The sequence below is a fragment of the Streptomyces sp. NPDC032721 genome, assembly GCF_055579625.1.
This window is the reverse complement of sequence record NZ_JBVIMX010000019.1, coordinates 125,391-176,075: the sequence shown is the minus strand read 5'-3', so window position 1 is coordinate 176,075 and position 50,685 is coordinate 125,391. Positions and strand designations below refer to the sequence as shown.

The 50,685-nt window shown below is 70.8% G+C and carries 46 protein-coding genes, 1 tRNA gene and 2 pseudogenes (1 of these 49 cut by a window edge); 32 read left to right on the top strand and 17 right to left on the bottom strand.

Going from position 1 to position 50,685, the window contains the following annotated elements; translation table 11 throughout:
* Positions 1-140: 140 nt before the first annotated feature.
* Entirely contained in the window at positions 141-935 is a 795-nt protein-coding gene (locus ACZ5PB_RS33345; RefSeq protein ID WP_468696381.1) for a protein phosphatase 2C domain-containing protein, read from the bottom strand.
* Between the two features lie 371 nt (positions 936-1,306).
* On the opposite strand from ACZ5PB_RS33345, the gene ACZ5PB_RS33340 reads away from it, so the two are divergent.
* Genes ACZ5PB_RS33340 through ACZ5PB_RS33320 form a run of 5 tightly spaced genes read left to right on the top strand, consistent with a single transcriptional unit; the run spans position 1,307 to position 7,012 of the window.
* Positions 1,307-4,237, top strand: a complete 2,931-nt coding sequence (locus tag ACZ5PB_RS33340; protein WP_468696380.1) for a sensor histidine kinase — start codon at positions 1,307-1,309, stop codon at positions 4,235-4,237.
* On the top strand, positions 4,234-4,713 hold the full coding sequence (locus ACZ5PB_RS33335; protein ID WP_468696378.1) for a roadblock/LC7 domain-containing protein: 480 nt from the start codon (positions 4,234-4,236) through the stop codon (positions 4,711-4,713). The genes ACZ5PB_RS33340 and ACZ5PB_RS33335 overlap by 4 nt, the downstream gene beginning before the upstream one ends.
* On the top strand, positions 4,710-5,132 hold the full coding sequence (locus ACZ5PB_RS33330) for a DUF742 domain-containing protein (protein ID WP_468696376.1): 423 nt from the start codon (positions 4,710-4,712) through the stop codon (positions 5,130-5,132). Before ACZ5PB_RS33335 ends, ACZ5PB_RS33330 begins: the two co-directional genes overlap by 4 nt.
* Positions 5,113-5,736, top strand: a complete 624-nt coding sequence (locus tag ACZ5PB_RS33325; RefSeq protein WP_468696375.1) for a GTP-binding protein — start codon at positions 5,113-5,115, stop codon at positions 5,734-5,736. The genes ACZ5PB_RS33330 and ACZ5PB_RS33325 overlap by 20 nt, the downstream gene beginning before the upstream one ends.
* 37 nt (positions 5,737-5,773) lie before the next feature.
* The gene (locus tag ACZ5PB_RS33320; RefSeq protein WP_468696373.1) at positions 5,774-7,012 is read left to right on the top strand and encodes a styrene monooxygenase/indole monooxygenase family protein; all 1,239 of its coding nucleotides are present in this window, start codon (positions 5,774-5,776) and stop codon (positions 7,010-7,012) included.
* Here the strand turns inward: ACZ5PB_RS33320 and ACZ5PB_RS33315 are convergent.
* Complete coding sequence (locus ACZ5PB_RS33315; RefSeq protein ID WP_468696372.1) at positions 7,009-7,791, bottom strand: SDR family NAD(P)-dependent oxidoreductase; 783 nt, start codon at positions 7,789-7,791, stop codon at positions 7,009-7,011. The genes ACZ5PB_RS33320 and ACZ5PB_RS33315 overlap by 4 nt on opposite strands.
* Before the next feature lie 145 nt (positions 7,792-7,936).
* Here ACZ5PB_RS33315 and ACZ5PB_RS33310 point away from each other — a divergent pair, with 145 nt between their 5' ends.
* Entirely contained in the window at positions 7,937-8,527 is a 591-nt protein-coding gene (locus ACZ5PB_RS33310) for a TetR/AcrR family transcriptional regulator (RefSeq protein WP_468696370.1), read from the top strand.
* A 19-nt stretch (positions 8,528-8,546) separates the two neighbouring features.
* On the opposite strand, the gene ACZ5PB_RS33305 is transcribed toward ACZ5PB_RS33310, so the two are convergent.
* The 4 genes from ACZ5PB_RS33305 to ACZ5PB_RS33290 form a co-directional block, all read right to left on the bottom strand.
* On the bottom strand, positions 8,547-9,821 hold the full coding sequence (locus tag ACZ5PB_RS33305; protein ID WP_468696369.1) for a C40 family peptidase: 1,275 nt from the start codon (positions 9,819-9,821) through the stop codon (positions 8,547-8,549).
* Between the two features lie 100 nt (positions 9,822-9,921).
* A complete protein-coding gene (locus ACZ5PB_RS33300; RefSeq protein WP_468696368.1) occupies positions 9,922-10,230 on the bottom strand; it encodes a hypothetical protein in 309 nt (102 codons plus the stop codon).
* Between the two features lie 10 nt (positions 10,231-10,240).
* On the bottom strand, positions 10,241-10,969 hold the full coding sequence (locus ACZ5PB_RS33295) for a TetR/AcrR family transcriptional regulator (protein ID WP_468696367.1): 729 nt from the start codon (positions 10,967-10,969) through the stop codon (positions 10,241-10,243).
* A 55-nt stretch (positions 10,970-11,024) separates the two neighbouring features.
* The gene (locus ACZ5PB_RS33290) at positions 11,025-11,984 is read right to left on the bottom strand and encodes an AurF N-oxygenase family protein (protein WP_468696366.1); all 960 of its coding nucleotides are present in this window, start codon (positions 11,982-11,984) and stop codon (positions 11,025-11,027) included.
* Between the two features lie 170 nt (positions 11,985-12,154).
* On the opposite strand from ACZ5PB_RS33290, the gene ACZ5PB_RS33285 reads away from it, so the two are divergent.
* The gene (locus tag ACZ5PB_RS33285; RefSeq protein ID WP_468696365.1) at positions 12,155-13,267 is read left to right on the top strand and encodes a ferritin-like domain-containing protein; all 1,113 of its coding nucleotides are present in this window, start codon (positions 12,155-12,157) and stop codon (positions 13,265-13,267) included.
* Positions 13,268-13,282: 15 nt separating this feature from the next.
* Here the strand turns inward: ACZ5PB_RS33285 and ACZ5PB_RS33280 are convergent.
* From ACZ5PB_RS33280 to ACZ5PB_RS33240, 9 genes and pseudogenes are all read right to left on the bottom strand, one after another.
* A pseudogene (locus tag ACZ5PB_RS33280) lies at positions 13,283-13,387 on the bottom strand (DUF3291 domain-containing protein); the annotation flags it as partial.
* A complete protein-coding gene (locus ACZ5PB_RS33275) occupies positions 13,384-14,412 on the bottom strand; it encodes an amidase family protein (protein WP_468696364.1) in 1,029 nt (342 codons plus the stop codon). The pseudogene ACZ5PB_RS33280 and the gene ACZ5PB_RS33275, both read right to left, overlap by 4 nt.
* A gap of 33 nt (positions 14,413-14,445) precedes the next feature.
* Complete coding sequence (locus ACZ5PB_RS33270; RefSeq protein WP_468696363.1) at positions 14,446-15,909, bottom strand: penicillin-binding transpeptidase domain-containing protein; 1,464 nt, start codon at positions 15,907-15,909, stop codon at positions 14,446-14,448.
* A gap of 287 nt (positions 15,910-16,196) precedes the next feature.
* A pseudogene (locus ACZ5PB_RS33265) lies at positions 16,197-17,555 on the bottom strand (FtsW/RodA/SpoVE family cell cycle protein); the annotation flags it as partial.
* A 110-nt stretch (positions 17,556-17,665) separates the two neighbouring features.
* On the bottom strand, positions 17,666-18,061 hold the full coding sequence (locus ACZ5PB_RS33260) for an SH3 domain-containing protein (protein ID WP_468696362.1): 396 nt from the start codon (positions 18,059-18,061) through the stop codon (positions 17,666-17,668).
* A gap of 98 nt (positions 18,062-18,159) precedes the next feature.
* A complete protein-coding gene (locus tag ACZ5PB_RS33255; protein WP_468696402.1) occupies positions 18,160-19,479 on the bottom strand; it encodes an ATP-binding protein in 1,320 nt (439 codons plus the stop codon).
* Between the two features lie 71 nt (positions 19,480-19,550).
* A complete protein-coding gene (locus ACZ5PB_RS33250) occupies positions 19,551-21,275 on the bottom strand; it encodes a hypothetical protein (RefSeq protein WP_468696360.1) in 1,725 nt (574 codons plus the stop codon).
* Positions 21,276-21,446: 171 nt separating this feature from the next.
* On the bottom strand, positions 21,447-22,115 hold the full coding sequence (locus ACZ5PB_RS33245) for a class F sortase (RefSeq protein WP_468696358.1): 669 nt from the start codon (positions 22,113-22,115) through the stop codon (positions 21,447-21,449).
* An 83-nt stretch (positions 22,116-22,198) separates the two neighbouring features.
* The gene (locus ACZ5PB_RS33240) at positions 22,199-22,528 is read right to left on the bottom strand and encodes a zinc-ribbon domain-containing protein (protein ID WP_468696357.1); all 330 of its coding nucleotides are present in this window, start codon (positions 22,526-22,528) and stop codon (positions 22,199-22,201) included.
* A gap of 201 nt (positions 22,529-22,729) precedes the next feature.
* Between ACZ5PB_RS33240 and ACZ5PB_RS33235 the strand changes: the two genes are divergently transcribed.
* Positions 22,730-23,518 (top strand): nuclease-related domain-containing protein, encoded by a 789-nt coding sequence (locus ACZ5PB_RS33235; protein WP_468696355.1) that lies wholly within the window; start codon positions 22,730-22,732, stop codon positions 23,516-23,518.
* Positions 23,519-24,137: 619 nt separating this feature from the next.
* On the opposite strand, the gene ligD is transcribed toward ACZ5PB_RS33235, so the two are convergent.
* Entirely contained in the window at positions 24,138-25,025 is an 888-nt protein-coding gene (gene ligD / locus ACZ5PB_RS33230) for a non-homologous end-joining DNA ligase (protein ID WP_468696354.1), read from the bottom strand.
* A gap of 33 nt (positions 25,026-25,058) precedes the next feature.
* On the opposite strand from ligD, the gene ku reads away from it, so the two are divergent.
* Positions 25,059-26,045, top strand: coding sequence for a non-homologous end joining protein Ku (gene ku / locus ACZ5PB_RS33225; RefSeq protein WP_468696352.1), 987 nt, complete (start codon positions 25,059-25,061; stop codon positions 26,043-26,045).
* Between the two features lie 175 nt (positions 26,046-26,220).
* Positions 26,221-27,060 carry a hypothetical protein gene (locus ACZ5PB_RS33220; RefSeq protein WP_468696351.1) on the top strand — a complete coding sequence of 280 codons (840 nt, stop codon included), beginning with the start codon at positions 26,221-26,223 and terminating at the stop codon, positions 27,058-27,060.
* A 77-nt stretch (positions 27,061-27,137) separates the two neighbouring features.
* On the opposite strand, the gene ACZ5PB_RS33215 is transcribed toward ACZ5PB_RS33220, so the two are convergent.
* A tRNA-Arg gene (locus ACZ5PB_RS33215) sits at positions 27,138-27,209 on the bottom strand.
* A 122-nt stretch (positions 27,210-27,331) separates the two neighbouring features.
* On the opposite strand from ACZ5PB_RS33215, the gene ACZ5PB_RS33210 reads away from it, so the two are divergent.
* The 22 genes from ACZ5PB_RS33210 to ACZ5PB_RS33105 form a co-directional block, all read left to right on the top strand.
* Entirely contained in the window at positions 27,332-27,889 is a 558-nt protein-coding gene (locus ACZ5PB_RS33210; RefSeq protein WP_468696400.1) for a response regulator, read from the top strand.
* Between the two features lie 64 nt (positions 27,890-27,953).
* On the top strand, positions 27,954-28,790 hold the full coding sequence (nrtL, locus tag ACZ5PB_RS33205) for an ArgS-related anticodon-binding protein NrtL (protein ID WP_468696350.1): 837 nt from the start codon (positions 27,954-27,956) through the stop codon (positions 28,788-28,790).
* Positions 28,791-28,808: 18 nt separating this feature from the next.
* A complete protein-coding gene (lysA, locus tag ACZ5PB_RS33200; RefSeq protein WP_468696348.1) occupies positions 28,809-30,200 on the top strand; it encodes a diaminopimelate decarboxylase in 1,392 nt (463 codons plus the stop codon).
* A gap of 99 nt (positions 30,201-30,299) precedes the next feature.
* Entirely contained in the window at positions 30,300-31,589 is a 1,290-nt protein-coding gene (locus tag ACZ5PB_RS33195) for a homoserine dehydrogenase (protein ID WP_468696398.1), read from the top strand.
* A 6-nt stretch (positions 31,590-31,595) separates the two neighbouring features.
* Entirely contained in the window at positions 31,596-32,666 is a 1,071-nt protein-coding gene (gene thrC, locus ACZ5PB_RS33190) for a threonine synthase (protein ID WP_468696346.1), read from the top strand.
* 317 nt (positions 32,667-32,983) lie between these two features.
* On the top strand, positions 32,984-33,916 hold the full coding sequence (gene thrB / locus ACZ5PB_RS33185) for a homoserine kinase (protein WP_468696344.1): 933 nt from the start codon (positions 32,984-32,986) through the stop codon (positions 33,914-33,916).
* A 379-nt stretch (positions 33,917-34,295) separates the two neighbouring features.
* The gene (gene rho / locus ACZ5PB_RS33180) at positions 34,296-36,398 is read left to right on the top strand and encodes a transcription termination factor Rho (protein WP_468696343.1); all 2,103 of its coding nucleotides are present in this window, start codon (positions 34,296-34,298) and stop codon (positions 36,396-36,398) included.
* A 380-nt stretch (positions 36,399-36,778) separates the two neighbouring features.
* Positions 36,779-37,888 carry an LCP family protein gene (locus ACZ5PB_RS33175; protein ID WP_468696341.1) on the top strand — a complete coding sequence of 370 codons (1,110 nt, stop codon included), beginning with the start codon at positions 36,779-36,781 and terminating at the stop codon, positions 37,886-37,888.
* Between the two features lie 166 nt (positions 37,889-38,054).
* Complete coding sequence (gene rpmE, locus ACZ5PB_RS33170; RefSeq protein ID WP_189826677.1) at positions 38,055-38,276, top strand: 50S ribosomal protein L31; 222 nt, start codon at positions 38,055-38,057, stop codon at positions 38,274-38,276.
* A gap of 112 nt (positions 38,277-38,388) precedes the next feature.
* Entirely contained in the window at positions 38,389-39,468 is a 1,080-nt protein-coding gene (gene prfA / locus ACZ5PB_RS33165; RefSeq protein WP_468696340.1) for a peptide chain release factor 1, read from the top strand.
* Positions 39,469-39,523: 55 nt separating this feature from the next.
* Positions 39,524-40,369, top strand: a complete 846-nt coding sequence (gene prmC / locus ACZ5PB_RS33160; RefSeq protein ID WP_468696338.1) for a peptide chain release factor N(5)-glutamine methyltransferase — start codon at positions 39,524-39,526, stop codon at positions 40,367-40,369.
* Positions 40,370-40,434: 65 nt separating this feature from the next.
* A complete protein-coding gene (locus tag ACZ5PB_RS33155) occupies positions 40,435-41,082 on the top strand; it encodes an L-threonylcarbamoyladenylate synthase (RefSeq protein WP_468696337.1) in 648 nt (215 codons plus the stop codon).
* On the top strand, positions 41,079-41,726 hold the full coding sequence (locus tag ACZ5PB_RS33150; RefSeq protein ID WP_468696335.1) for an arsenate reductase/protein-tyrosine-phosphatase family protein: 648 nt from the start codon (positions 41,079-41,081) through the stop codon (positions 41,724-41,726). Before ACZ5PB_RS33155 ends, ACZ5PB_RS33150 begins: the two co-directional genes overlap by 4 nt.
* Before the next feature lie 285 nt (positions 41,727-42,011).
* Entirely contained in the window at positions 42,012-43,289 is a 1,278-nt protein-coding gene (locus ACZ5PB_RS33145; protein WP_468696334.1) for a serine hydroxymethyltransferase, read from the top strand.
* Positions 43,290-43,405: 116 nt separating this feature from the next.
* Positions 43,406-44,725: an MraY family glycosyltransferase gene (locus ACZ5PB_RS33140; RefSeq protein WP_468696332.1), complete on the top strand. Its 1,320-nt coding sequence runs from the start codon at positions 43,406-43,408 to the stop codon at positions 44,723-44,725.
* Positions 44,726-45,003: 278 nt separating this feature from the next.
* Positions 45,004-45,441, top strand: a complete 438-nt coding sequence (locus ACZ5PB_RS33135) for a hypothetical protein (protein WP_468696330.1) — start codon at positions 45,004-45,006, stop codon at positions 45,439-45,441.
* A gap of 228 nt (positions 45,442-45,669) precedes the next feature.
* Entirely contained in the window at positions 45,670-46,479 is an 810-nt protein-coding gene (gene atpB, locus ACZ5PB_RS33130) for a F0F1 ATP synthase subunit A (RefSeq protein ID WP_468696329.1), read from the top strand.
* A gap of 104 nt (positions 46,480-46,583) precedes the next feature.
* Positions 46,584-46,841: an ATP synthase F0 subunit C gene (gene atpE / locus ACZ5PB_RS33125; RefSeq protein WP_189826685.1), complete on the top strand. Its 258-nt coding sequence runs from the start codon at positions 46,584-46,586 to the stop codon at positions 46,839-46,841.
* A gap of 42 nt (positions 46,842-46,883) precedes the next feature.
* Positions 46,884-47,429 (top strand): F0F1 ATP synthase subunit B, encoded by a 546-nt coding sequence (locus ACZ5PB_RS33120; protein WP_468696327.1) that lies wholly within the window; start codon positions 46,884-46,886, stop codon positions 47,427-47,429.
* Entirely contained in the window at positions 47,426-48,241 is an 816-nt protein-coding gene (locus tag ACZ5PB_RS33115) for a F0F1 ATP synthase subunit delta (protein WP_468696326.1), read from the top strand. Before ACZ5PB_RS33120 ends, ACZ5PB_RS33115 begins: the two co-directional genes overlap by 4 nt.
* A gap of 131 nt (positions 48,242-48,372) precedes the next feature.
* Positions 48,373-49,968 carry a F0F1 ATP synthase subunit alpha gene (gene atpA / locus ACZ5PB_RS33110; protein WP_468696324.1) on the top strand — a complete coding sequence of 532 codons (1,596 nt, stop codon included), beginning with the start codon at positions 48,373-48,375 and terminating at the stop codon, positions 49,966-49,968.
* A 20-nt stretch (positions 49,969-49,988) separates the two neighbouring features.
* Positions 49,989-50,685, top strand: partial view of a F0F1 ATP synthase subunit gamma gene (locus ACZ5PB_RS33105; RefSeq protein WP_468696323.1) — the 5' portion only. Its footprint extends 221 nt past the window's final position; the window shows 697 of its 918 coding nt (coding positions 1-697); its start codon is at positions 49,989-49,991; its stop codon lies beyond the right edge, outside the window.

Sequence of the window (50,685 nt, the reverse complement as noted above, 5' to 3'; positions counted from 1 at the left end):
GGGCGGCGGGGCCGCCCCCCGGGGGCGGAACGGGCGGGCAAGGGGGCGGCCCCCGGCGGAGCCGAACCCTCCGACCCCGCCCCACCTCCGCCACGGCCCCCCACCACAGACGAGTGGCCCCACCCCCCCCACACACACCCTCAAAGCTCCACAAACACAACCGCCGCATCGTCATGCCGCTTCCCCCGCACCCACTCCTCCGCCCCCACCTCCAACTCCCGCACCCGATCAATCAACCCCCACACCCCCTCCTTCCGCAGCACCCCCACACACTCCCCCCACTCCCCGGCCCCAAAGGTGTCCACCCACCGCGTGACCCCGTCCGTCATGGCCGCCACCGCCCGCACCTCGCCCCGCGCCGTCACCCCCACCAAGGCCCGCCCCGCCACCCCCGGATCCGCCGCCGCGGTGAAGAACCCGCCCTCCGAGTTCCGGTACACGTCCGCCGTCGCGTGCGACCTCAGCGCCTCCCGCGGAATCCGGTCCAGCCGGTCGTCGAGCACCGCCCGCACCTCCCCGTCCGCACCCTCCAGCAGCAACGCCGAGTCCGACAGCACCAGATGCTCGATCACCTCCGCCCCCCAACGCACCATCACCACCGTCGCCTGAGGCGTACGCACGTGAGAAAGGTCACAGGTGTCCTGGTGCGCGTCGGCGGTGCGGGCGATCGCCGCCGCCAGCACCTCCGCGAGGGTCAATTCAGGCCGTGATCCGGACAATTCGATCAGCGCGCCGCCCAGCCGCGCCGTGAACCAAGGCACCGAGTGCACACACCCCGTCTCGAAGGGTGGCGGAGTCACCCCGTCCAGTACGACGAGCGTGCCGCCCTGCCCTGCGGCGGTTCCGTCCTGGCCCCCCGCAGGCAGCGCCACGGACACCCAGTCCTCGTTGGGGCGTTCGGGGTTTCCGGGGGCGGTGGCGAGTTCGATGCGCATGCCGGCCAGTCTGCCCGAGCCGTCGGCGAGAACGAGTGGAGGCGCGAATTGGCCCATACCAGCAGGTCAGCTGAGTGGATTGAGATGGAATGATCTGTTCCGCCAAGCTGCGAGGGGGCATCCTGCCAAAGCCCGCGCGGAACTTCCAACCGGCCCACCGAGGAGGCGTCTGACGGGTCGTGACGGGAGTTGTTCGCCAACTCCTGATTGATGTTCACTCGTTCGGGTGGCGGGTCGGTTGATGCGCGCCTCCCTCCCCAGGGCGCTGGAATGGTCAAAGGCTGAATCAGTCGTGGGGGGTGGGGTGCTCGGTCCGTACGCACCTGATGTACCAGTCGTCACCTCGGCCACCTGGGCGGACGAATACAAGGATGCGAGCACCGGTGCAGAACAAGCGGCCTCGGGGCGGCGGCAGCAATGAAGGCCCCAGCGGCACGGGCACAGGCGCGGGCACGGGCGCGGGCGCGGGCCCCACGGCCGACCGGCCGGAGCAGCCCAAGCAGCCACGCCCCAAGCGCGTACGCAGTCGACTCGTCGCCTCGGTGGCAGCGGTCGGCGTGGTCGTCCTGGCAGCCGGCGGCCCCTCCGTCCTCACCTCCTCGGACGAACTGACCCGCTCCCAGCGCCTCCTGGACCTCGCCGAGCTCAACCGCCAGGCCCTCGCGCTCGCGCACTCCCTCGCCGACGAACGCGACGACGCCACCGCCCGTGCGGCCGAGTCGGTCCGCACCACCGACGACTCCGACAGCGACGGCACCCCCGAAAACGGCACCGGCACCCCCGACAAGAGCACCACCCCCGCCGACCGCACCGCCCGCGTCGACCGCCAGATCGCCGAGCTCGTCAGCCCCGCCAACGCCGCCGCCGACCCCCCGGCAGCCCTGCGCGACGCCCTCGCCAAGGTTCCGTCCGTCCGCCGCGCCGCCGCCACCGGCAGCGGTACGGACACCAACGCCAACAGCACCCCCCTCGACGCCCACAAGGCGTACTCCGAGGTCATCGACCAGCTCCGCGCGCTCTCCCGCGAACTGGCCCGCAAGACCCCGCCCCGCGCGGGCGGCTCCGGCAACGCCCCCGCCACCCTCGGCAGCGCCGTCGAGCAGGCCACCGCCACCCGGGGCCTGCTGCTCGCCGCGCTGGCCGTGCCGCGCGGTACCAGCACCACCAAGGTCGACCCGGTCACCGGCCTGCTCGTGCGGGCCGACGCGTCCGGCAAGGGCACCCGTACCCGCGACGCCCTCAGCGCCGCCGCCCAGCAGGCCCGCTTCCGGGAGGTCGCCGCCCTCGCCGACTTCGACCTGGCGGCCCCGGTGAAGGACCGCGACTCCCTCGCCGCCACCGTCAGCGGCCCCGAGGTGAAGACCGCCGAGCGCTATCTCGGCACCCTCACCGACCAGCCCACCCTCAGCACCGCCGAGCGCCGCACCGACGCCGAGCGGGTCGACTCCGCGCTGACCGCCAGGATCGACCGGATGCGCGGCGCCGAAGCCGCCCTGGCCTCCGCCCAGACCGAGAACCTGGCCGCCCTGCGCGACGACGACGTCTCCGACCTGGAGATGCGCATCGCGCTGCTCGCCGCCTGCTTCCTGCTCGCCGTCGGCATCTCCACCGCCGTCGCCCGCACCCTCACCCAGCCGCTCGCCGTGCTCCGCCTGGGCGCCGCCCGCCTCGCCGCCGACCCGCAGGGCGAGGAGCCGGTCCGCTACACCGGCCGCAACGACGAGTTCGCCCAGGTCGTACGGTCACTGAACAGCCTGCACGCCAAGGTCCTCGACCTCGGCGCCCGTACGCAGGAACTGGCGGGCGACCGCAGCCGGCTCGCCGGGCAGCGCGACGACCTTGCCGCCCTCGACGCCCGGCACCGCGCGCTGACCGCCGAACGCGACCAACTCGTCGCCGAGCGCACCGAGTTGCTGGAGCACGCCCAGCAGGCCACCGCCAAGCTGGAGGAGCTCCGCTCCACCGTCCACTCCTCCTTCGTCAAGCTCTCGCTGCGCACCCTGGGCATCGTCGAGCGCCAGCTCGCCGTCATCGAGAGCCTGGAGGAGCGCGAGCAGGACCCCGACCGCCTCGCCACGCTCTTCAAGCTGGACCACATGGCGACCGTGATGCGTCGCCACGGCGAGAACCTCCTCGTCCTCGCGGGCAGCGACCACGGCGTCGCCCACACCGGACCCATCCCGCTCGTCGACGTCACCCGCGCCGCGATCAGCGAGATCGAGCGGTACGAACGGATCACCCTCCAGGCACTCCCGCCGCACGCCCAGGTCGCCGGGTACGCCGCCGACGACCTGAGCCATCTGCTCGCCGAACTCCTGGAGAACGCCACCTCGTTCTCCCCGCCGGACACCCACGTCCAGCTGTCTGGCTGGCTCCTGGAGAGCGGCGAGATCATGCTGTCCGTGCAGGACGGCGGCATCGGCATGGCCCCCGACCGGCTCGCCGACCTGAACGCCCGGCTCGCCGACCCGGCGACGTACACCCCGGGCGACGACGACGGAGCGGACGCGGGCCAGGGCCTCGGCCTCCAGGTCGCCTCGCTGCTCGCCGCCCGGCACGGCGTCCGCATCCAGCTGCGCGAGCAGGGCCAGGGCGGCATCACGGCCGTCGTCGTCCTGCCCAAGGCGCTGCTGCCGCTGGAACCCCCGGCCGTGCCCGAGCACATCGAGCCGCTGCACCAGCTGCCCGGCTCGGTCGCCGAGAACAACTCCAACATCCTGCCCGGCCGCGCCGCCGGCCAGGACCCGCTGATCGCGGTCGCCGAAAAGGCGGTCGAGGAAGCGGAGGCGGAGGCGAAGGCGGAAGCGGAGGCGGAAGCGGAAGCAGCCGAGACCGCCGACGCCGCCGAGGGCCCCGAAATCGACCAGCCCACCCGCGAGTTCCGGCTGCCCCACCCGGCACCGGACCCGGAACCCGTCGTACCGGAGGCCGTGCCGGAAGTCGTACGGGCCGTCGTGCCGGACGTCGCACCGGAGGTCGTACGGGAAGAGACCCCCGTCGCCGAGGCGCCGGAGCCGACCACTCCGCGTCTCACCGACAAGGGACTCCCCAAGCGCACGCCCAAGGTCGTCAAGCCCGCGTCCGACGCCGCGCCGCAGCGCACCGGCGGAGTCGACGCGGACGCACTGCGCCGTCGCCTGGGCGGATTCCACCAGGGCGCCAAGAACGGCAGGCGCGATGTCGAGGCGGAGATCGCGAGTAGTGGTAACAACGGGGATCACGGGGTAAGCGGAACCCGCAGCACCGAAGGAACCGACCGTACCGAGACCGAGGGGGACACCGTCGAGGAGGCACGCAGTTGACCGCGTCGATCACGTACCGGCTGAGCAACGAAGCCCGCAACCTGCACTGGCTGTTGAGCAATCTGGTGGAGGAGGTGCCCGGCCTCGTCTCGGTCGCAGTCGTGTCCTCCGACGGACTGCTCCTGCTGTCCTCCGACCCCGACCACATGCTCCCGGACACCACCCCGGCCCTGGTGAGCCCCAAGGGCTCCACCGCCGACCTGGCCACCATCGTCTCCGGCCTCGGCTCCCTCACCGTCGGCGCCGCCCAGCTGATGGACGGCGGCGGCGTCAAGCAGACGATGGTCGCCATGGAGTACGGCAGCCTCTTCGTGATGTCGATCAGCGACGGCTCCCTGCTCGGGGTGCACGCCGCCCCGGACTGCGACATGAGCATCGTCGCCTACCACATGGCGCTCTTCGTGGGCCGGGCCGGGCACGTCCTGACCCCCGAACTCCGCAGCGAGCTGCGCAAATCCATGGAGAGTGCCAGTTGAGCCCGCAACCGGTCCCCCGCCTTCCGATACGTGGTGAGGGCCGCCGTCCCGCGCGCGTCCGCCCGTACTCGCTGACCGGCGGACGTACGCGCTTCACCCGCGTACTCCTGGTGGAGACCTTCGTGGCGGCCCTCGAAACCCCGGCCATCGCCGCCTCCCCGGAGCGGCCCGAGCTGACCGGCCGCCCCGCCGGGAACCGGGTCGCCCCCGAGATGCAGGCGATCGTCGAGCTCTGCCGCCGGATGCGGACCGTGGCCGAGATCGCCGCCCTGCTGAAGATGCCGCTGGGCGTGGTCAGGGTGCTGCTGAGCGACCTGGCCGACCAGGGAAAGATCCGCGTGTACGGAACCGGCCACGGTGCCGGACGCCCCGACCGCGCACTGCTGGAAAGGGTGCTCAATGGGCTCCGTCGTCTCTGACGAACAGGCGCTTGCCGAGGAACAGGCCGTCCCCGCCTGGCAGTTGGACCACACCAGGGCGCCCACCGCCACCAAGATCGTGGTGGCGGGCGGCTTCGGCGTGGGCAAGACCACCTTCGTCGGCTCGGTCTCCGAGATCACCCCGCTGAAGACCGAGGCGGTCATGACCACCGCCAGCGAGGACACCGACGACCTGTCCGACACCCCGGACAAGACGACGACCACGGTGGCCATGGACTTCGGCCGGATCACCCTGGACGACGACCTGGTCCTCTACGTCTTCGGCACCCCCGGCCAGCAGCGCTTCTGGTTCATGTGGGACGACCTGGTCCGGGGGGCGATCGGCGCCATCGTGCTCGCCGACACCCGCCGGCTGACCGACTGCTTCCCGGCCCTCGACTACTTCGAGAGCTGCGGCATCCCGTACACGGTGGCCGTCAACCACTTCGAGGGCACCGCGCGCTACGAGGCCGACGACGTGCGCGAGGCGCTCTCGGTGCCGCCGCACGTACCGGTCACGGTCATGGACGCCCGCAGCAAGGTCTCCGTGATCGAGACGCTGCTCGGCATGGTCGGGCACGCCCTGGACGCCACCCCCGCGTAACCCTTCCTTCTCCGTTGCGAAAAGAGCCACCCACCCCATGCGGAAGATCCTCATAGTCGGAGCCGGTCAGGCCGGTCTCCAGCTCGCCCTCGGCCTCCAGTCCAAGGGATACGAAGTCACCCTGATGTCCAACCGCACCTCCGACGAGATCCGCTCCGGGCGGGTCATGTCGACGCAGTGCATGTTCCACACCGCCCTCCAGCACGAGCGCGACCTCCAGCTGAACTTCTGGGAGTCGCAGGCCCCGCGCATCGAGGGCGTCGGCGTCTCCGTCGCAGCCCCCGACGCGTCCCGCCCCGTCGACTGGGTCGGCAAGCTGGACGGCATCGCCCAGTCCGTCGACCAGCGGGTGAAGATGGCCGGCTGGATGGACACCTTCGCGCAGCGCGGCGGCCAGCTCGTCATCCACGGCGCGGCAGTCTCCGACCTGGACTTCTTCTCGCGTACGTACGACCTGGTGCTGGTTGCGGCGGGCAAGGGCGAACTCGTCCAGCTCTTCGGCCGCGACGCCGCCCGCTCCCCGTACGACGCCCCGCAGCGCGCGCTGGCCGTCGCGTACGTGCACGGACTGGGCCCGCGCCCCGAGCACCCCGACTTCGAGGCGGTCCGCTGCAACCTGGTCCCGGGCGTCGGCGAGCTCTTCGTCATGCCGACCCTGACGACCTCCGGCCGCGCGGACATCCTGTTCTGGGAGGGCGTCCCCGGCGGCCCGGTCGACGCCTTCAAGGGCATCAAGGACCCGTCCGAGCACCTGGCCCTGACGCTGGAACTCATGGAGAAGTTCCTGCCGTGGGAGTACGCGCGGGCCACCAAGGTCGAACTCACCGACGCGGGCGGAACCCTGTCCGGCCGTTACGCCCCGACGGTACGCAACCCGATCGGCCGGCTCCCCGGCGGCGGCGCGGTCCTCGGCGTCGCGGACGTCGTCGTCGCCAACGACCCGATCACCGGCCAGGGCTCCAACTCGGCCTCCAAGTGCGCCGCCGCGTACCTGGACTCGATCGTCTCGCACGGCGACGCCGCCTTCGACGAGGCGTGGATGCAGTCCACCTTCGACCGCTACTGGGACACCGCCCAGCACGTCACCAAGTGGACCAACGCCATGCTCGGCGTCCCCCCGGAGCACGTCCTCAACCTGATCGGCGCGGCCGGACAGCTCCCGGCCGTCGCCGACCGGTTCGCGAACGGCTTCAACGACCCGGCCGACTTCGACCACTTCTTCTTCGAGCCGGAGAAGACCAACGCGTACCTCACGGAGGCGGGCGCGGGCGCCTAGGCGGTCTTGACCGCCCCGCCGTCGATGAGGTGGTCGGCGCCGGTCGTCGCGGCGGCGACCGGCGAGGCGAGGTAGGCGACCAGCGCGGCCACCTCCGCAGGCTCGATCAGCCGGTCGATGACCATGCCGACGGTGGCGGGCAGCCCGGCCAGCAGGTCGGCGTGCGAAACGCCCATGGTCTCCGCGACCCCGGCGCCGTAACCGGTCGGGCTCTCCCACATGTCGGTACGGACCGGCCCGGGCGAGACGGTGTTCACCCGCACCCCCCTCGGGCCGAATTCCTCCGAGAGCGCCTTGCCGAACGCGGTCGTGGCGGCCTTGGCCGTCGCGTAGGCGACCGGGCTGCCGAGCGGGACCCGGGCGCTGATCGAGGACAGGTTGACGATCGCGCCACGGCTCTCCAGCAGGGCGGGCAGCGCGGCGCGGGTCACCCGCACGGTGGCGTGCAGGTTCAGGTCCATCACCTCGGCCCACTGGTCGTCGCTCTGGTCGAGGAAACCGCCCTTCAGCTGCCCGTCGCCGCCGCCGACGTTGTTGACCAGGATGTCGAGGCCGCCCAGTTCGGCCACCGCCCCTGCCACGAGACGTCCGGCCCCGGCGGGCTCCGACAGGTCCACCGCCACGGGTATGGCGCCGGTCTCCGTCACTTCCCCGGCGGGCTTGCGGGCGGCCGCGACGACGCGCACCCCCTCGGCGGTCAGCGTGCGGACGACCGCCAGCCCGATGCCCCGGCTGGCTCCGGTCACCAGAGCGGTCTTGCCCTTCAGACGCAGGTCCATGGTGCTGCTCCCTCATCGGTAAGTGCAACGCTTGTGATGCACTGAACCTAGAACATGCATCACCAATGTTGCAAGTAATAGGGAAGCTGCCACACGCGCGTACACTTGCCGGGTCGTGCGTCACCGTGCAGAAGGAACCCCCGCCATGTCGCTGCCCACCTCCCCGAAACCGCTCCGTGCCGATGCCGAGCGGACCGTGCGCGCGATCCTCGAAGCCGCCGAGCGGGTCCTGTCCGCGAACCCCGCGGCGACCATGGAGCAGATCGCCGAGGCCGCCGGGGTGGCCAGGACGACCGTGCACCGCCGGTTCGCCTCACGGGACGCCCTGATCGCGGCACTCGCCGCCTGGGCCACCGGGAAGTTCCACGAGGCCGTCGAGGCGGCCCGCCCCGAGACCTCCCCGCCCGCCGTCGCGCTCTACCAGGTCACCGCGAACGTGCTCCGGGTGAAGATCGGCTGGGGCTTCGCCATGGGCGCTCTGCCCACCGACGCGCCCGAGGTCGCGCGCGTCCACGCCGACGTACTGGAAAGGTGCGAGCGGCTGTTCGCGCGCGCCCGGGACGCGGGCCTGTTCGGACCCGACGCCGACCCCCGGTGGGCCCGCCGCGTCTACTACGCCCTCATTCACGAGGCGGCCACCGAGGCACCGGACACCGACGCCGACGTCGACGCCCTCGCGACCCGGGTCGTCGACACCCTGCTGCACGGCGTCGGCGGACCGCCCGCCAACGGCTGAGACCGCTGAGGCCGCCCCCTCACTCGGGCGCCGCCTCCGAGCCGTACCCCGCGTCGGAGCCCGCGTCGGACCCCGGCGACGGCACGGGCAGGTCCGGCGGTACGTACCCCCGCAGCGGCGCCAGCCTCGGGTCGGGCCGGACCGCGCCCAGGACGGGATTGGCCGCTAGGGGCGACACCTTGACGTGCGCGCCGGGCCGGGGCGCCTGGATCACCTGCCCGTTGCCCAGGTAGATCGCCACATGGGTGGCCTTCGGGAAGTAGACCACCAGGTCCCCGGGCCGCAGCGAGGACAACGGCACGCGCGGCAGCTCGCGCCACTGCTCCTGGCTGGTGCGGGGGATGGTGCGGCCGGCCGCAGCCCACGCCTGCTGGGTGAGCCCGGAGCAGTCGAAGGAGCCGGGCCCCTCGGCCCCCCAGACGTACGGCTTCCCGAGCTGCCGCGTCGCGTACGTCAGCGCACGGTCGCCCTCCCGCGAGGGTGCACGCGAGGCCCGCGCACCACCGGGACCGAACGCGCCCAGCGCACCCGAGCCGAGCAGCTCGCGCTGAGCGCTGTCGGCGTTGCGGTCCTCCAGGGCCGCCAGCTCGGCGAGTTCGGAGGCCGTCAGGGAGGCCAGCAGCGCCTCCACCCGCTTCAGCCGCGCCTGGACCGCGTCACGGGCCTTCTTCTGCTTCGCGGCCAGCGCCTGCTGCACGTCGAGCGCCCCGCGCGCCTTGGTGGCCAGTGCGTCGGCCCGCTTCTCGTTGCTCGCCAGCCGCGCCACCTTCACCGCACGGGCCGCCGCCGCCCGGCGCAGGGTGTGGTTCTGCATCAGGGCGTGCTCGGGATCGCTGGAGGTCAGCAGGCGCACGAAGGAGGAGTACGCGTGGTCGCCGCGCCCCTTGTACTGCTCCCTGGCCAACTGCCCGGCCGCCCGCCTGCCGTCCGCGAGCGCTACCCGGACCTTCCCCAACTCCCTTGTCATGCGCTGCACTTCGGCGCGCTGCGCCTTCAGCTTCTCCTCGGTGCCGTTGAAGGCCTCGGTGGCCTCCTCGGTCTCCTGGTAGAGCCGCTGGAGATCGGTGAGGAGCTGGTGGACATCGGAGCCCGCCGGGTCGGAGCCCGCCGGGTCGGAGCCCGCCGGGTCGGGGGCGGCCGGGTCGAGGGGGACGGCCGAGGCGACGGGGGTGGCCGGGTCGGCGGGGGCCACGGGGACGACCGGGTCGGCGGGGGCGGCCGTCGCGCTCCCGGTCGCCGTCAGTACGGTCGCCGCCGCGGCCAGTACCACGGCGGTCGCGAGTTTCCCTGACATGCCATCACCTCCGCTACCGCGCCGGGCAGGAGGCCCGGCTCAGCCCGATGCTGGGCTCGCGGAGGTGCTGCCACCCCTCGGGTGGTCGGTACGGCGCAGCTCAGTCACCCGTACCGGTCGAAGAAGGTCCGCCCCCGGCGTGGCGGGTGGACTTGCTCCACGGCCACTTGGGGCTCCAGGGCTCACGCCCCTCGGGGACGTACACGTACTTCCAGCCGCGCTGGAGGCCGAGCCGTTTGGTGTAGCCGACGGGGGTGCGCTCGTAGGCGTGGACGGCGGGGGCGCCGCCCGCCGGGTCCGGCACCGGAACCTCGTACCACTTCGGCGGGTTCCCGGTCGGCCCGGTCAGTACGGACAGCACGTGCCCGTCCAGCGGGCCGCCGACGAAGGGGGTCTTTTCGCTTCTCACCCGTCCAGTGTCACAGCAGGTGGGCGGCTTCGGTGAGGACCGGCAGCACGCGGCGGACCAGCTGCCCGGCCGCACCGTCCGCCGTCTCCAGCTCCAGTGCCGCGCGGGTGACGGCCGCCGTCTGCGGATCGGTGGCGGCGGTGGCGGTGAGGAGGGCGACGAAGTGGTCGACCAGCCAGCCGCGGAGCTCGGGCAGCGGGGGCTGTTTGCCCTCGTCGAGCCAGATGAGGGAGGCGGCCTCGACGGCGGATATCCAGGTGCGGACCATCATGCGCAGCCGGGGCCCGGCGGTCTCCGGCAGGTCGAGGTGGAGCAGGATCTGCTCGGCGGCGGCCCGTCTGACCCCGTCGACGGTGGCCGTCGTACGGGAGGTCTCGACGACGCTGCCGCCCTGGAGCAGGGCGCTGAAGCCGGTGTCGTGGGTGTCGACGAAGGCGAGGTAGCGGTCGAGCGCGCTGGCCAGGCGCTGGGTGAGGGGGCCGGTCTGCGGCTCGGCGAAGCACAGGGTGAGCTCGTCGGCGGCGGAGCGCAGGGCGTCCTCGTACAACTGGACCTTCCCGCCGGGGAAGTAGCGGTAGACCAGCGGCCGCGAGACGCCCGCCGCCTCCGCCACGTCGTCGACGGACACGTCCTCGGGGGCGCGGTGCGCGAAGAGGGTGAGCGCCGCGTCGATGAGCTGGCGGCGGCGCTGTTCGACGCTGAGACGGCGGTAGGCGGGGGAGGAGGCGGCGGTGGTCATGCGGTGCAGCGTAATCGGGCGGTGACGCTGCCGGGCGGGCGTTCGCCCGCCGCTTCTAACGGGCCAGCAGGCCGGAGCTGATCCACAGGCGGCGTCCGGGGCCCCGCAGTACGCCGATGTCGTCGAGGAAGTCGGTCAGCCGCTTCGCGCCGCTCTGCATGACCTCCGTGCGGTGGCCGCTCGCCTTCACCTGGGCGACCGCCTCGCGGCGGTCCAGGCCCACGTTCTCGTACGCCTTGGGGTTGATGAAGCAGGTGGAGAAGACCCGGGCCGCCTCGCCGCAGCTCAGCCGGGTGAACTCCTGCTCCCAGCGCGGCGCGGTGACCATCTGGCGGCGCAGCTCCTCCCGGGCGTAGCGCACGTGCCGTGCCTCCTCGATGACGTGGATGCGTGTGACGCCGCGCACCAGCGTCTGGACGCGCTCGTCCGGGAAGGTCAGCCGCTGCATCCAGTCGAGGATCTCCTCGCCGAGGAGGGTGGCGGCGAAGGAGCCGGGGGTGGTCGAGACGGTCTTCAGGACGCGGGCCAGGTTGTGGTAGACGCGCGGCACCGGGTAGTTGGGCGCCCCGCCCTTCTGGATCATCCTGGCGAACATCATCGAGTGCCGGCACTCGTCCGCGATCTCGGTGAGCGCGTACCGCACGTGGTTGCTGGTCACCGACTTGTCGTAGATGTGGCGCACCAGCAGCTGCATCAGGATGATCTCGAACCAGATGCCCAGCGAGGCGATGGCCGCCGCCTCGTGCCGGGCCAGTTCCATCCGCTGGTCCTCGGACATCTTCTTCCACATCGGGGTGTCGTACAGCGAGACCAGCTCCGGCGGCCAGTACCACTTGCCCTCGTCGGCCGGAGCGTCCCAGTCGAGTTCCTTGTCGGGGTCGAAGGAGTGCTTGGCGGACGACTCCAGCAGCCGCTCGGCCACCTGCTCGCGGTCCTTGAGCATGCCGAGTGCGTCGCGCAGCGTGGTGAAGTCGGTCTCGCTGGGCTCGGTCGTCCTGGTCGGCGCGGTCGTCATCTTCGGAGCACCTCATCAATGGGGTTACCGGGGGTCACTCCTTATGAGACTCCTTGTCAGCAAGGGCGTCAATCCCTTGCGCGGCACTTGTTGACCGTTCGTCTACCCACGTGTGAGCCTGCCAACTATCGGGACACGGCACGGCTGTTGAAGAGGCAGAGGGGTCGCGGATGTCGACGCACGAGCTCTACACGAAAAGCCCGGAAGAACCGATCTGGCAGGTGCCGGCCACGGGCGCCGCTCGCTTCAGCTGGGAGTACGACGAGGGCCGCGAGCGCCTCCTCGCGCTCTACCAGAAGGGCAAGGACAAGCAGTGGGACGGCGCGACCCGGATCGACTGGTCGGCCGAGGTCGACCCGTACGACCCGCTCGGCACCCCCGACGAGGCCCTCAACCTCTACGGGACCCGGCACTGGGACAGGATGACCGACAAGGACAAGGGCGAACTGCGCCGCCACTACACGTCCTGGCAGTTCAGCCAGTTCCTGCACGGTGAGCAGGGCGCGATGGTGTGCGCGGCGCGCATCGTCGAATCCGTCCCCGACCTCGACGCCAAGTTCTACTCGGCCACCCAGACCATGGACGAGGCCCGGCACGCCGAGATCTACTCCCGCTTCCTCCACGACAAGATCGGCATGCTCTACCCCGTCAACGACAGCCTCCAGGGCCTGCTCGGCGACACCCTCCGCGACTCCCGCTGGGACATGCCCTACCTCGGCATGCAGGTCCTCATCGAGGGCCTCGCCCTCGCCGCCTTCGGCATGATCCGCGACACCACCACCAAGCCGCTGCCCAAGCAGATCCTGGCGTACGTCATGCAGGACGAGGCCCGCCACGTCGCCTTCGGACGGATGGCTCTGCGCGACTACTACAAGCAACTCACCGACGTGGAGCGCAAGGAGCGCGAGGACTTCGTCATCGAGGGCTGCTACCTGATGCGCGACCGGCTGCGCGGCATCGAGGTCCTGGAGAACTTCGGCATCCCGAAGCGGGAGGCGGAGGAGCTGAGCGAGCAGTCCGAGTTCCTCGCGCTCTTCCGGAAGCTGCTGTTCAGCCGGATCGTGCCGTGCGTCAAGGACATCGGACTGTGGGGCGAGCGCCTCCAGCAGGCGTACGTAGACATGGGCGTCTTCGAGATGGGCAACTCCAACCTGGACCTGCTGATGAGCCAGGACGAGGAGATCGCGGAGCAACTGGACAGGGAACGGTTCGCGGCGGAGGAGCGCGAACGGGTCGAGGAGGTGCGCGACGCGATCGCGGACGGGGCGGCCGGCGAGGCGTGAGCGGGGCGGCCGGTGCCCCGCCGGTACCCACCGCAGGGCCGCCATCGCCACCTCCACCCGCTCGAACCACTCGTACCCGCGCTTGAGCAGCTCGCGGTGCCGTCGGTCGCGGAGACTCATGCGGCGAACGTAGCGGCGGCCCGGGCGAGCAGCGACTCCGTCCCGAAGTCCGAGACCACCTGGAGCCCCACGGGGCAGCCGTCCCGGGTGAAGCCCGCCGGAATGCTGAGGGCGGGATGCCCGCTGACGTTGAACGCCCAGGTCAGCGCGGTCGAATAGCGGCCGTCGGGCCCTTGGTGCCCGTGCGGGGGAAAGGGGGTGGTCGGCGTCAGCAGCAGCCGGGTGCGCGAGAACAGCTGCTCCAGCAGGGAGTCGTTCTCCCGCCGGAGCGCACGCGTGGCGGCGGTCTCCGACTCCCCGCGCACGGCGAACCACACGTCCTTGGGGTCACGCAGCGCGAACCCCGGCTCCTCCTCCAGCCGTACGAGGCGGGCGGCGGCCCGCCGGGCGATCGCGACCACTTCCGGGTCGAGGTCGGCCCCGGCGAACCCGAGGTCGTCCGACCAGACGCCGGTCGCGGGAAACACGCCCGCGTGATCCTCGTACCCGTCCGCCACGCACCTCAGATACGTGTCGACCTCCGCCGCCGACCGGGCCAGCACCCCCGCCGTGGCCAGCCCCGTCCGGTCCGGCGAGGGCAGCAGCCCGCGCGTGGTCCTGAGCCCGAGCACCCCGCACCACGCGGCCGGTATCCGCACGGACCCCGCCCCGTCGCTGCCGGTCGCCAACGGCACCATCCCGGCCGCGACCGCCACCGCGGAACCGGCCGACGACCCCCCGGGCGTACGGTCCGCCCGGTACGGGTTCAGGGTGCGCCCACCGGCCCCCATGCCCCAGGTCTGCCAATACGTCCCGGGCCCCGGCACGGAGGTGGCCCCGACGGGAACGGCCCCCGCGGCACTCAGCCGCCGCGCCGCGTGACTCCGCCGCCCGCCGAGCCCCTTGACGGCGAACGGGAGCCCGGCGAGCGGGAGTTGAGGATCAGGCCTCGCGGCCCGGGCCTCGTCCGCCCAGACTTCGAGGAAGGCGTGGAGGGCGGGGTCGAGAGCGGCAATCCTGTCCAGCGAATCTTCGACGCTCTGCATGCCGGCCATTCTCCCTGGAGAGGGGGCCGGGCCTCACCCCACCACCGCCTCCATCACGGCCCGCGCAATCGGCGCCGCCAGCCCGCCCCCGGTGATGTCCGCCCGCCGCGCCGCCGCGTCCTCCACCACCACCGCGACCGCCACCCCCTTGCCGCTCTTGTCCCCGCCGTCCGCCCCCCGCGCCCAGGAGATGAACCACGCGTACGGCACCGCCGAGTTGTCGACACCGTGCTGGGCCGTGCCCGTCTTGCCGCCCACCGTCACCCCGGGGATCGCCGCGTTCGTCCCGGTGCCGTTCTCGACGACGTCGATCATCATCTGCTGGAGCTGCATGGCGGTGGCGGGGTTCATCGCCTGCTGATAGCTCCGGGAGGCGGTCTGCGAGACGACGGAGCCGCTCTTCGTCGCCGTACTCTCCACGAGATAGGGCCTGTTGAGGTCACCGCCGTTGGCGACCGCCGCCGACACCATCGCCATCTGCAACGGCGTGGCCCGGGTGTCGAACTGCCCGATCGAGGACAGGGCCAGCTGGTCGTTGCTCATCTTCTTGTCGAAGTTGCTCATGGCGACACCGGACGGAATCCGGATCCCCGGGTCGTTGAACCCGAACCGCCCGACCGCGTCGACCATCGCGTCCAGCCCGACCTCCACCCCGAGCTTGGCCATCACGGTGTTGCAGGACACCCGGATCGCGTCGGCGAGCGACGCGTCCTCGCAGCCCCTGGCCTCGTTGGGGAGGGAGGTGCGGGTGCCGGGCAGCAGGTACGGGTCGGGGGTGTCCGTCGGTGCGTCGACGTCCGTCACCACGCCCGCGTCCAGCGCCGCCGCAGCCGTCACGATCTTGAAGGTGGAGCCCGGCGGGTACGTCTGCCGGATCGCCCGGTTCAGCATCGGCTGACTGCTCGACGCGTTCAGCCGGGACCAGGCGTCCGTCACCGAATCGCCCGTACCCGACAACAGCCCGGGATCGTACGAAGGGCTGCTGACCAGCGCGAGGATCCGCCCGGTCGAGGGCTCGATCGCCGCGACGGCACCGCGCCGCCCGCCCAGACCGTCGTACGCCGCCCGCTGGGCAGCCGCGTTCAGGGTGGTCGCGACCTGGCCGCCGGGCTGCTGGGCGCGGGTGATCTCGTTCCAGAGGGGGAGCGGGGCGAGCATCGGATCGGTCCCGGAGAGCACGTCGTCCTCGGCCGCCTCGATGAAGGCGGTGCCGTACGTCTGCGATGCGTAACCGGTGACCGGCGCGTACAACGCCCCCTGGGAATAGGTGCGTTCGTAACGGAGCTGCTCACCGGTGTCCTTCGACCCGGTCACCGACCGCCCCTCGACGAGGATGTTCCCGCGGGGCTGGTCGTAACGGACGATGTTCTTGCGGCGGTTGGCCGGGTTGTTGTCCAGCGCGTCCGCCTGGAAGACCTGCACACGGGCGGCATTGAGCAGCAGCGCAACGAGCAGCACCAGACAGCAGGCGGCAGCCCGCCGAATATAACGAATCACAGCTTCTTGGCCTCCGGCTTCTCCGCTACGTCGTCGGGATCTGGGGCGGGATCGGGATCGGAAGCGGGGTGGGCAGCGTCAACATCCCGAGCCACACTGTCCCGGGGGGCACGGTCCCGAGCGGCACCGTCCGGAGCGGCAGCGTCCCGAGAGCCATCGCCCTGAGCCGCAGCGCCCCGGGCCGCACTCTCCTGAGCCGCGCTCTCCTGGGCCGCAGCATTCCGCGCGGCACCGCCCCGCGCCGCCCCCACCACCCCGCCACGGATCGCCGGTTCCTTCTTCTCCGGCTCCACCACACCGATCTGTCCCGTCTCCGCCGCCATCGGTCGGGGGCTGCGCGCCGAGTCGCTCACTCGGATCAGTAGCGCCACGATGATCCAGTTCGTCACCACGGACGACCCGCCCTGTGCCAGGAACGGCATCGCCATGCCCGTCAGTGGAATCAGTCCCATTACTCCGCCCGCGATCACGAACACCTGGAGCGCCACGATCGACGCCAGTCCGATCGCGAGCAGCCGGCCGAACGGGTCGCGCAGGGAGAGGCCCGCCCGGTAGCCCCGCGCGACCAGCAGCGCGTACAGCATGAAGAGCGCGGTGAGACCGGCGAGCCCGAGTTCCTCGCCGGCCGTCGCGAGGATGAAGTCCGACTTGGCGGCGAAGCCGATGAGGATGGAGTGGCCGAGGCCGAGGCCGGTGCCGAGGATGCCACCGGCGGCGAACGCGAAGAGGGACTGGGCGAGTTGGCCAGGACCGTTGCCCGCCTCGATGGAGGCGAAGGGGTGCAGCCAGTCCGTGACGCGGCTGTGCACGTGCGGTTCCACCGAGCCGACGACGTACGCGCCGACCGCCGCGAGCAGCAGACCCACCGCGATCCACCCCGTCCGCCCGGTCGCCACGTACAGCATGATCACGAAGAGTCCGAAGAAGAGGAGCGAGGTGCCGAGGTCCCGTTCCAGGACCAGCACGCCCACGCTCAGCAGCCAGATCGCGACGATCGGGCCGAGGACACGGCCGGTGGGCAGTTGCAGGCGCTTGAAGAGGAAGGTGCGGCCGGTGTAGGCGAGGGCGTTGCGGTTGGCGGCGAGGTAGGCGGCGAAGAACACCGCGAGCAGGATCTTCGCGAACTCGCCCGGCTGGAAGGAGAGTCCGCCGACCCGGATCCAGATCTTCGCCCCGTTGACGGCAGGGAAGAAGATCGGGACGGCCATCAGGACGAGGGCGGCGGCGCAGGACAGGTACGCGTACCGCTGGAGGACCCGGTGGTCGCGCAGCAGCACGACGACCGCGATGAACAGCCCGACGCCCAGGGTCGACCAGGTCAGCTGGGTGAACGCGGCCTGGTCCTTGGGGGTTTCGAGGTCCAGCCGGTAGATGAGGACGAGCCCGATGCCGTTGAGGAGTACAGCGATGGGGAGCAGCAGGGGATCGGCGTACGGGGCGCGGAAGCGGACCGCGAGATGCGCGAGGATCGCGAGGACGCCGAGGCCCGCGCCGTAGCGCAGCGCGTCGGGCGGCGCGGTGCCGGTCTTGCCGAGACCGGTGGCGATGTACCCGAGCACGGCGATGAGGACGGCGCCGACGAGGAGCGAGAGCTCTACGCCGCGTCGCTTGGGGATGCGGAGTTCAGGTGGGGGCGCGTCCTTCATGCCCGGAAAAGTAGCAAGCCTTTGAGGCGAATGTCCGTAAATGTCACCGAGGGGCCGGGGGCGTCATCCCGGACGCCCCCGCCCCTGCACCGGCTGTCGGTGAGGGTGGGTCAGCACCAGCGCGGGGATCGGCCCAACGGGACGATGTACTGGGCGGCACCCCAGGCCCAGGTGCCGTCGGTGAGCAGGTACCAGTGGTCGTTGCCGTCGACGTGGTCGCCGATGGTCTTGCAGAAGATGTGGACGGTGGCGCCGTACGGCTCGGTGCGGATGATGCGGCTGCTACGGGTGGGCTTGTCGCGGAGCCGGAGTCCGGAGCGGGCGGTGACGCGGCCCTCGGTGTGCTGGGGGTGCTGAGCCTCGGTGCTTCCGGTTCCGGTTCCGGTTCCTGTTCCGGCCCCGGTTGTCGTGTCGGCTCCGCTTTCCGCGAGGGCGGGGGTGGCGGCCAGGGTCGCGGCCAGCGCTCCTGTCGCGATGCACAGGGCGGTCTTCTTGAGCGTGAGCATGCTGCCTCCTAGGGAGGAGGGGGTGGCGCCCCGTTGCGGGACGCAGCCCTCAACTCGCGTGACCCACCCTAAAATCGCTACTTATTGATCGCAAAGTGTCACTTTGTGTTGCTATGCCCGGTATTGCTGGCACGCTCTTCCGCGCTGTCGTCCTCGGGCAGTACGAGCGTGGCCACGGCGCCGCCCTCGGGGGCGTTCCGGAACGTCAACCGCGCCCCGATCACCTCCGCCTGGCCCGCGGCGATGGTCAGCCCGAGCCCGTGCCCGCCCTTGCTGCCGCCGGCCTCGGTACGGAAACGCTGCGGGCCGTGCTCCACCAGATACGCCGGATAGCCCTCGCCATGATCACGCACGGTGATCACCGGCCCTTCGACCGTGACCACGACGGGGGCCCGGCCGTGCTTGTGCGCATTGGCGACGAGATTGCCGAGCACGCGCTCCAGCCGCCGCCGGTCGGTCTCGACACCGACGCTCCGCAGCACCCGTACCTCCGTACCCTCGCCCACTTCTTGTCCGCTGCCCCCGTGGCCCCCATTACTCCCACTGCCCCCGTGGCCCCCAGCGCTCGCGCCGCTCCCGGCCCGCCCGGCGTCCACACCCCGTACCGCCCGCTCGGCCAGCGGTCCGAGCTGGTGGACATCGAGCTCGACCTGCTCGGTGCCGGAGTCCAGCCGGGAGATCTCCAGCAGGTCCTCGGTCAGCCGCCGCATGGCGGCCACCCGGTCCTGCACCATCTCCGAGGGCCGCCCGACGGGCAGCAGCTCGGCGGCCGCGGTCAGCCCGGTCAGCGGAGTGCGCAGCTCGTGGGCGACGTCGGCGGTGAACCGCTGCTCGCTGAGCAGCTTGCTCTGCAGGGTCCCGGCCATGGTGTCGAGGGCGCCGGAGACGGTGGCCACTTCGTCCTGGTGCCGGCCGAGGTCCTGGTTGCGGGGATCGTTCACCCGGGCGTCGAGATCGCCCGCCTCGATACGGCGTGCGACCTGCGCGGTCTGGTGCAGCCGACGGGTGACCCGGGTGACGGCGAAGGCCCCGACGAGCAGGGTCGCGCCGATGGCCAGGACGGACGATCCGATGATTGCCCGGTCCAGCCCGGTGATGGTCCTGACGCTCTGCCGGTAGTCGAGCGCGACGGTGAGCGCCCGCCCGTCGGCCGGCCGCGCGGCCCACATACGGGGCTGACCGTTGAGGTCGTTCTCCACGAGGGTGCCGCGCTGACCCTTGAGGACGAGGCCGCGCAGCGAATCGGGCAACCCGGGAAGATCCAGCCCCGCATCGGGCGGCAATGCCTCACCGGCCTCGTACGCCACAGTGGCCCGGTCCAGCTTGTCGAGCGCCTTCTCGCGGGCCTGCTCGACGGTCTGATGGGTCACGGAGACATGCACGAGGGCGCCGAGGAAGAAGGCCAGCGCGCAGCACATCACGGTGAGAAAGGCCAAGGCCTTCCAGGTCAGGGACGCGGTCCAAGCGGGAAACCGCAACCACCCGCGCCTCACGCCCCCCACCCGCTCCCACCACGAACGAACCCGGAGCCCTCCACCGGGCCACCCTCGCGATGCCCGGGGGCCCCGGCGGCACGCCGGTCCCTCTGGTACGGGCCGATGCCGAGCCCGCGCCCCTCTCCGCTGTCGAGTCCGTCCGCACTCAGGTCACCCTGCCCGGCGCCCGAGCCCGAGCCCTGGTCGAAGTGGTGGGGTCTTTGGGGGAGCCCGCGCCTTTCTCCGCTGTCGAGTCCGTCCGCGCTCAGGCCACTCTGCCCGGTGCCCGAGCCCGAGCCCTGGTCGAAGTGGTGGGGTCTTTGGGGGAGCCCGCGCCTTTCTCCGCTGTCGAGTCCGTCCGCGCTCAGGCCACTCTGCCCGGTGCCCGAGCCCGCGCCCTGCTCGAAGTGGTGGGGCCTTAGGGCAGGGCCGCGGCCCTGCCCGCGACCGAGCTCGTCCGTACCGAGCCCCTGCGCGGCGCCGGGCACGGAGTGGCTGAATCCTCGCCCGGGGCCCAGGCCGCGCCAACCGCCGAGCCCGTACCCGCCAACTCCCTGCTCGGAGCTGTGCCCGCGCCCGGCACCCAGCCCACGTCCGGGGCCGAGCCCTCGCTCGGAACCGTCCCTGCGCCCCGCACCGTCCCCGTGCCCCGCGCCGAGCCCGCGCCCCGAGCCACCCCGACGTTCGCCCTGACCACCCTGGCCGCCCTCACCACCCTGCCGTCCCCGTCCGCCCCGTCCGGCGTCATGGCCCTTCCCCGGCTTCGGCCCGGTGGTGGAGGGGCCTCGGCCCCGGCCCGAGCCCGGTTCGGGGTTCCGGCCCGCGCCGCCGTGCCGCTTGGCGTTCCGGTCGGAGTCGGGGCGGTTGCCGTTGCCCCGTCCGGCCTGAGGTCCGGTGTCCGGGGAGCCTCCCCGGCCCATGCGCCGGGCGGAGCCCTGCCCCTTGCCGGGGTCTGTGCCGGGGTCAGTATCGGGGCCCGCGCCCGGGCCCGTACCGGTGCCTGTTCCGGGTCCTGTACCGGTGCCGGTTCCCGGGCCCGTGCCGCTCCCGCCGTCCGGCCTCGGTCCGGGGCCCACTCCCGGGCGAGGGGCGCCCGGCCCCCGGCCGGTGTGCACGATCTGGTCCTGGGTCGCGAGCATCGCGTGCTGCCGGGCGTCCCAGGTCCACGCGGTCCGGTACTCGTAGTCGGAGATCCCCGACGGCACCGTCAGCACCAGGTCCTTGCCCGCGAACGCCACACTGATCACCGCGTCCGACGTGCCCATGATCCGCGTCAGCCCGCCCTTCTCGGCGAGATACGCGCGGATCGCCAGCTGCCCCTCCGGCATAGTGATGCCGATGATCAGCTCGTCGCGGCCGTCCCCGGTCAGATCGCGGTAGTACGGCGGCAGCACCGGGCACTGTGCGGGCTTCTGGGCACAGGTGCCCAGCTTGGCGACGGTCTCGGCGTAGAGCCCGGCCGGTCCGGTGTACGTGTCCGGGTGCGCGGCCGCCTCGGCCTTCACCACCGCGACGGGATCGACCTTGCGCACATCGCCGTCCGGCAGCTTGATGCCCTTGGCCGTCTCCGTCTCGGCCATCCCCAGGTCCGAACCCGGAACCTTGGCGGGCGGCAGCGTGGGCCACAACCGCACCGGACCGGCCGCCGTGGGGGCGACCCCCGCGCTCTTCAGCTCGCCGGCCCCGCCGCACCCCGCGACCGCCCAGGACAGCAGCACCACCAGCACGACGACTCCCACGACCCTGGCCCACGCTCCGCCACCCGCCGGAGCCCGGTCCGCCCCGGCCGCCGCCGCCGTCCTCGGGGCACGCCTCGACCGGGCGCCTGGCTCCGGTCCGCAGACCGTTCCCCTGCGCCCCCCACCACTCTCCGGTCGGCGGCGGTACAAGAACTCCCCTCCCTGCCGGCCCTACTTCACGAGGTCGGCGAAGAAGATGATGTTGTCGGAACGATGGCCGTCCCGGATAGGGCCCCCACACGTGATGAGGCGCAGCTCCGGGCGGTTGGTCTTTCCATAGACCTTATGGGTAGGGAATTCCTTTTTGTCGACTTGTTGAACCTCGCGGATCCTGAACCGGGCGGTACTGCCGTCCGCCCGGCTCACCTCGATGGAGTCCCCGACCTTCATCTTGTCGACGTGACGCATCAGGGCGGGACCCCGGGCGGTGTCGTAGTGCGCCACCAGGATGGCGGCCCCCTTCTCGCCGGGTGTGACCGCCCCCGTGTACCAGCCGGGCTTCTCGGCGTCGGCGACCGGGGGGACCTCAAGTTCCTGGTTCGCGTCCAGCCCGAGGCGGAGCATGCCGTTCGCCCTGACCCCCGCCGAAGGAATGGTCAGCCCGGTGGGCGGGGACGCCGCGAGCGGCGCCACCCCCTGCTCCTCCCGTCCCTGCCCCTGCTTCACGGGCTGGGTCGTGGCATTGGTGACGCTCACATCGGGCGCCAGGGCCGCGGAGGAACCGCCGCCACCGCAGGCGACGAGCCCGCCGCCGAGCGCGACGGCGAGCGCGGACGCGGCCATGACCCTGGCCGTACGGGGCGGCTGCTTCTGCTTGCTGGGCTTGGTCGTCGTACTCATGCAAAGCAGCCTAAATGTCCGCTATTGCGAAGGTTCATCGACCAGGTAACAGCCACCCGACGCAAACGGCCCGACGCGAAGTCCTACTGGTACGGATTCTGCTGCTGAGGCATCCCCGAGCCCCCCTGCCCGTACGCCGGATTCCCACCGGGCCCGCCCTGTCCACCAGGGCCGACCTGGCCGCTCTGCGCCTGAAGCCGCTCAGCCTCCGCCTGCTCCACCCGCCGCTCGGCACCGCAGAACGTGCACTGCGTGACGTACTTCGTCGAGACGGGAAAGAGTGGAATGAAGAACAGCGTGAACTTCGTGACGTACTTCCGCAGCGAATGCGCCGCCGGATTGCCGCACTGCCCGCACAGCAGCATCAGCATCGCCAGCTGGTACGCGTACCCCTTGGTCCCAAAGATGATCACCGAAAGCCCCCGATTCCCAGACCGTACTGAGGCAACGCACGGCCCCGGCACCAGGTTCCCACCCGGGAACGGCCACTCCGCCCCCACCCCCTCCCCGAAGGACAAACTCCCCACCCTTCCGCCCAACTCCGGCCCAAATCCGCCCACTTGTTGCCCCCAGGCCCCTCGCCTGTTCCCATAGCAGGCAGGGGGTGCTGCGAGATGAAACCACTACGAGTCACACCGACCCACGGCCCCAACGGCCCCCGCCTCTACGTCAGCCTCCCCACCGGCCGGACCCTCGCGTGGTACGACCGCGACACCGGCCGGGTGAGCCTCCTGGCGGAGGGGCGCCGAGACGAGGTCCTGACGGCCCTGGCCCCGTACGTCGCGGGGCCGGGCCCGCTCACGGTCGGCCCGCCACCGGTCCCGACCTCGGCGGACCTGGTCCGGCTGTCCCTCCACCCGGACGACGACCTGGCCCCCAACCGCCCGGGCGAGGCCCTGTACGCCGCCCTGGACGAGGCCCGGCCGGCCCGCCGCTTCCGCCAGGACCCACGCCGCGAAACCCTCGCCGCGCTCCAGCGGATCGGCGACGAGCTGGATGCCCTCGAACCCGCGGGCTGGCGGGTCCTGCACTCCATCCCGCTCCCGGGCCGGACCTACCTGGACCACCTGCTCATCGGCCCCGCCGGCGTCCTCACGGTCCACACCGTCCCCGCCCACCGCCACCGCTTCCACCTGAACGCCCCCACCGCGGCCCCCCACCTGCGCCACGCCACCCACGACGCCGAACGCGCCTCCCTGGCCCTGGCCACAGCCGCCCGCCCGGCCCTGGCGATAGCGGGCGCCTCCCGCATAGACGGCGGCCCGCCCCCCGACGACGTACTCCTCCTGCAAGAGGGCGCGACGACCACACCCCTGTCACACCTGGGCGGCGTACTGAAACCGGCCGACATCGAATCCCTCTACGCCTCAGCCCGAGACCGCCACACCTGGCTACGCACGTAACGCTGCCACCGGGCTCAATTCCGCACCACCGCCGCGCCTGCGGCGGGCTGGAGGGCGCCCCTCCCCGCCCCTTCCCGCTGCGCTCAATTTGCGGCTGCCGCCGCGTGGCGCTGGCTGGTCAGGCGGTGTCGCGCCTGCGGCGGGCTTTGCCCCTCCCCGCCCCTTCCCTAAACCGCTGGCCGCGGGGCCAGGGGTGCTTACGCGCGGGCCGGTGGGTGGTTGCTCGCGCAGTTTCCCGCGCCCCCAAAATAACCACTCGTGCCCAGCGCCGCGCAGTTCCCTGCGCCCGTCAGCGACGAGTACTTCAGGGGCGCGGGTAACTGCGCGGCCAGCCACGAACAACCCGCACTGTGACCAGCGGCCGTGGCCGGGCCCGCCACCTTCCCACCCACCCACCCACGCACCGCACGGGCCACCCACCCAGGCAATCGCACGTGTCGGCAGCCCATGCACCCGACGGGCTGGCAGCCCACCCACCCCCACCCGGCCCGTATGGGCCCAGGGGCATGGGGCGCAGACCCAGCAGCCCACCCCCACCACCCGCACCGCCGGGGCCTGGGGCAGCGCCCCAGTTTCGGGAAGGGGCGGGTAGGGGAAAAGCCCCGCGCAGCGGCCCCCCTCACCCCCTCGGCAACACCCCCGCCCGATTCGGATTGAGCAACGGCCCCAACAAATCCCCGTACCTCTCCAACCGCCCACCCACATCCCCGATCAAAAACCCCAACGAATCACCCCCACCCCCCTCCACCTCCTCCCAAGTAACCGGCACAGAAACCCTCGGCACCACCCCCGCCCGAATCGTGTAAGCCGCCGCCGTCGTCTTGGACGCCGAGTTCTGACTGAAGTCCACAAAAACCTTCCCGCCCCGCAGCGCCCGCGCCATCCGATGCACCACCAGCCCCCCGAGCTCCCCCTCCGCCTCCACCGCGATCCCCTTCGCGTACGCACTCACCCGCTCCGACGCCGTCGGCTCGATCGGCACCAGCACGTGCAGCCCCTTGGACCCGGAGGTCTTCACCCACGCCCCCAGCCCGTCCACCCCCAACCGCCCCCGAAGCCATACCGCCACCTCACAGCACTCGGCCACACCGGCCGGCTCCCCGGGGTCGAGGTCGAAGACCAGCCGGTCCGCCACCCCCGGACTCTCCGACCGCCACTGCGGAACGTGAAACTCCACCACCAGGTTCGCCGCCCACATCAGCGACGCCAGATCCCCCACGACCACCTGCCGCGCCGTGCCCCCCTCGGAACGCGGCACCTCCACCGTCTTCACCCAGGCGGGCTTCCCCGGCGGCGGATTCTTCGCGAAGAACTTCTGGCCCTCCACCCCGTCCGGAAACCGCAGGAAGGACATCGGCCGGTCGTGCACATGGGCCAGAAAGGCACCCGCCGTCGTCGCGACGTAATGCAGCACCTCACCCTTCGTGGTCCCGGTGGCCGGATAGAGCACCTTCTCCAGATTGCTGAGGGCCAGCCTCCGACCCTCCACCTCCGTCATGGGCGACATAGCATAAGAATCCCACCGAAAGGGACCACAGGCATGAGATCGATCTGGAACGGCGCCATATCCTTCGGCCTGGTCAGCATCCCCATCAAGCTGTTCAACGCGACCGAGAACCACGCCATCTCCTTCCGCCAGATCCACACCGCGGACGGCGGCCGGATCCGCTACCGCAAGGTGTGCGAACTGGACGAGCAGGAGGTCCAGAGCTCGGAGATCGGCAAGGGGTACGAGGACGCCGACGGCTCGATCATCCCCATCACGGACGACGACCTGGCCGCCCTCCCGCTCCCCACGGCCCGCACGATCGAGATCGTCGCCTTCGTGCCCCTCGCGTCCATCGACCCCCTCCAGATGGACCAGGCGTACTACCTCTCCGCCAACGGAGTCCCGGCCGCCAAGCCGTACACCCTCCTGCGCGAAGCCCTCTCCCGCAGCCGCAAGGTCGCCATCGCGAAATTCGCCCTCCGGGGCCGCGAACGCCTCGGCATGCTCCGCGTGGTCGGCGACGTGATCGCCATGCACGGTCTGCTCTGGCCGGACGAGATCCGCCAGCCCGAAGGAATCGCCCCTGAGGGAAACGTCACCGTCCGCGACGCCGAACTCGACCTGGCCGACACCCTGATGGACACCCTCGGCGAGGTCGACCTCAACACCCTCCACGACGACTACCGCGAAGCCGTCGAGGAACTGATCGCCGCCAAGTCCGAGGGCGGCGAGTCCATCTCACCCGCGGCGACGGACAAGGCCGGCGGCAACGCCCAGGTCATCGACCTGATGGCAGCCCTGGAGAACAGCCTCCGGGCCGCCAAGAGCTCCCGGGGCGAATCCGCCGAGAAACCCGCGAAGGTCACGGAACTCGCCACCCACAAGAAGAAGGCCGCACCGAAGGCCAAGAAGACGGCCGCCGCCCCGAAGAAGAAGACGGCCGCCACCAAGAAGAAGACGACGACGGCCGCCACCACCACAACCACGAAGAAGACCACGGCCAAGAAGACCCCCGCCCGAAAGCGAACCCCCGCCTAGGGCGAGTCCAGCACCACGGACTTCACCGCGCACACGCCCCCGCAAGTCCCGCAAGCCACCTACCGCCCCACTCCCTGCGGACCCCGGCGCGGCGCAGGGACGCCGCCCGCTCCCGAACTTCCCCTCCCTACCGCCCCCCTGCCGTGGCATGACCACACCATGGTCGAATCGCCCCATGCCCGCCCGAGCCCCCGCCCCCACCACCTCCGCCCCCGCCCTAGCCCGTACCGCCTGGCAGCACGCCCTCGCCGAGGCGGACCGCGTCTTCGCCGATCCGCCCGCCCTGGACGGCCCCCTCAACGGCTGCACCCAGTGCACCGCCCCCTCGGAACTACTGACCCTCACCGGAGACCCCGCCGCCGTCCCGGACGAACTCCTCGGCCACTTCCTCCGCGAAACGGTCAGCCACTGGGACCCCGGCCAGTACGCCACCACCTGGCGCCGCCTCATGCCCCGCGCCCTGCGCAGCTGGACCCCCGCAGGACCGGCCACCACCACCGCCCTCACCACCGCCGAGGAAATAAGCCACCTGGCCCCCTACGGCGCCCACTTCACCACCTGGCCATCCCCCGAACGAGCCGCCGTGGAACGGGCCTTCCGCGCCCTCCTCCCGCTCGCCGCCACCACCCCGCACACCCACCCGTCCGAGGTCCTCGCCCTCCTCGACGGCATCGCCCGGGCCACCGGCACCCTCACCCCATGGCTCGACCACCTGTCCGCCGCCCTGGCCCCCGGCGCGGACGCCGCCCTGCTCCGCCTCGTGTGCGACTGGTCCCTGGAACTCCTCCGCGAGGAACTGGACTTCAGCTTCTACGACGACGGCGACGCCCGCGAACTGGCCGCCTGGCTCCCCACCCAACGCCCCCGCATCGAGTCCTTCGCCGTCCGCCACCCCCACTGCAAGACCGCCGCCGACACCCTCCTGGCCCTCACCCAACTCACAAGGCCCACCCCGGACCCCCTCTGGCTCCACCCCGGCTACCGAGGCCACCGCCCCCTGCCGCTGACCTCCTGAACGGCACCCGAAAACGACGAAGAGCCCGACCCAGCGAACTGGATCGGACTCTTCGTCTTCGGCACTTCTTCGAGAAGTGCCCCCGGCAGGATTCGAACCTGCGCACCCGGCTCCGGAGGCCGATGCTCTATCCCCTGAGCTACGGGGGCGTGTCGCACGGTGTGTCGGCGACGTGGTGAACCTTACCAGCTCCCCGACGGTGTCCGTGAACAGATATCTGCACCCCCTGCACGTCAGCCTTCCGCAAGCGCTTCCCCCGCCCGGGGCGGAAGTGGGCAAAACCCGGACGCGGAACGGGAGTCCGACCTACTCTCGAAGTGTGTCGGGCGCATCGGGCCGGGTCCTTGTCGTCGATGACAACAAGGTCATCCGGCAGCTGATCAGGGTCAACCTCGAACTGGAGGGTTTCGAGGTCGTGACCGCCTCCGACGGTGCCGAATGCCTGGAGATCGTCCACCGGGTCTGCCCCGACGTCGTCACCCTCGACGTCGTGATGCCGCGCCTCGACGGACTCAGCACCGCCGCCCGCCTCCGCGACGACGCCCGCACCAGCCATCTGCCCGTCGCCATCGTCAGTGCCTGTACGCAGTACGAGGTCGAGAGCGGCCTCGCCGCCGGGGTCGACGCCTTCCTCTCCAAGCCCTTCGAGCCCGCCGAACTGGTCCGCCTCGTGCGCAGGCTTGCGGGTCAGGAGGAGCCGCCGTCCACCGACGGCAGGAATGGCGAAGGGCCCGGCAGCGGGCCCGGCCTCGGCGTGGACCGGCCCGGCAGGACCGGCAGCCCCGGCAGGACCGTGTCCGGCAGGACCCGGATCCCGCCCGGGCGCTGAGCGCTCCGCCCAGATGCTGAAACCCGTTCGCGGGAGGACCCCCCTCCTCGCCTAGGCTTGGCACGTGACCCCCGCAGAGCTCTCCCGTACCGTGCTGCGCGCCGTGCGCCGCGCCGTCGAGGAGGACGTACTGCCCGCTCCGGTGCCCGAGCGGGCCGCCGTCGAGCGCACCCGTCCGGGTGGCAGCGGGGACTACGCCAGCAACGTCGCGCTCCGTCTCGCCGGGCCCGCAGGAAAGCCCCCGCGCGAGGTCGCCGAGCTGCTGCGCGCCCGCCTGGCCGGCACCCCGGGCATCGCCGCCGTCGAGATCACCGGACCCGGCTTCCTGAGCTTCACCCTCGCCCCGGACGCGGGGGAGGCGACCGTACGAGAGCTGCTGGCGCGCCGGACCGTCGTACGAGCCGAGGGCCTGCCCCTCCCCGAACCCGGGCCCGCCGCACTCGCCCGCCTCGGGCACGACGCCGCCGTCTGGGGCGCGCTGCTCCCCGCCCCGGACGCCGAGCTGCTCGCCCAGCACGAACGGAACCCCCTCTTCCGGGTGCAGTACGCGTACTCCCGGACCCAGGCACTCCGCCGGAACGCCGCCGACCTGGGCTTCTCGGCCGCGTACGAGACGCCAGATACGGGCCCCCGCGAGCTGATCGCCCTCCTCGGCGGCTACCCCGTCGAGGTCGACGCCGCCGTCCGGCTCGGCGCGCCCGAGCGCATCGCCAGGTACCTCGTCACCCTCGCCGACGCCTTCCTCCGCTTCGACTTCCACGACACCCACCACGTCCTGCCCCTCGGCGACGAGAAACCCTCGGCCGCCCACCGCTCCCGGCTGGCAGTCGCCGAAGCCGCCGGGACGGTGCTGGCCGGCGGCCTGTCCCAGCTCGGCGTCAGTGCACCCGTTCACCTGTGATGTGAGTGAGAGAAGACCATGAGCCGTTCCGCCCACCCCGCCGGGCCCCGTCACGCCGACGTCTTCCCCGAGGGGCACTACACCGCCCCCGCCGAAGACCTCAACGCCCTCGACGAGAAGGTCTGGGCGCGCACCGTCACCCGCGGCGCGACGGGTGTCGTCAGCGTCGGCGGCATCGAAGTCACGCGGCTGGCCGAGGAGTTCGGCACCCCCGCCTACTTCCTCGACGAGGACGACTTCCGCGCCAGGTGCCGCGCGTGGGCCGACGCCTTCGGCCGTGACGCCGACGTCTTCTACGCCGGGAAGGCCTTCCTCTCGCGTGCGGTCGTGCGCTGGCTCAAGGAGGAAGGGCTCAATCTGGACGTGTGCTCCGGGGGCGAGCTGACGACGGCGCTCGACGCCGGGATGCCCGCCGAGCGCATCGCCTTCCACGGCAACAACAAGAGCGAGGACGAGGTCCGCCGGGCCGTCGAGGCCGGTGTCGGCCGGATCGTCCTCGACTCCTTCCAGGAGATCGCCCGCGTCGCGCACATCGCGCAGGGGCTCGGCAAGCGCCAGCGGGTGCAGATCCGCGTGACCGTCGGCGTCGAGGCACACACGCACGAGTTCATCGCCACCGCCCACGAGGACCAGAAGTTCGGCATCGCGCTGGCCGGGGGACAGGCGGCGGAGGCCGTGCGCCGCGCGCTCAAGCTGGACGGCCTTGAGCTGATCGGCATCCACAGCCACATCGGGTCGCAGATCTTCGACATGGCCGGCTTCGAGGTCTCCGCACGGCGGGTCGTCCAGCTGCTCGCCGAGGTGCGCGACGAGCACGGCGTCGAGCTCCCCGAGATCGACCTCGGCGGCGGCCTCGGCATCGCGTACACCTCCGAGGACGACCCCCGCGAGCCGCACGACATCGCCAAGGCGCTCACCGAGATCGTCACTCGCGAATGCGAAGCGGCAAAGCTGAAGACCCCCCGGATCTCCGTCGAGCCCGGCCGCGCCATCGTCGGCCCGACCGCCTTCACGCTGTACGAGGTGGGCACGGTCAAGCCCCTCGAAGGCCTGCGGACGTACGTCAGCGTCGACGGCGGCATGTCCGACAACATCCGTACGGCGCTCTACGACGCCGAGTACAGCGTGGCCCTCGTCTCGCGCCGCTCGGACGCCGAGCCCATGCTGGTACGAGTCGTCGGCAAGCACTGCGAGAGCGGCGACATCGTCGTCCGGGACGCCTTCCTGCCGGCCGACACCGCCCCCGGTGACCTGCTGGCCGTGCCCGCCACCGGGGCGTACTGCCGCTCCATGGCCAGCAACTACAACCACGCCTGCCGTCCGCCGGTGGTCGCCGTCAAGGACGGCGCCGCGCGGGTCATCGTCCGGCGCGAGACCGAGGAAGATCTCCTGCGGCTCGATGTCGGGTAGTGGAATCCTCGTCTCATCCACTGGACGGGGGATAGAAACTCCCGTCCGGTGGGTGAGACTGGTCAACACCGTAAGAAGTATGAGGAGTGAGGTCGGATGATGCGTACGCGTCCGCTGAAGGTGGCGCTGCTGGGCTGTGGTGTGGTCGGCTCAGAGGTGGCGCGCATCATGACGACGCACGCCGACGACCTCACGGCGCGCATCGGCGCCCCGGTCGAGCTCGTCGGCGTGGCCGTCCGCCAGCCCTCCAAGGTGCGCGCGGGCATCGACCCCGCGCTCATCACCACCGACGCGACCGCTCTGGTCAAACGGGGCGACATCGACGTCGTGATCGAGGTCATCGGCGGCATCGAGCCCGCCCGCACCCTCATCACCACCGCCTTCGAGCACGGCGCCTCCGTCGTCTCCGCGAACAAGGCGCTGCTGGCCGAGGACGGTGCGGCCCTGCACGCCGCCGCCGAGGAGCACGGCCGCGACCTCTACTACGAGGCCGCCGTCGCCGGTGCGATCCCGCTCGTACGGCCGCTCCGCGAGTCCCTCGCGGGCGACAAGGTCAACCGCGTCCTGGGCATCGTCAACGGCACCACGAACTTCATCCTCGACAAGATGGACACGTCCGGAGCCGGCTACTCCGAGGCGCTCGACGAGGCCACCGCCCTCGGGTACGCCGAGGCCGACCCGACCGCCGACGTCGAGGGCTTCGACGCCGCCGCCAAGGCCGCCATCCTCGCCGGGATCGCCTTCCACACCCGGGTGAAGATCGGCGACGTGCACCGCGAGGGACTGACCGAGGTCACCGCCGCGGACATCGCTTCCGCAAAGCGGATGGGCTGCACGGTCAAGCTCCTCGCCATCTGCGAGCGCGCCGCCGACGGCAGGTCCGTCACCGCCAGGGTGCACCCCGCGATGATCCCGCTGACCCACCCGCTGGCCTCCGTCCGTGAGGCGTACAACGCGGTCTTCGTCGAAGCGGAGGCCGCTGGCCAGCTCATGTTCTACGGCCCGGGTGCCGGTGGCTCGCCCACCGCGTCCGCCGTGCTCGGCGACCTCGTGGCGGTCTGCCGCAACAAGCTCGGCGGCGCCACGGGCCCCGGCGAATCCGCGTACACCCGCCTCCCGGTCAGCCCGATGGGCGAGGTTGTCACGCGGTACCACATCAGCCTCGACGTGGCCGACAAGCCGGGCGTGCTCGCCCAGGTCGCGACGGTCTTCGCCGAACACGACGTGTCGATCGACACCGTCCGCCAGTCGGGGAAGGACGGCGAGGCCTCCCTCGTCGTCGTCACCCACCGCGCGCCCGACGCCGCCCTCTCCGGGACCGTCGAGGCGCTGCGCAAGCTGGACACCGTCAGAGGTGTCGCCAGCATCATGCGTGTTGAAGGGGAGTAAGGACCCATGACCATCCAGGGCACCCACCAGTGGCGCGGCATCATCGAGGAGTACCGGGACCGGCTCCCGGTCACGGCGACGACGCCGGTCGTCTCGCTCGGTGAGGGCGGCACGCCTCTCGTCCGCGCGCAGGTCCTCTCCGAGCGCACGGGCTGCGAGGTGTACCTCAAGGTCGAGGGCGCCAACCCGACCGGGTCCTTCAAGGACCGAGGCATGACCATGGCGATCACGCGGGCCAAGGAGGAGGGCGCCAAGGCCGTCATCTGCGCCTCCACCGGCAACACCTCCGCGTCCGCCGCCGCCTACGCGGTACGCGCGGGAATGGTCTGTGCCGTCCTCGTACCGCAGGGCAAGATCGCGCTCGGCAAGATGGGCCAGGCGCTGGTCCACGGCGCCAAGATCCTCCAGGTCGACGGAAACTTCGACGACTGCCTCACGCTGGCCCGCTCGCTGTCGGACAACTACCCGGTGGCGCTGGTCAATTCGGTCAACCCGGTCCGCATCGAGGGCCAGAAGACCGCCGCCTTCGAGATCGTCGACGCACTCGGCGACGCCCCGGACATCCACGTCCTCCCGGTGGGCAACGCGGGCAACATCACCGCGTACTGGAAGGGCTACAAGGAGTACGCCGGGGACTCCATCTCCACGCACACCCCGCGCATGTGGGGCTACCAGGCATCCGGCTCCGCGCCGATCGTCCGGGGCGAGATCGTCAAGGACCCGTCCACGGTCGCCACCGCGATCCGGATCGGCAACCCCGCCTCCTGGGACTTCGCACTCGCCGCCCGCGACGAGTCCGGCGGTCGCATCGACGAGGTGACCGACCGTCAGATCCTGTCCGCCTACCGGCTGTTGGCCTCCCAGGAGGGCGTCTTCGTGGAGCCCGCCTCGGCCGCCTCGGTCGCCGGTCTGCTGAAGGCAGCCGAAGAGGGCAAGGTCGACAAGGGCCAGCGGATCGTCTGCACGGTCACCGGCAACGGCCTCAAGGACCCCGACTGGGCGGTGGCCGGAGCGCCGCAGCCCGTCACCGTCCCGGTCGACGCCGCGACCGCCGCCGAGAAGCTGGGCCTCGCGTAACGAAGTCCGCCGACGCCGGATGATTCCGGCGGCCCATGCCCCCGTAACGGGACATCGGCACACGTAGGGGCACAGGAAGGCACGCGACACGCATCGTGCGCCTCCTGTGCGCCCTATGTCCTCACGGAACCTTCCTTCGATAGGCTGTACCGAACCCGCCCCGCCGCATATGCCGCGGTGTTGCGCCGTCGGGCCCCGGGTGCCGCAGCTCCACACAGTGCCGGATCCACACAGTGCCGAAGCGAAGCAGCAAGCAGCGCAGCAGCAAGTACCGCAGCGACACCAACCCCCCTGCTACACAAGGAGATCGTCGAGCGATGGCCGGTCCCGCTTTCCGAGCCGCCGCCGTGCGCGTGCGAGTTCCCGCCACCAGCGCCAACCTGGGGCCCGGATTCGACGCCTTCGGCCTCTCGCTGGGGCTCTACGACGACGTGGTCGTACGCGTCGCCGACGCCGGGCTGCACGTCGACATCGCGGGCGAGGGCGCCGAGACGCTGCCCCGCGACGAACGCCACCTGCTGGTCCGCGCCATGCGCACCGCCTTCGACGTACTCGGCGGACAGCCGCGCGGCCTGGAGATCGTCTGCGCCAACCGCATCCCGCACGGCCGGGGCCTCGGCTCCTCCTCCGCCGCCATCTGCGCCGGCATCATGGCCGCCCGCGCGGTGACCATAGGCGGCGACGCCAAGCTGGACGACGTGGCGCTGCTGGAACTCGCCACCGAGATCGAGGGCCACCCCGACAACGTCGCCGCCTGTCTGCTCGGCGGCTTCACGATCGCCTGGATGGACGGCGGCGCGGGCCGGGCGGTCCGGCTGGACCCCACGGATTCCATCGTTCCGGTGGTCTTCGTCCCCTCCAAGCCGGTGCTCACCGAGGCCGCCCGGGGTCTCCTGCCCCGTACCGTCCCCCATGTGGACGCAAGCATGAACGCCGGTCGTGCGGCGCTGCTCGTCGAGGCCCTGACCAGGCGCCCCGAGCTGCTGCTGCCCGCCACCGAGGACCGGCTGCACCAGGACTACCGCACTCCCGCGATGCCCGAGAGTGTCGCGCTCGTGGCCCGGCTGCGCGCGGACGGCATCCCCGCGGTCATCTCCGGGGCGGGCCCAACCGTCCTCGCGCTGACCGACGACTCCGCGGCCGACAAGGTCGTGCGGATGGCGGGCGAGGGGTGGGCCGCGGGCCGGCTCGGCCTCGACGCCGCAGGGGCGAGCGTGCTTCCGCTCGCGCCGCAGGACGGTTCCGAGTAAGGACCGAAAGCGATTGCCGGTGGAAGAGAGGGGGAATGTTTGTTGGAGCCGGTAGTGTTAATCTCAAGTCTGCATCCGACGCCTTCGCGGCGCGGTGCATGGTGTCCCCTCAGGGACCATCTTCTTCCGGGAGCCTCCCCAAACTGCCCTGTCAGCCTGCCTGAGCAGTTTTGAGCACGCTCCGGAACCGGCACGACACCCCGCGTTCTTCCCAGAGGGGGCAACTGGGGACTTCGGGTCGGAAACCCCACGCACGTTTATCTCTCCGCCACATCCGGCGGACCACCGCCCCGGCACGGTTCTCCAAGTGGGACCGCCGGACAGCACAACCGGTCGCCGAGCCAGACAGGCCGACGTCCGCTCCAGGGAAGGACCCTTCGTGAGCGACACCACCGATCTGATGGGCGTGACTGCCGACAAGAATGTCGACAATGCGTCCGACGCAGGTGCTGCCACCGGCAGTGCCCCACGGCGCCGCCGCTCCGGCACCGGCCTGGACGGCATGGTCCTGGCCGAGCTGCAGCAGGTCGCGTCCGGCCTCGGGATCAAGGGCACCGCGCGGATGCGCAAGGGCCAGCTGATCGAGGTCATCAAGGAGACGCAGGCCGGCGGCGGCTCCGCCCCGGCCAAGAGCGCCGAGGCGGGCGACGCCGAGAGCAAGCCGAAGCGCCGCGCGACCTCCAAGGCGCGTACCGAGGCCGCCGCTGCCCCGGAAGCCGCCGCTCCGGCTGCCGAGAAGCCCGCGAAGGCCGCGAAGGCCGTCGCCCAGCAGCAGATCGACATCCCCGGCCAGCCGGCCAGCGACGAGCAGCCGGCCGGTGAGCGCCGCCGCCGTCGCGCCACCGCCGCGGCCGGAAGCCCCGAACAGGCCACCGCCGCAGGCGAAGTGACGGACCGCCAGAAGTCCGAGCCCAAGGGCGACGTCAAGACCGAGGCCAAGGCCGAGGCGCAGACCGACACCAAGGGTGACGCCAAGGCCGAGCAGGCCGTCGACAACGCCGAGGGCCGGCGCGACCGCGGCCAGCGCGGCGAGCGCCAGGGCCGGGGCGACCGGCAGAGCCGCCGCGAGCGTGACCGCGACCGTGACCGCGGTGGCAAGGGCGGCGACGACCAGGGCCGTCAGCAGCGCCAGAGCGGCAACCAGGGCAACCAGGGTGGCCAGGGCGGCGGCAACAGCCAGGGCAACCAGGGCCGCGACAACCGCGACCGCGACAACGGCCCCCAGGACGACGACGACTTCGAGGGCGGCCGCCGCGGCCGTCGTGGCCGCTACCGCGACCGCCGTGGCCGCCGTGGCCGCGACGAGTTCGGCAGCGACGCCCCGCCGGTCTCCGACGACGACGTCCTGATCCCCGTCGCGGGCATCCTGGACATCCTCGACAACTACGCGTTCATCCGTACGTCCGGCTACCTGCCGGGCCCGAACGACGTGTACGTCTCGCTGGCCCAGGTCCGCAAGAACGGCCTGCGCAAGGGCGACCACACCACCGGTGCGGTCCGCCAGCCCAAGGACGGCGAGCGCCGCGAGAAGTTCAACGCGCTGGTCCGCCTGGACTCCGTCAACGGCATGGCGCCGGAGAGCGGCCGCGGCCGCCCCGAGTTCCAGAAGCTGACGCCGCTCTACCCGCAGGACCGGCTGCGCCTGGAGACCGACCCGGGCGTCCTGACGACCCGGATCATCGACCTCGTCGCACCGATCGGCAAGGGCCAGCGCGGTCTGATCGTGGCCCCGCCGAAGACCGGCAAGACCATGATCATGCAGGCCATCGCCAACGCGATCACGGTCAACAGCCCCGAGTGCCACCTGATGGTCGTCCTGGTCGACGAGCGTCCGGAAGAGGTCACCGACATGCAGCGGTCGGTGAAGGGCGAGGTCATCTCCTCGACCTTCGACCGTCCCGCCGAGGACCACACCACCGTCGCCGAGCTGGCCATCGAGCGCGCCAAGCGCCTCGTCGAGCTGGGTCACGACGTGGTCGTGCTGCTCGACTCGATCACCCGCCTGGGCCGTGCGTACAACCTGGCGGCCCCGGCCTCCGGGCGCATCCTCTCCGGTGGTGTCGACTCGACCGCCCTGTACCCGCCGAAGCGCTTCTTCGGTGCGGCCCGGAACATCGAGGACGGCGGCTCGCTGACCATCCTCGCCACCGCGCTGGTGGACACCGGCTCCCGCATGGACGAGGTGATCTTCGAGGAGTTCAAGGGCACCGGCAACATGGAGCTCAAGCTCGACCGCAAGCTCTCGGACAAGCGCATCTTCCCGGCGGTGGACGTCGACGCGTCCTCCACCCGCAAGGAGGAGATCCTGCTCAACGCCGAGGAGCTCGCGATCGTCTGGAAGCTGCGCCGGGTGCTGCACGCACTCGACTCGCAGCAGGCGATCGAGCTGCTCCTCGACAAGATGAAGCAGACCAAGTCGAACGCCGAGTTCCTGATGCAGATCGCCAAGACGACTCCGTCGAACGGCAGCGGCAACGACTAGCAGGACCCGACAGCTGCGCTACGCCAGCTGCGATACGACGCGGGGCCCCGCCACCTCCCAGGTGGCGGGGCCCCGCGTCGTCCGCCGTCGGCCCCGAGGCCGCCCCGAGCCGTGACCTTCCCGAGATGTACACCACACCCGTGACTGTCGGTGATCTTGGTCGGGGGCTTCCCGCCGGTTTGTAAAACCGCAGGTGAGGGCGGATAAGGAGGGTTCTTAGATCTCTTCGGGACGCTGTCCGGGCGTCCCGGTCCGAGGTGGGTGCCACAGGCCGCTGTGCAACCCTTCGAGGTGGTTCGACGTCTGACAAGTGACGACAAACCGTGCCTGATCCACCACGGCAGGGGGTACGCGGGCATCCACGAGGGACTGAGGAGAGCATGAGCGACACGGGCAGGAGCGGCCGAATACGGGCCACCGGCAAACGCCGCAAGTCACCCAGCAAGGGCCGCAGAGCCGCCACCACGGCGGCCTGGGTCGCCGCGGGAGCGGTGCTGATCGGCGGCGGCGGGCTCGGCTGGGTCTACTTCAAGCTCGACGGCAACCTCAAGGGCGTCGACATCAACGCGGCACTCGGCAAGGACCGCCCCGACGAGGTCGACAACGGCTCCATGGACATCCTCGTTCTCGGCTCCGACTCCCGGCACGGCGACAACGCCAAGTACGGCACGGACGAGGGCGGCGCCCGCTCGGACACCGCGATGATCCTGCACGTGTACGAGGGCCACCAGAAGGCCTCCATCGTCTCCGTCCCGCGCGACACCATGATCAGCCGCCCGCAGTGCGTCTCCGACAAGGACGGCAAGACCGTCGTCCCGGCCGCCCAGCGCCAGATGTTCAACACGGCGTACGAGGTCGGCGGGCCCGCCTGCGCGGTCAAGACCGTGGAGCAGATGTCCGGCATCCGCATGGACCACTACGTCGAGGTCGACTTCACCGGCTTCAAGAAGCTGATCGACGAACTCGGCGGCGTCCCGGTCACCACCAGTCAGGCGATCAAGGACAGCAAGAGCCACCTGGACCTCCCGCCCGGCACCCACCAGCTCAATGGCGAGCAGTCCCTCGGCCTGGTCCGCACCCGCAAGTCCGTCGGCGACGGCAGCGACCTCGGCCGCATCGAGCTCCAGCAGGCCTTCATGAAGGCGCTCATCGGCCAGGTGAAGGACGTCGGCGTCTTCACCAACCCGAAGAAGCTGTACGACCTCGCGGACGCCGCCACCAAGGCCATCACCACCGACTCCGACCTGGCCTCCGTCAACAGCCTCGTCTCCTTCGCCAACGGCCTCAAGGGCCTCGGCGCCGAGGACATGAAGATGGTCACGCTGCCCGTCCAGTACGACCCGCGGGACCTCAACCGCGTCGTACCCCTGGAGAAGCAGTCCCAGCAGCTCTGGCAGGCGCTCAGGGCCGACAAGCCCATACCGGCGTCCGCCACCGAGGGCTCGGCCGGCGACAAGGGCGACGTGGGCAAAATCGTCAAGGGCGACTGACCGCGGCCGCCCCGCGGAATACCTCGGGGCCCGTCCCCGTTGAGACGATTACCTTCGAATTTTGAAGCGCGGGCCAGCCCTGGCAGACTGGTTCGTCGGCCCCGGTTCACGTATCCCGCAAATCCGCGGATGCGACCCGGTGCCCTCCCGAAACCTAGGAGTCACCTTGAAGCGCGATGTTCACCCCGAGTACGTCGAGACCCAGGTCAGCTGCACCTGTGGCGCGTCGTTCACCACCCGTAGCACCCTGACCGAAGGCACCATCCGTGCCGAGGTCTGCTCCGAGTGCCACCCGTTCTACACGGGCAAGCAGAAGATCCTCGACACCGGTGGCCGCGTGGCCCGCTTCGAGGCCCGCTTCGGCAAGGCCGGCTCCGCCGCCAAGTAGCGAGCCATCGCGCCGGTCCTCGACCGCTCCTTCACGGAGCGGCGAGTACCGGCGCTTTGTCGTGACGCAGGTGCTCATCTCCACTACTTTTTGCGAACCCAGGAGCCCGAAGATGTTCGAGGCGGTCGAGGACTTGATCGGCGAGCACGTCGATCTCGAAAAGAAGCTGGCCGACCCGTCTGTCCACTCGGACCAGGCGAACGCGCGCAAGCTCAACAAGCGCTATGCCGAGCTCACCCCGATCATCGGCACCTACAAGGCCTGGAAGCAGATCGGCGAGGACATCGAGACCGCCCGCGAGTTCATCGCGGACGACCCCGACTTCGCCGCCGAGGTCAAGGACCTGGAGAAGCAGCGCGAGGAGATCACCGAGAAGCTGCGGCTCCTCCTCGTCCCCCGGGACCCCAACGACGACAAGGACGTCATCCTTGAGGTCAAGGCGGGCGCGGGCGGCGACGAGTCCGCCCTGTTCGCCGGTGACCTGCTGCGCATGTACCTCAGGTACGCGGAACGCGTCGGCTGGAAGACCGAGATCATCGACGCCACCGAGTCCGAGCTGGGCGGCTACAAGGACGTCCAGGTCGCCGTCAAGACCAAGGGCGGCAACGGTGCCACCGAGCCCGGTCAGGGCGTCTGGGCCCGCCTGAAGTACGAGGGCGGCGTGCACCGCGTGCAGCGCGTGCCTTCCACCGAGTCGCAGGGCCGCATCCACACCTCCGCCGCCGGCGTGCTCGTCACGCCCGAGGCCGAGGAGGTCGAGGTCGAGATCAACATGAACGACCTGCGCATCGACGTCTACCGCTCGTCGGGACCCGGCGGCCAGTCCGTCAACACCACCGACTCCGCGGTGCGCATCACGCACCTGCCGACCGGTGTGGTCGCCTCCTGCCAGAACGAGAAGAGCCAGCTCCAGAACAAGGAGCAGGCCATGCGCATCCTGCGCTCCCGGCTGCTGGCCGCCGCCCAGGAGGCCGCCGAGCGCGAGGCCTCGGACGTACGTCGCAGCCAGGTCCGTACGGTCGACCGCTCCGAGAAGATCCGGACGTACAACTTCCCGGAAAACCGGATCTCCGACCACCGCGTCAACTTCAAGGCGTACAACTTGGACCAGGTGCTCGACGGTGACCTCACCGCCGTCATCCAGGCCCTCGTCGACGCCGACTCGGCCGCCAAGCTCGCCGCCGCGAACTAGCCGCGAAGCCAGGCCGCGCAACCGCCCAGCTGTCCCTGCAAGCCGGAGGATCCGGATGAATCTGCTGCTCGCCGAGGTGGCGCAGGCCACCCAGCGGCTGGCCGACGCCGGCGTGCCCTCACCGCGCTTCGACGCGGAGGAGCTCGCCTCGTTCGTCCACGGTGTCAAGCGGGGAGAGCTGCACCGGGTCCCCGACAGCGACTTCGACGCCCGCTACTGGGAGGCCATCGCCCGCCGCGAGGCCCGCGAACCGCTCCAGCACATCACCGGGCGGGCCTTCTTCCGCTACCTGGAGCTCCAGGTCGGACCCGGCGTCTTCGTGCCCCGGCCGGAGACCGAGTCGGTCGTCAGCTGGGCCATAGACGCCGTACGCGCCATGGACGTGGTCGAACCGCTGATCATCGACCTGTGCACCGGCTCGGGCGCCATCGCGCTCGCGCTGGCCCAGGAGGTGCCGCGCTCGCGCGTGCACGCCGTGGAGCTCGACGAGGGCGCCCTCAAGTGGACCCGCAAGAACGTCGACGGGTCCCGGGTCGTCCTGCACCACGGGGACGCGCTCACCGCGCTGCCCGAGCTGGACGGCCAGGTCGACCTGGTGATCTCCAACCCGCCGTACATCCCGCTCACCGAGTGGGAGTACGTCGCCCCCGAGGCCCGCGACCACGACCCGCAGATGTCCCTCTTCTCCGGCGAGGACGGGCTCGACCTGATCCGGGGCATCGAGCGCACCGCGCACCGGCTGCTGCGGCCCGGCGGCGTCGTCGTCATCGAGCACGCCGACACCCAGGGCGGCCAGGTCCCGTGGATCTTCACCGAGGAGCGGGGCTGGGCGGACGCGGCCGACCACCCCGACCTCAACAACCGCCCGCGCTTCGCCACCGCCCGCAAGGCCATGCCGTGACCGGCGCCCCGTACAGCCACGTGAATGTGCACAGCCCGAAGTTCCTGCCCGAGGGGGTCCGTTAAATGGCACGGCGATACGACTGCAACGACGCGACCGACCGCAAGACCGGTCTGCGCGAAGCCGCCTCGGCAGTGCGCCGGGGCGAGCTGGTCGTCCTGCCCACCGACACGGTCTACGGGATCGGTGCGGACGCGTTCAGCAGCGAGGCGGTCGGTGACCTCCTGGAGGCCAAGGGGCGTGGCCGCAACATGCCCAGCCCCGTCCTCATCGGCTCCCCGAACACCCTGCACGGCCTGGTCACCGACTTCTCCGAGCAGGCCTGGGACCTCGTCGACGCGTTCTGGCCCGGCGGGCTGACCCTGGTCGCCCGGCACCAGCCGTCCCTCCAGTGGGACCTCGGCGACACCCGGGGCACCGTCGCCGTCCGGATGCCGCTGCACCCGGTCGCCATCGAGCTGCTCACCGAGGTCGGCCCGATGGCGGTTTCCTCGGGCAACCTCACCGGCCACCCGGCCCCGGAGACCTGCGACGCCGCCCTGGAGATGCTGGGCGACTCCGTCTCCGTCTATCTGGACGGCGGCCCGACCCCGGGCAACCTGCCGTCCTCGATCGTCGATGTCACCGGCACGGTGCCGGTACTGCTGCGGGCCGGAGTGCTCAGCGCGGAGGAGCTCCGCAAGGTCGTACCCGATCTTGAGGTGGCGAGTTGACCGCCCTCTACGGGCGTGGCACAGCAGAAGGCATATCGGGGACCTCCTTCCGTATCCTCCACGTCAGCACCGGCAACGTCTGCCGCTCGCCGATCACCGAGCGGCTGACCCGCCATGCCCTGGCGGACCGCCTCGGCGACCCCTCCTTCGGCGGACTGATCGTGGAGAGCGCCGGCACCTGGGGCCACGAGGGCGCCCCCATGGAGGCCAACGCCGCCGCCGTCCTCGCCGACTTCGGCGCCGACGCCGACGGCTTCACCGGCCGCGAGCTCCTCGACGAGCACGTCATCCGCGCCGACCTCGTCCTCACCGCCACCCGCGACCACCGCGCCCAGGTGATCTCCATGGGCCACAGCGCGGGCCTGCGCACCTTCACCCTGAAGGAGTTCAACCGCCTGGTGCGGGCCATAGACCCGCTGACGCTGCCCGACCCCCTTGAGGACGGCGTGGTCGAGCGCGCCCGCGCCCTGGTCAGGGCCGCCGCCGCCCTGCGCGGCTGGCTGCTGGCCCCGAGCGAGGAGGCCGACGAGGTGTACGACCCGTACGGCGCCCCGATCACCTTCTTCCGCTCCATCGGCGAAGAGATCAACGCGGCACTCGACCCGGTGGTCACCGCACTGACGGGCGTCCCGGCGAAGCAGTAGACCTCGTGGATGGCCCCCGTCCGGACGGAGTCCGGCGCAGCGGGCCGAAGCCTGGGAGGCCCCCAGGGGCCGAGCGGTGCGAGGTGCGCGTCGGGAGGAGGTGCTCAACGCGGCACTCGACCCGGTGGTCACCGCACTGACGGGCGTCCCGGCGAAGCAGTGACGGGCGTCCCGGCCAAGGGCTGAGGGCACGGGCCGAGTTCGCGTACGCCGGGCGGGGTCGGCATGGCGGGCCTACATTGGGGGACACGCCACAGAAGTCCCCACCCAGGCCCGGAGCCGGAGATGCCCGCTCTCACCGCACCCGCACCAGCCGACCCGCACCATGCCCCGAGTCACCCCGGTTACGGGCCCGACTTCGAGGCGCTGGCCCGGCAGGACCCCGAGATCGCCGACGTCGTGCGCGGGGAGGCAGCCCGGACCGCCCGCGGCCTCCAGTTGGTCGCCGCCGAGAACTTCGTCTCGCCCGCCGTGCTGGCCGCCCTCGGCTCCCCGCTCACCAACAAGTACGCGGAGGGCTACCCCGGCGCCCGGCACCACGGCGGCTGCGAGGTCGTCGACGCCGCCGAGCGGATCGCCGTGGACCGGGCCAAGGGCCTGTTCGGCGCCGCGCACGCGAACGTACAGCCGCACTCCGGATCGGCCGCCGTCCTCGCCGCGTACGCCGCCCTGCTCAAGCCCGGCGACACCCTGCTGGCGACCGGCCTGCCGTCCGGCGGGCACCTCACGCACGGCTCGCCCGCCAACTTCTCCGGGCGCTGGTTCGACGTCGTCGGGTACGGGGTCGACGCCGAGAGCGGCCTCATCGACTACGACCAGGTGTACGCGCTGGCCCGCACGCACCGCCCCCGGGCCATCGTCGTCGGCTCGATCTCCTACCCCCGCCACCCCGACTACGCGGCCTTCCGCGCCATCGCCGACGACGTCGGTGCCTATCTGGTGGCGGACGCCGCGCACCCGATCGGCCTGGTCGCCGGGGGAGCGGCGCCCAGCCCCGTCCCGTACGCCGACGTCGTCTGCGCCACCACGCACAAGGTGCTGCGCGGTCCGCGCGGCGGGATGTTGCTGTGCGGCGAGGAGCTGGCGGAGCGGATCGACCGGGCGGTGTTCCCGTTCACCCAGGGCGGCGCGCAGATGCACACGATCGCGGCGAAGGCGGTCGCCTTCGGCGAGGCGGCGGGTCCGGCCTTCACCACGTACGCCCATCAGGTGGTCTCCAACGCGCGCGTACTCGCCGACGGTCTCGCCGCCGAGGGCTTCGCGATCACGACCGGCGGAACCGACACCCACCTGATCACCGCCGACCCCGCACCGCTCGGCCTGGACGGGCGCGAGGCGAAGGCCCGGCTGGCAGGGGCCGGGATCGTGCTGGACACCTGCGCACTGCCGTACGGAGAGGGCCGTGGCCTGCGGCTCGGTACGGCGGCCGTGACCACGCAGGGCATGGGGGAGGCCGAGATGGCGCGCATCGTCGCGCTGTTCTCACTCGCGCTGAGGGGAGAACGGAATGCGCCGACGGAGGTACGGGAGCTGGCCGGCAGGTTTGCTCCGTACGGGGGCTGAAAGGGCCCGCCGTCGCGCGACGGGAACCGACGACCGGGACCCGAGTGTCCTCAACCCCGTGCGCGCGAAGCTAGGGTGTGGGGCTGAGATGGCCAGCGATAACTGTGGGGCAGCCCGTGCGTGAATACCTGTTGACGCTCTGCGTCACGGCCGCGGTGACCTATCTGCTGACGGGCCCGGTGCGGAAGTTCGCCATCGCGTCCGGAGCGATGCCGGAGATCCGCGCCCGCGACGTCCACCGGGAGCCGACACCGCGGCTCGGCGGCATCGCCATGTTCGGCGGTCTGTGCGCCGGTCTGCTCGTGGCGGACCACCTGGAGAGCCTCAACGGCGTCTTCGAACTCTCCAACGAGCCGCGCGCGCTGCTCTCCGGAGCGGCCGTGATCTGGCTGATCGGCGTACTGGACGACAAGTTCGAGATCGACGCGCTGATCAAGCTGGGCGGCCAGTTCATCGCCGCCGGCGTCATGGTCATGCAGGGCCTGACCGTGCTCTACCTGCCGATCCCCGGCATCGGCATGGTCTCGCTGACCGCCTGGCAGGGCAATCTGCTCGCCGTCGCGCTGGTCGTCATCACCATCAACGCGGTCAACTTCGTGGACGGCCTCGACGGCCTCGCGGCGGGCATGGTCTGCATCGCCGCCGCCGCGTTCTTCCTGTACGCCTACCGGATCTGGTTCCGGTACGGGATCGAGGAGGCGGCCCCCGCCACGCTCTTCGCCGCCATCCTGATCGGCATGTGCGTGGGCTTCCTGCCACACAACATGCATCCGGCCAGGATCTTCATGGGCGACTCCGGCTCGATGCTGATCGGCCTGGTGCTTGCGGCCGGCGCCATCTCGGTGACCGGCCAGGTCGACGGCGACGCGATGCGGCTCTTCGCGGGCGGCGAGCGGGCGGCCACCCGCGCGATGCTGCCGGTCTTCATCCCGCTGCTGCTGCCGCTGACCATCATCGCGATCCCGTTCGCGGACCTGGTACTGGCGATCGTACGGAGGACCTGGCAGGGCAAGTCGCCGTTCGCCGCCGACCGCGGGCACCTGCACCACCGGCTCCTGGAGATCGGCCACTCGCACAGCAGGGCGGTGCTGATCATGTACTTCTGGTCGGCGCTGATCGCGTTCGGCATGGTCACCTACTCGGTGCACTCCGCGAGCATGTGGATCGTGCTGCTGATCGTGGCGCTGAGCGCGGTGGGTCTCGTACTGCTGCTCCTGCCGCGCTTCACCCCGAGGGCGCCCCGCTGGATGGAGGCTTTCGTTCCGCCTCGCTACCGGCGTCGGCGGACCCAGGTGGTGGCCTCGTCGGCGACGGCGTCCCAGAAGGCCGCCGAGGCCGGCGAGACGGTGGACGAAAGCGACGAAGCGGACCGCGAGCCGGTGCCGGCGGGTGTCAACGGTGCGACCGCCGTGGGTACCCGTTCGCGTTTCAACTGACACGTCCGGGTTGACGATTACCTCATCGCGTCCCATTACCAGACAAAGCGATGGCGTGCAGTGCACACACGGGCGCGGTCACTCTCATGTGTGACAGCAACCACACTTTCTGGGTAAAGACTGCATCAAATAGTTTGTGATACGGTTCACGAGACCCGGCGACAGAGCCGAAGGGCCCCGGTGCGAGGGCCCATCGGCCCGAGGACCCTTCTCGATCCGGGCTTACGCTCGTCCATGACGACACCACTGCCCCCACCAAGCAAAGCGGAGCTGCCGCCATGCCGTCCAACGACGTCCGGACACTCCTCCGAACCGCTGTACCTTCCGCTGCCGTCGGCGCTCTCGCCGTCGTGGTCGGCGCACTGGTCAGCGGTGGCGAAGGAGCGCTCGGAGCACTCGTGGGTGCGGGGCTCGCGATCGTTTTCATGGGGGGTGGGCTGGTGGCACTCCAGCGCACCGCGAAGCGGCTGCCGCAGCTCTTCCAGGCCATGGGGCTTCTGCTCTATGTGCTCCAACTGCTGTTGCTGTTCGTCTTCCTGGCAGTGTTCAAGGGAACAGAGCTGTTCGACTTCAAGGTGTTCGGTTTCGCACTGCTCGCCACCACCATCGTGTGGATCGCCGCCCAGGCGCGCGCCTACATGAAGGCCAAGATCCTTTACGTCGACCCCGATTCCGCAGAGGCCGAAAAGCCCCAGAAGACCGGGTCCGCGACGTGAAGGGTAGGGCCGGGATAAATGGCCGTTCGAGATCCTGCTATCGTCCGGTGCCAACTGCGGCACTGCGGGCGCGGGCATCCGAGCTGACGCCTGTCCCAGCGCGAGGCTCGATGCCGAACCGCCCCGCCCAGCTTTTCAAGACCACCAGTCCAGTGCCGACCCGCGGCTTCCTGCCGCGCCGACACAACGAGGTTGCCGTACCTATGCGCCACGCTGAAGGAGCCCGCGGTGAGTGCTGACACAACGCTTGCCTTTGATGCGAGCTGCCACATTTTCACCGGATGCGGGTTCCCGGCTCCGGGTCTCCACACCTTCCTGTACAAGCCGATGTTCGAGGTGGCGGGCTTCGAGTTCACGAAGCCCATGCTGCTCGCGCTGCTCAGCTCGCTGTTGATCGTCGTCTTCTTCTGGGCGGCCTTCAACAAGCCGAAGCTGGTTCCCGGCAAGGTCCAGATGATCGGTGAGGCCGGGTACGACTTCGTACGCCGCGGCATCGTGTACGAGATCATCGGCAAGAAGGACGGCGAGAAGTACGTCCCGCTGATGGTGTCGCTGTTCTTCTTCGTATGGATCATGAACGTCTGGTCCATCATTCCGCTCGCCCAGTTCCCGGTCCCGTCGCTGATCGCCTTCCCGGCCGGTCTCGCGCTGATCGTGTACGTGCTCTGGGTCTCGCTGACCTTCCGCAAGCACGGCTGGGTCGGCGGCTGGAAGAACATCACCGGCTACGACAAGTCGCTCGGCTGGGTCCTGCCGCTCGTCGTGGTCATCGAGTTCTTCTCGAACCTGGTCATCCGGCCCTTCACCCACGCGGTGCGACTGTTCGCGAACATGTTCGCCGGTCACCTGCTGATCGTGATGTTCACGCTGGCCTCCTGGTACCTGATGAACGGCATCGGCATCGCCTACGGCACCGTGTCGTTCGTCATGGTCCTGGTGATGACGGTCTTCGAGCTGTTCATCCAGGCCGTCCAGGCTTACGTCTTCGTGCTCCTGGCCTCCAGCTACGTCCAGGGCGCTCTCGCCAAGGGCCACTGAGCCAGCACGACCGGGCCGGCGCACAGCGCGGGCCTCGCCCCCAGAACCAACAGACGTCCGGTGGCCAACCCCCATCGGTCCGTGAAAGAGAAGGAAGTAACGGCATGTCCGCTGCTCTCGAGCTTGTCAACCTCGCTGCTGGCGCCAAGGAGAACGTCGTCGGCAACGTCGCCTCCATCGGCTACGGCCTCGCCGCGATCGGCCCCGGCGTCGGCGTCGGCATCATCTTCGGTAACGGCACCCAGGCCCTCGCGCGTCAGCCCGAGGCCGCCGGCCTGATCCGCACCAACCAGATCATGGGCTTCGCCTTCTGTGAGGCTCTCGCCCTCATCGGCATCGTCATGGGCTTCGTCTACCAGTAAGCCCGGACCGACAGCCAACTACCTTTCACGGAAGGCACTGATGTGAACGCTCTGTTCCTTGCGGCGGCTGAGGAGCCTCAGAATCCTCTGGTCCCGCATCTCGACGAGCTGGTCATCGGTCTGATCGCCTTCGTCATCGTCTTCGGCTTCCTCGCCAAGAAGCTCCTCCCGAACATCAACAAGGTTCTGGAGCAGCGCCGCGAGGCCATCGAAGGCGGTATCGAGAAGGCCGATGAGGCCCGGATCGAAGCCGAGAGCGTCCTGGAGCAGTACAAGGCTCAGCTCGCCGAGGCCCGCCACGAGGCCGCGCGCCTGCGCCAGGAGGCGCTGGAGCAGGGCACTGCGCTCAAGGAAGACCTGCGCGCAGAGGGCCAGCGGCAGCGTGAGGAAATCATCGCTGCCGGGCACGCCCAGATCGAGGCCGACCGCAAGCAGGCCGCACTGTCGCTCCGCCAGGACGTCGGCAAGCTGGCCACCGACCTGGCCGGCAAGCTGGTCGGCGAGTCCCTTGAGGACCACGCCCGCCAGAGCCGCACCATCGACCGTTTCCTCAACGAGCTTGAGGAGAAGGCCGAGGCGGCCCGATGAACGGCGCGAGCCGCGAGGCACTGGGCAACGCCCGGGACAGCCTCGACGCGCTGACGGACACCAGCTCCGTCGACGCGACGAAGCTGGCCGGCGACCTGGCCGCCGTCACCGCGCTGCTCGACCGTGAGGTCTCGCTGCGCCGGGTCCTCACCGACCCGTCGCAGTCCGGCGAGGCCAAGGCCGAGCTGGCCGGGCGTCTGCTCGACGGTCAGGTCAGCGGCACTGCCGTCGACCTGGTCAAGGGCATGGTCCGTTCCCGCTGGTCGCAGTCCCGCGACCTGGTCGACACGCTGGAGGAGCTGGCGAGCACCGCCGACTTCACCGCCGCGCAGCAGGCCGGGACGCTCGACAACGTCGAGGACGAGCTGTTCCGCTTCGGCCGGATCGTCTCGTCCAGCACCGAGCTGCGCTCCGCGCTCACCGACCGGTCGGCCACCACGGCCGCCAAGAGCGAGCTGCTCCGCAGCCTGCTCGGCGGCAAGGCCGAGACGGTCACCGAGCGTCTGGTCGTGCGCCTGGTGACGCAGCCCCGTGGACGTAGCCTGGAATCGGGACTCGACTCCCTCTCCAAGCTCGCCGCGGAGCGCCGCAGCCGGATGGTCGCGGAGGTCACCTCCGCGGTGCCCCTCACCGACCAGCAGAAGCAGCGCCTCGGCGCGGCCCTGGCGAAGATCTACGGTCGCGAGATGCACCTGAACCTCGACGTGGACCCTGCGGTCCTCGGCGGAATCCAGGTCCGTGTCGGCGACGAGTTCATCAACGGGACCATCGCGGAGCGCCTCGACGAGGCCTCCCGCCGCATGGCCGGCTGACGCCACCCCGTACGAAGTAGTAAGCAGCACCACGCATTGCCGGCGGCCCGGTTGGGCCGCAGAGGATTCCTGGGGGCCGACCCCAGACCCCTAGAAAACTTCGGGCCCAACAAGGAGAGCAGGGAACCCAGATGGCGGAGCTCACGATCCGGCCGGAGGAGATCCGGGACGCACTGGAGAACTTTGTCCAGTCGTACAAGCCGGACGCGGCCTCGCGCGAGGAGGTCGGAACTGTCAGCGTTGCCGGCGACGGCATCGCGAAGGTCGAGGGTCTTCCCTCGGCCATGGCGAACGAACTGCTGAAGTTCGAGGACGGAACCCTCGGTCTCGCCCTCAACCTCGAAGAGCGCGAGATCGGTGCGATCGTCCTCGGCGAGTTCAGCGGAATCGAGGAGGGCCAGCCGGTGCAGCGCACCGGTGAGGTGCTCTCCGTCGGCGTCGGCGAGGGCTACCTCGGCCGCGTCGTCGACCCGCTCGGCAACCCGATCGACGGCCTCGGCGAGATCGAGACCGAGGGCCGCCGCGCCCTGGAGCTTCAGGCTCCGGGCGTCATGGTCCGCAAGTCCGTGCACGAGCCGATGCAGACCGGCTACAAGGCCGTCGACTCGATGGTGCCGATCGGCCGTGGTCAGCGTCAGCTGATCATCGGCGACCGCCAGACGGGCAAGACCGCGCTGGCCGTCGACACGATCATCAACCAGCGTGACAACTGGCGCTCGGGCGACGTGAACAAGCAGGTGCGCTGCATCTACGTCGCCATCGGTCAGAAGGGCTCCACCATCGCCTCCGTGCGTGGTGCGCTCCAGGAGGCCGGCGCGCTCGAGTACACGACGATCGTCGCCGCCCCCGCGTCCGACCCGGCCGGCTTCAAGTACCTGGCGCCGTACACCGGTTCGGCCATCGGCCAGCACTGGATGTACGACGGCAAGCACGTCCTCATCATCTTCGACGACCTGTCGAAGCAGGCCGACGCCTACCGCGCCGTGTCGCTGCTGCTGCGCCGTCCGCCGGGCCGCGAGGCCTACCCGGGCGACGTCTTCTACCTGCACTCGCGTCTCCTTGAGCGTTGCGCGAAGCTCTCGGACGACCTGGGTGCCGGTTCGATGACGGGCCTGCCCATCGTCGAGACCAAGGCGAACGACGTGTCGGCGTTCATTCCGACCAACGTCATCTCCATCACCGACGGTCAGTGCTTCCTGGAGTCGGACCTCTTCAACGCCAACCAGCGTCCGGCGCTCAACGTCGGTATCTCGGTGTCGCGTGTCGGTGGTTCGGCCCAGCACAAGGCGATGCGTCAGGTCTCCGGCCGACTGCGTCTGGACCTCGCCCAGTACCGCGAGCTGGAGGCGTTCGCCGCCTTCGGTTCCGACCTGGACGCGGCCTCCAAGTCGTCGCTGGAGCGCGGCAAGCGTCTGGTCGAGCTGCTGAAGCAGGGCCAGTACCAGCCGATGCCCGTCGAGGAGCAGGTCGTCTCCGTCTGGGCCGGCACCACCGGCAAGATGGACGAGGTCCCGGTCAACGACATCCGCCGCTTCGAGAGCGAGCTGCTGGACTACATGCGCCGCGAGCGCAAGGACCTCCTCACCTCGATCGCCGAGGGCGCCAAGATGAACGACGACACGCTGCAGTCCATCGCCGACGCGATCGCCACGTTCAAGGGGCGGTTCGAGACCTCGGACGGCAAGTCCCTGGGCGAGGACGCACCGGCCGTCAACGTCTCCAAGTGACGACGGAAGGGACCTGACTCATGGGAGCGCAGCTCCGGGTCTACAAGCGTCGCATCCGATCCGTCACCGCGACCAAGAAGATCACCAAGGCGATGGAGATGATCGCCGCCGCACGCATCGTCAAGGCTCAGCGCCAGGTGGCGGCTTCCATGCCGTACGCCAACGAGCTGAACCGCGCGGTGACGGCGGTGGCGACCGGATCCAACACCAAGCACCCGCTGACGACCGAGGTCGAGGCCCCGACCCGGGCCGCGATCCTGCTCATCACGAGTGACCGCGGCCTGGCCGGCGGTTACTCCTCCAACGCCATCAAGGCGGCGGAGAAGCTCACCGAGCGACTGCGCGGCGAGGGCAAGGAGGTCGACACGTACATCGTCGGCCGCAAGGGAGTGGCCTACTACGGGTTCCGCGAGCGCAAGGTCGTGGATTCGTGGACGGGCTTCACCGACAGCCCCACGTACGCGGACGCCAAGAGTGTCGCCGGCCCGATCATCGAGGCCGTCACCACGGAGACGGCCGAGGGCGGCGTCGACGAACTGCACATCGTCTTCACGGAATTCGTGTCGATGATGACGCAGAACCCGGTCGAGAACCGGATGCTGCCGCTCTCGCTCGACACGGTCGAGAAGGAGGAGGGCACGAAGGACGAGATCCTTCCGCTCTTCGACTTCGAGCCCTCGGCGGAGGACGTCCTGGACGCCCTGCTGCCGCGATACG

Coding starts and splice junctions, on each gene's coding strand:
- ACZ5PB_RS33345 (WP_468696381.1), bottom strand. CDS start 935: ATGCGCATCGAACTCGCCACCGCCCCCGGAAACCCCGAACGCCCCAAC.
- ACZ5PB_RS33340 (WP_468696380.1), top strand. CDS start 1,307: ATGCGAGCACCGGTGCAGAACAAGCGGCCTCGGGGCGGCGGCAGCAAT.
- ACZ5PB_RS33325 (WP_468696375.1), top strand. CDS start 5,113: ATGGGCTCCGTCGTCTCTGACGAACAGGCGCTTGCCGAGGAACAGGCC.
- ACZ5PB_RS33320 (WP_468696373.1), top strand. CDS start 5,774: ATGCGGAAGATCCTCATAGTCGGAGCCGGTCAGGCCGGTCTCCAGCTC.
- ACZ5PB_RS33315 (WP_468696372.1), bottom strand. CDS start 7,791: ATGGACCTGCGTCTGAAGGGCAAGACCGCTCTGGTGACCGGAGCCAGC.
- ACZ5PB_RS33310 (WP_468696370.1), top strand. CDS start 7,937: ATGTCGCTGCCCACCTCCCCGAAACCGCTCCGTGCCGATGCCGAGCGG.
- ACZ5PB_RS33305 (WP_468696369.1), bottom strand. CDS start 9,821: ATGTCAGGGAAACTCGCGACCGCCGTGGTACTGGCCGCGGCGGCGACC.
- ACZ5PB_RS33295 (WP_468696367.1), bottom strand. CDS start 10,969: ATGACCACCGCCGCCTCCTCCCCCGCCTACCGCCGTCTCAGCGTCGAA.
- ACZ5PB_RS33290 (WP_468696366.1), bottom strand. CDS start 11,984: ATGACGACCGCGCCGACCAGGACGACCGAGCCCAGCGAGACCGACTTC.
- ACZ5PB_RS33285 (WP_468696365.1), top strand. CDS start 12,155: ATGTCGACGCACGAGCTCTACACGAAAAGCCCGGAAGAACCGATCTGG.
- ACZ5PB_RS33275 (WP_468696364.1), bottom strand. CDS start 14,412: ATGCAGAGCGTCGAAGATTCGCTGGACAGGATTGCCGCTCTCGACCCC.
- ACZ5PB_RS33260 (WP_468696362.1), bottom strand. CDS start 18,061: ATGCTCACGCTCAAGAAGACCGCCCTGTGCATCGCGACAGGAGCGCTG.
- ACZ5PB_RS33255 (WP_468696402.1), bottom strand. CDS start 19,479: ATGTGCTGCGCGCTGGCCTTCTTCCTCGGCGCCCTCGTGCATGTCTCC.
- ACZ5PB_RS33245 (WP_468696358.1), bottom strand. CDS start 22,115: ATGAGTACGACGACCAAGCCCAGCAAGCAGAAGCAGCCGCCCCGTACG.
- ACZ5PB_RS33235 (WP_468696355.1), top strand. CDS start 22,730: ATGAAACCACTACGAGTCACACCGACCCACGGCCCCAACGGCCCCCGC.
- ligD (WP_468696354.1), bottom strand. CDS start 25,025: ATGTCGCCCATGACGGAGGTGGAGGGTCGGAGGCTGGCCCTCAGCAAT.
- ku (WP_468696352.1), top strand. CDS start 25,059: ATGAGATCGATCTGGAACGGCGCCATATCCTTCGGCCTGGTCAGCATC.
- ACZ5PB_RS33220 (WP_468696351.1), top strand. CDS start 26,221: ATGCCCGCCCGAGCCCCCGCCCCCACCACCTCCGCCCCCGCCCTAGCC.
- lysA (WP_468696348.1), top strand. CDS start 28,809: ATGAGCCGTTCCGCCCACCCCGCCGGGCCCCGTCACGCCGACGTCTTC.
- ACZ5PB_RS33195 (WP_468696398.1), top strand. CDS start 30,300: ATGCGTACGCGTCCGCTGAAGGTGGCGCTGCTGGGCTGTGGTGTGGTC.
- thrC (WP_468696346.1), top strand. CDS start 31,596: ATGACCATCCAGGGCACCCACCAGTGGCGCGGCATCATCGAGGAGTAC.
- thrB (WP_468696344.1), top strand. CDS start 32,984: ATGGCCGGTCCCGCTTTCCGAGCCGCCGCCGTGCGCGTGCGAGTTCCC.
- ACZ5PB_RS33175 (WP_468696341.1), top strand. CDS start 36,779: ATGAGCGACACGGGCAGGAGCGGCCGAATACGGGCCACCGGCAAACGC.
- prfA (WP_468696340.1), top strand. CDS start 38,389: ATGTTCGAGGCGGTCGAGGACTTGATCGGCGAGCACGTCGATCTCGAA.
- prmC (WP_468696338.1), top strand. CDS start 39,524: ATGAATCTGCTGCTCGCCGAGGTGGCGCAGGCCACCCAGCGGCTGGCC.
- ACZ5PB_RS33155 (WP_468696337.1), top strand. CDS start 40,435: ATGGCACGGCGATACGACTGCAACGACGCGACCGACCGCAAGACCGGT.
- ACZ5PB_RS33145 (WP_468696334.1), top strand. CDS start 42,012: ATGCCCGCTCTCACCGCACCCGCACCAGCCGACCCGCACCATGCCCCG.
- ACZ5PB_RS33135 (WP_468696330.1), top strand. CDS start 45,004: ATGCCGTCCAACGACGTCCGGACACTCCTCCGAACCGCTGTACCTTCC.
- atpE (WP_189826685.1), top strand. CDS start 46,584: ATGTCCGCTGCTCTCGAGCTTGTCAACCTCGCTGCTGGCGCCAAGGAG.
- ACZ5PB_RS33115 (WP_468696326.1), top strand. CDS start 47,426: ATGAACGGCGCGAGCCGCGAGGCACTGGGCAACGCCCGGGACAGCCTC.
- atpA (WP_468696324.1), top strand. CDS start 48,373: ATGGCGGAGCTCACGATCCGGCCGGAGGAGATCCGGGACGCACTGGAG.